Genomic DNA, 56,761 nt, shown 5'->3' with positions numbered 1-56,761 from the left:
CCGTGAACACGCCGGACAGGATGCCCGTCAGGATGATGCCGACGATCAAGAGGCCGGGCAGCGCCGCCGCGAACGAGCGGAACACCTCCGCCCAGCCCGGAAACTTGCCGGCGGGATAGCCGCGCTTCACGGCGACCGCGTAGGCGGCGACCAGCATGCAGACCATCAGCACGAGCGCCGGAAGAAGACCCGCGGCGATCAGCGCGCCGATCGACACCTTGCCGCCGGCGGCGAGCGCATAGATGATCATGTTGTGGCTGGTCGGCATCAACGCGCCGACCAGCGAGGCGTGGGTGGTGACGTTGACGGCGTAGTCGGTGTCGAACCCTTCCTTCTTCATCATCGGGATCATCACCGCGCCCATCGCCGACACGTCGGCCACGGGAGAGCCGGAGACGCCGCCGAACAGCGTGCAGGCGACGACGTTCGACATGCCGAGCCCGCCGCGGATGTGACCGACGAGATTCTTGGCGAGCTGCACGATCTTGTCCGCGACGCCGCCATGCAGCATCAGCTCGCCGCTGAAGACGAAGAACGGGATGGCGAGGAACGAGAAGATGTTCATCCCCGACATCATCTGCTGGAAGATGACGGCAACCGGCAGGCCTTCATAGAGGATGGTGCAGATCGCCGAGAGGCCGATCGCAAACGCAACGGGAACGCCGAGGACCAGGAAGCCGAAGAAGGTGACGCCGAGAATAATCAGTTCCATGAGGGGACGACCTCTTCGCCGCGCAAGAGAGCAATGATGTGCTCGATGGAAAACATGACGATCAGGATTCCCGAAGCGATCAGCGGCACGTAGCGGACGACTTCGGGCAGGCCGAGATTGGCGATCTTCACGGTGCCCACGGAGGCGCCGAGGATCCAGCCGTTGTAGGCCATCGCGACGCCGAACATCGCGACCAGCACATGGATGACGAGCTCGATCTTTTCCCGCAGATGATCCGGCAGCATCACGAGGAGGCTGTCCATGCCGATATGGCCGGCGTCGCGAACGCCGACGGCGGCGCCGATCAGCGTGACATAGAGGATCAGGACCAGCGCCAGGTTCTCGGTCCAGGTCGGGCTGGAGTTGAGAATGTAGCGTCCGAACACCTGGTAGAAGACGATGGTGACGATGACGAGCAGGCCGGCGACGGACAGATACATGCCGACGCGCGCGATGACGGCGTTGATCCGCGAGAGCAGGCCGGTCGACGGACGTCCCTCCTGCTGCTCGTGGTCTCCGACATGTGGATCTGTCATTCCCGTCCCTCCCCTGGCTTTCCTGCGGCGCCGCCTGATGGCGACGCCGGACCGTATGATTGTTGTTCTTGGTAGATGTCTTTGAAGTCGCGATTTTTGCGTCGCTACTCTTATTTGGTGTCCTGGATGCGCTTGACGAGGCTCGAGAGCTTCTCGTCGCCAGCGAACTTCTGGTACACCGGCTTCATCGCGTCGACGAATTCCTGCTTGTTGGCGATCGTCACGACCTGGACGCCAGCGGCCTCGACGGTCTTGCGGGAGGTCTGCTCGCGCTCGTCCCAGAGCTTGCGCATGACCGGCACGGATTCCTTTGCCGCCTTGCGGATCATCGCCTGATCCTCCTTGCTCAGCGTGTCCCAGACCTTCTTGGACATCACGAGGACTTCGGGCGCCAGCGAGTGCTCGGTGACGTTGTAGAACTTGGCGGCCTCGAAGTGGCGCGAGGATTCGTAGGACGGCCAGTTGTTCTCGGCGGCGTCGACGAGGCCGGTCTTGAGCGCGGTGTAGACCTCGCCATAGGGCATCGGGGTCGGGTTGGCGCCGAGGCTCTGGATCATGCCGACCCAGAGGTCGGACTGCTGGACGCGGATCTTCAGGCCCTTGAGGTCGGCGAGCGACTTCACCGGCGCCTTGACCGTGTAGATCGAGCGCGCGCCGCTGTCATAATAAGCCAGGCCGACCAGGCCGGCGGGCTCCATGGCCGCCAGGATCTCGTCGCCGATCGGCCCGTCCAGGACGTTGCGCATGTGCTGCGTGTCGCGGAACACGAAGGGCAGGCACAGCGCGACGGTCTCCGGCACGAAATTGTTGAGCGGCGAGGAGTTGATCCGCATCATGTCGAGCGCGCCGATCTTGAGCTGCTCGATCGTGTCCTTCTCGGAGCCGAGGGCGCCGTTCGGAAACACCTTGACGCCGAGCTTGCCGCCGCTCGCGGCAGCGAGCTGCTTGCCCATGAACTTGACGGCTTCAACGGTCGGATAATCGGCGGGGTGCACGTCGGCGGAGCGGAAATCGCGCGCGGTCGCCAAAGGCGACGAGACCGCCAGCACAGCGGCCGCAATGATACCTGTAAGTGCCTTCATCTTGGCTTCCTCCTCAATTGATTATGTCGTTGTTGGGCAGATGCTGCAGACCGCCTTGGGTCGCTGCGCTCCAGATGCGAAGTCCTGCGACAATATCACGCGTAGGGCCAGTGGCTATTTCTGTCCAAGCCAAAGGCGGCATCGATCAATGCAAGAGTTGCATCGATCGATCGGGTGCGATCTGGCGCGATGCAACCAGCGGGTCGACCGCCCTCAATGACGACGGCGCCGCCTCGAACGGCCGCGGAGACACTGCCGGCGCCACCTCAGATGCGATCACTTGAGATGCGATCACTTGGCCCTGTCCGGCCCTTGCGCCCGGGCGGCGGGGCTGGCATTCCCACGGCTGATCTCCGGACCGGCCCGGCGCGTTTGCCGGTTGGTTACCAGCGCCGGGCTACAGCCGGTTCCCGAGCGCTTCCCGCGACGTTGCTCCGGCCCGTCGCGTCCGATTTCGATTCGACGAGGTTTTGAGAGCCATGACCGTACGCCTGCACCGCGGCGACCTGCCTGATCTTTCCCGCTATACCTCGTCGGTCGCGATCGACACCGAGACGATGGGGCTCAATCCGCACCGCGACCGGCTGTGCGTGGTGCAGCTGTCGCCCGGCGACGGCTCGGCCGACGTGGTGCAGATTCCCAAGGGGCACACCGACGCGCCGAACCTGAAGGCGCTGCTCGGCAACCCGGACATCACCAAAATCTTCCACTTCGCGCGCTTCGATGTCGCGGCGCTGTTTCACGCGTTCGGGGTGATGCCGCAGCCGGTCTATTGCACCAAGATCGCCTCGCGGCTGGCGCGCACCTATACCGACCGCCATGGCCTGAAGGATCTCGTGCGCGAGCTGCTCAACGTCGATCTCTCCAAGCAGCAGCAGTCGAGCGACTGGGGCGCCGAGCAGCTCAGCGAGCCGCAGCTCGCGTATGCTGCCTCCGACGTGCTGCATCTGCATGCGCTGCGCGAAAAGCTCGACGGGATGCTGGCGCGCGAAGGGCGGCTGGCGCTGGCGCAGGCCTGTTTCGCGTTCCTGCCCCACCGCGCGACGCTCGATCTGGGCGGATTCGAGGCCGAGGACATCTTCGCGCATTCCTGAAGCCGGCGAATCGCGGGCGCGTTCACGATCATTAATGTCTCGTAATGATCGCAAGTTGCCCCGCGTCGCGATTTCGCGCCAGTTCCAGGCTGCAATGGTGAAGGCGTCCATGGTAGGATGGCGCTGTTTCGCGCGCCTCCCCGTGTCCGTCGGAGCCCTGGTGAACTCGGTCCACAACCCCGCCTATGACCCCACCCTGCAGGCGCGCTTCGCGGTCGCGGCGCGCCACAGCCGCTTCGTGCGCGTGCTGCGGGTCGCGGTGCCGGCGGCGGTGGGACTGGCGATGGCGGTCGTGATCGGCATCGCGCTGTTCAATCCGTTCCACATGGAGATCAACACCCCGAATCTCACCGGCAACCTCGTCATCTCCGGCCGCAAGATCACGATGGAGACGCCGCATCTGACCGGCTTCACGCCGGACCAGCGGCCGTATGATCTCGTCGCCCGGAGCGCGGTGCAGGACCTCACCGATCCCGATCACGTCGAGCTCAACATCCTCCGCGCCAAGGTGCTGATGGAGGATCAGTCGACGGTGACGCTGAAGGCGAATACCGGCGTGTTCGACACCAAGCAGCAGCAGCTCGAGCTGACGAAGGATATCCTGCTGACGACGTCGACGGGCTACGAGGCGCGGCTGAGCCGGGCCTCGGTCGACATGGCCAAGGGCACCGTGAGCTCGGACGAGCGCGTCGACGTCAAGCTCACCAACGGTACGCTCTCCGCCGACCGCCTGCGCATCACCGACAATGGCGAGGTCATCCGCTTCGAGGGCAATGTGATGATGAACCTCGACAACATGAATGCCGCTCCGGCCACGACGGCGAGCGCCGATCCCGGCCGTCCGGCCCGCAACGTGAAGTGACCTCATGACCACGTGCCGTTTCATTCCCGTAGCGATTCGCGGCGCCGGCTTCGCCGCGCTGGCGTTGCTCGCGCTTGCCGACTCATCGCAGGCGCAGAGCGCGACCACCGGCGTGCCCAACGCGCTGCAGGGGTTCTCTCAGAATCGCGACCAGCCGATCCAGATCGAGGCCGCCGCGCTCGAGATGCGCGACAAGAAGAAGGAGGCGACCTTCACCGGCAACGTCAAGGTCGTGCAGGGCGACACCACCATGACCTCGAAGTCGCTGGTGGTGTTCTACGACGGCGGCGCCCAGCCGGGCGGCGCCAAGGCGACCAAGGCCACGCCGGCGGCGACGCCTGGGCCGGACGGCAGCTCGGCGATCCGCCGTCTCGAGGCGCGCGGCGACGTCAAGGTGACCCAGAAGGACCAGGTCGTGACCGGCGAGACCGCGGTCTACGACACCAAGACCAACATGATCTCGATGCAGGGCGGCGTGGTGCTGACCCAGTGCAAGAACGTGATGCGCGGCGACCGGCTGACGGTGGACATGACCACCGGCGTGTCGCGCGTCGAATCCGACAGCGGGCGCGGCGTCCAGGTGCTGCTGCCGCAGGCGGGCGCGGGCGCGGGCGCCGGCGGCGGCTGCGGTTCGTCGACGGCCTCGGCTCCAGGCAGCGCCGCGCCGCTGCAGCTCGGTCCAGGCAAATCGAAGTGACTTCAATTATTTAGCAAAACGCCGGCGGCCCAGTTGAACCGCGCCGCTGCTGCCTCTATCTAGCGAGCGGGCGGTTCTGTCGCAGGGCCGATGCAACGGGAGGCCGTGGAACCCGTTGCGTGGCTGCGAAAGAGTGATGCCGGACACGATTGCGATCTTGCGATCGGTCGCCTGCGTGGCGACCGCGACTTCGCCGTCAGACGACAAACTCCGAGGCGCGGCCTGCTGCGCTTCGGCCGGCCTCGCGCTCCCTGTGATCCGCGAGAGGTGAGATGCGTTCGCTCGCGGTGAGCGGGCGAGCCAGCGCTGCGGTCGATGACGGGCAGCCTCGAAGGGCGTAAGCGAAGCGGGGATGGTGGATCTACTCGGCATGTTTCGTGGGCGTCCCGCCAAGCGCGGCCAGCGAGGCTCCTCGCGCCGGCGCGACGACATCACGGCCATGGACGATCCGTTCGGCAATTCCTACAGCGATGATCCGCTCGCCGCGCTCGCCGACTCCGTGCGCGATGAAACGGTGCCGCGCATCAATCCGCGCTCGCCGCAGAACACCGAGCAGATCCAGCGCAAGCGGCCGGCCTCGCAGCCGATGCCGGCCAAGCCGCGCAACAATGGCGCGGGGGGCGGTCCGCAACTGCTGCGCCGGCCGGGCTTCCTCGCCGTGCATTCGATCGAGAAGAGCTTTGGCAGCCGCCAGGTCGTGCGGGGAGTGTCGATCTATGTCCGCCGCGGCGAGGCCGTCGGCCTGCTCGGGCCGAACGGCGCCGGTAAGACCACCGTCTTCTACATGATCACCGGCCTGATCAAGGCCGATCGTGGCGCCATCGAGCTCGATGGCCACGACGTGACGCGGCTGCCGATGTATCAGCGCGCGCGGCTCGGCATCGGCTACCTGCCGCAGGAGGCCTCGATCTTCCGCGGACTCACCGTCGAGCAGAACATCCGCGCCGTGCTCGAAGTGGTCGAGCCCTCGCGCAAGAAGCGCGAGCGCGAGCTCGACGCGCTGCTGGAAGAATTCACCATCACGCGGCTGCGCAAGTCGCCCTCGATCGCGCTGTCCGGCGGCGAGCGTCGCCGCGTCGAGATCGCGCGTGCGCTGGCGACGCGCCCGAACTACATGCTGCTCGACGAGCCGTTCGCCGGCATCGATCCGATCGCGGTCGGCGACATCCAGCAGCTGGTGCGCCATCTCACCAACCGCGGCATCGGCGTGCTGATCACCGACCATAACGTCCGCGAGACGCTCGGTCTCACCGACCGCGCCTACATCGTCTATGCCGGACAGATTCTCACCGAAGGCAGCCCCGAGGAGATCGTCGCCGATCCCGACGTGCGCCGACTGTATCTCGGTGAGGAATTCCGGCTGTAGGATTGCCGACGCGCTGTTTGTCCGCTTTGTCGGACACGGGACAGGTCACGGAAAACGCTGCGAATACCGCTGTTTCCAGCTGCTTTGCGAGGACCGGTAACCTCGTCTTCCGCCGCGCCATACTCCGTTTTTCTTATTCGTCAAGCCGTGTACATCGCGCGCAGATTAGGATAAGCAAGAATTGGACCAGTAAGGGAATGTTCTTGCTCCCATGGCGTTGACGCAGAGATTAGAATTCCGCCAGTCGCAGTCGCTGGTGATGACGCCGCAGCTGATGCAGGCGATCAAGCTGCTGCAACTGTCCAATCTCGACCTCTCCACGTTCGTCGAGGAGGAGCTGGAGCGCAATCCGCTGTTGGAGCGGGCCAGCGACGGTCCGGAAGCGCCGGTCGCGGGCGAACAGCAGATGTCCGAGCGCGCCGAGTTCCCGGAAGGTGGCGAGACCGGCGGCGACGATTTCGGCGAGGCCGGCAGCAGCGGCGGCGACAGCTTCGAGGGCGCCCAGGAAGACTGGATGAGCCGCGATCTCGGCACCCGTACGGAGATCGAACAGACGCTCGACACCGGACTCGACAACGTGTTCTCCGAGGAGCCGGCGGAGGCCGCGGCGCGCAATGCGCAGGACGCCGCCCCGACCACCTACACCGAATGGGGCGGTGGCGCCTCCGGCGACGAGGACTACAATCTCGAAGCCTTTGTCGCGGCCGAGACCACGCTGTCGGATCATCTCGCCGAGCAGGCGGCGGTGGCCTTCACCGCGCCGGCCGACCGCATGATCGGCCAGTACCTGATTGATCTCGTCGACGAGGCCGGCTATCTGCCCGCCGATCTCGGCCAGGCCGCCGACCGCCTCGGCGCCGAGCAGGCCGACGTCGATGCGGTGCTCGGCGTGCTGCAGACCTTCGATCCGCCCGGCATCTGCGCCCGCAATTTGAGCGAATGTCTCGCGATCCAGCTGCGCGAGCTCGACCGCTACGATCCGGCGATGCAGGCGCTGGTCGAGCACCTCGATCTCCTGGCCAAGCGCGACTTCGTCGCCCTTCGCAAGCTGTGCGGCGTCGACGACGAGGACCTCGTCGACATGATCGGCGAGATCCGCAGGCTCGATCCGAAGCCGGGGCTGAAGTTCGGCACCACGCGCACACAGACCATGGTGCCCGACGTCTACGTCCGCCCGGGTCCCGACGGCGGCTGGCTGGTCGAGCTCAACAGCGACACGCTGCCGCGCGTCCTGGTGAACCAGCACTATTACTCCGAGCTGTCGAAGACGATCCGCAAGGACGGCGACAAGTCCTACTTCACCGACTGCCTGCAGAATGCGACGTGGCTGGTGCGCGCGCTCGATCAGCGCGCCCGCACGATCCTGAAGGTGGCGACCGAAATCGTGCGCCAGCAGGACGGCTTCTTCACCCACGGTGTCGCGCATCTGCGGCCGCTCAACTTGAAGGCCGTTGCGGATGCGATCCAGATGCATGAATCAACCGTGTCGCGCGTCACCGCCAACAAATACATGGCGACGAATCGCGGCACGTTCGAGCTGAAATATTTCTTCACCGCCTCGATCGCATCGGCTGATGGCGGCGAGGCGCACTCGGCGGAAGCCGTGCGGCATCACATCAAGCAATTGATCGATGCGGAAGATCCCTCCGCAATTCTCTCCGATGACACCATCGTCGAGAAGCTGCGGACCGCCGGCATCGACATCGCCCGCCGCACGGTCGCGAAATACCGGGAGGCGATGCGGATCCCGTCCTCGGTGCAGCGCCGCCGCGACAAGCAGAGCATGCTGGCGCATGCCCTCTCGGCTCCCGCCAGCGCCGACCGCACCCGGGATGCCGCGTCAGTTTGACCGCTGCGCAAGATTGCGCCTTAACCAAATAGGCTTAGTGTCATACTTGGTTCACATGAATCGAGGCGACACATGACCCTGCGGATTTCCGGAAAGAGCATCAGCGTCAGCGAAGCGCTGCGTGGGCGCGTCAGCGAGCGCACCGACGAAGTCTTGCGAAAATACTTCGACGGCAACTATTCCGGCCATGTCACGCTCTCCAAGGACGGTTTCGGGTTCAAGACCGATTGCGCGCTGCACCTCGATTCGGGCATCACCCTCGAGGCCGAATCGAACGCGCCGGACGCCTATGCCAGCGCCGACCAGGCGCTCCTGATGATCGAGAAGCGCCTGCGCCGCTACAAGAGCCGGCTGAAGGACCGCTCGGGGCGCAAATCCCACGCCGCCAATGCGGCGCTCGCCAATCTCGACGGCGCGGTGCTGGATGCGCCGAGCTACGTGATCGAGGCGCCGGCCGAGGGCGACGAGGAGATCACCGGCTACAGCCCGGTGATCATTGCCGAGAACACCACGGCGTTGAAGCGCCTGTCGGTGTCCGAAGCCGTGATGGAGCTCGATCTTTCGGGCGCGCCCTGCATGGTGTTTCAGCACGGTTCCAGCGGCCGGGTGAACATCATCTACCGCCGCGCCGACGGCAATATCGGCTGGGTCGATCCGCCGGCGGTGAAACCGTAGCCGCGCGGACGCCTTCCAGGGATCTCCGGGCGGCGCGAAAACCGGTTCCCGATCAGGTGGTTGGCGGACCGGTTGCGACGTCACGCCACGGCAATGAAGGGATGCGATCAAGCGGTTGGGGCGCTGGCGCCTTCAGGCCGCCACGCTCCGGCGATCTTTAAGGATAGGCTGCGGGAACGCGCTTGCGGGTGTTGGCACGGCCGTTGCGTTGGGGTAGAAGCCCACCCATCGGACACGGGTTAAGCCCGCCTGCCGCCTCAGCTTCTTGACGCCGGTCTGTCCCGACCTATTTCGCACCCTGACGGTTCAATCACCTCGGAACGCCCTATGCCGATTACCGATCTGGTCGCACCCGAGGCGATCGTGCCGGCTTTGAAGGTCATCAGTAAGAAGCAGGCGCTGCAGGAGCTTGCCGCGCGCGCGGCCGCGCTGACCGGGCAGAACGAGCGCAACGTGTTCGAAGTGCTGCTGCAGCGGGAGAAGCTCGGAACCACGGCCGTCGGGTATGGCGTCGCGATTCCCCACGGCAAGCTGCCGAAGCTGGAGAAGTTGTTCGGCCTGTTCGCCCGGCTGGAGCGGCCGATCGATTTTGAGGCCATGGACGGCCAGCCGGTCGATCTGGTGTTCCTGCTGCTGGCGCCGGAAGGCGCCGGCGCCGACCATCTGAAGGCCCTGGCGCGGATCGCCCGGCTGCTCCGCGACCAGGATGTCGCCAAGAAGCTCCGTGCCTCGCGCGACGCCCAGGCGATCTATTCGGTGCTGGCGCTGCCGCCCGCTTCCGCCGCCTGACGTCGTATCGCGCCGCCCTGCAGGCACCGAGAGAGCCTGCTGGCGAGCCTCCGCGCAGCCCCGAACCCGTTCGTCCGCGCGGGCGTGTGCAACGGCGTCGGCTCGTAGCCGAACTCGACGACGAGCTCCTGGAATGCCTCGCTGCGGAGCAGGTCGAAATGATGCGGCGTCATTCGCTCCCTGTAGATGCCGACCTTCCGGCCGCGTCCCGACGACGTCAGGCCGCGGCCGAGCACATCGAGCTCCGCGGCCGTCTTGCGCGGAAGTCCCAGGTAGTCGCAGATGCGGTTGAGGACAGGAAACGACGACCGCGCCACATCGTCGATCGCGAGCTCTGAATAGAGCTCTTCGAACTTCACGGTCAGGCAGGCTGGCGAGTCCAGCCAGCTCATGAACTTCTTGATGCCCGATCGGGGCAAAGAGAGGAGGGTCGATGTGATTCGGGAGGCGTCATCGGGGTGAGCGGCCGATCCGGCCGACCGCAGATAGGCGTTCCACTTCCGCATCTTCGGGTAGGCCGCCGAGTGGTAGACGAAGTCGACCCAGCTCACGACGATGTCGCGGGGGTCGCGGACGATGAACAGCATCTTGTGTTCTGGTCTGCCCAGGAGGTATTGCTCGAGATACGGACAATACTCGGTGTGCGAGGCGCAGGAATAGCCGGAGCGCAGGGCCGACGCCCAGAGCGGGGCCGGAAGCGCGCGTCCGTAGTCGAGCGAACCGTCGGGATTCAGCTTGCTGATCGATGACGTGTAGGTGTGATAGCCGACATCGACATGACCGCCCAGCGCTCTGACGAGTTCGACCAGCAGGTACGTCCCCGCTTTCGGCACGCTGTTGCAGATGACGTAGTAAGGGCTTGGCCCCGGCGGAGGACTGTCAAGAAAGACGTGCCGATTGGGTAGGGTCCCGAGCGCAAGCTCTCGAAAGACGCCTGCATCAAGCCGTGATTCATGCATCTGCCATCCCTACACATGCTCGTCACACATCGGACTAGCGCGTGCCGCAACAGGGACAACTTAAGGATTGGACACCTTCGCCTTAAACCGGGTCGGATTGTATCTGGTTGTCAAATCGACCGTTCCGGACATCGACGGAAACAATTTCTCCAAAGCACTTCCGCAGCCGCTTCGTCCTTGGCCGGCTATCGCAATGATCTCGCCATGTAGCGCACCGTCTTGGCGCCGCCATGGATGCCGGCCGTCGCCAGCGGCGCGAAGCCGAGCGCAGCATGAAACGCGTCCGACTGCGGATTGGGCGGATCCAGATTGACCTCGCAGACGATGCGGTCGTGGCCCGCCGCGGTCGCCTCCCGAATCAGCTCCTCATAGAGCTGCCGCGCCAGGCCCCGGCCGCGGGCGGCCGGCGCCACCACGATGCGGTCGACATAGACGAACCGATCGTAGCGCGCGCGAAACCAGCGGTGATTGGGATTATCGTAGACGGCGGCGTGGTCGAGCGCGATCATCAGCGCATCGGCCCTGCCAATTCGCCAGGCCAGCCATGCCCGATCGAGCAGCTGCATGAGCGTTTCGGGCGTGAGCCACGACAGCTCGGAGGCATGCGCATTGTTGAGCGCGAGCAGCGCGTCCGCAAGCGCAGGATCTGCACGCAGTCCGGCCGGGCTCATGGGTGTCGTCATCAAGGTCATGCGCGGCCATCGTTACGAGCAGAAAAAAGGGCCGTCCCCGTTTCCAGGGACCGCCCTCGTGTCAGTCCGTGAGCTGCATGCTCCTCGTGAGCATCGCGTCTCAATGAGCGTTGAGTCTCACGAGAAGCGGCCGTTGTCAGCGCTGCGGCTCGGCCTTTGCGTCAGTGGACGCTCACGGCCTGGAGTTCGTGACTCCACGCATTCGCGATCGCCGCTTCGCGGCTGTCGGTGAGCATGATCGGCGTGCCGTCGGCGGCATGCAAGGCGAACAGCTTCAGTCCCGGCGCGATGTGCGGCGCCTGCGGAAACAGTCCCGGTACGTCCTCGGAGCGGATCTGCTTCACGTAAGCGATGTGGCCCTCGCCCAAGGTCGCCAGCGACTCCAGGGAGACGGGGGATTCCGACGCAACATTACCTTCAGTCATGGTCTCGACTCCTTCTGAGACTCAAGCGGTCGAGTCCGCTACTCGTTCCATCAAACCATTATTCGTGTTCATTGATCGCTATTGTCTTAACGATCCGCTCAGGCTCTGGCCTGGCCAGATCGACCGACAACAGCCCGTTCTTCAGGTCCGCACCAAGCACATGCATTCCCTCCGCCAGCACGAAGGTGCGCTGGAAGTGGCGCGCGGCGATGCCGCGATGAATGTATTGCCTGGTCTTGTCGTCCTGCTGCCGGCCGCGGATGACGAGCTGGTTTTCCTCAATGGTGACATCGAGTTGGTCGCGGGTGAAACCCGCCACCGCCAGCGTGATCCGCAGACGCTCGGGCTGGCCATTGGTGCGTTCGAACCGCTCGATATTGTAGGGCGGATAGCCGTCGGCACCTTTGACGACGCGGTCGAGCACGCGCTCGATCTCGTCGAAGCCCAGCAGGAACGGACTGGAGAGCGAAGGAACACGAGACATGGTTTACAAAGTCCTCTCGAAGCGACTTTGATGTATCAGGGCCCTGACGGCACCCCTTGAGCAGCAATATGGGCACGATCCGGGGCGCGTTCAAGCACCCCGAATGCGCCGGAACAGCCTGTCTGTGGAAGGGTTTAAACGGACAGCCGCTGACGGCCGTCGGCCGAGAACAGATGCAGCTTGGCCCGCGGTGCCACGGCGCGAATCCGTGCGCCGATCTCCGGCGCGGCGGTACCCGGCAGCCGCACGATGATGTCGTTGGCGGTCGCGGAGAGCCGGTCATCGCTGCCCGTGTCCTGGCGTGCGCCGTAGACATAGGTCTCGGCGCCGACATGCTCGATCGCCTCGACGCGGAGGTCGAGCCCGATCCCGCCCGCCGGAACGGTGTCGCCAAGCTGGAAATCCTCAGGCCGGATGCCGAGCTGGCCCGCTTCTTGGGGAACCGCGTCGGCGCCGAGCAACTGGGCGCGCACGCCATCGGTCGGCATCAGGTTCATCGGCGGCGCGCCGATGAAGGACGCGACGAAGGTGGTGGCTGGACGCTGATAGATCTCGAGCGGATTGCCGATCTGCTCGACCTTCCCGCCGTTCATCACCACCAGGATGTCGGCGAGCGTCATCGCCTCGAGCTGGTCGTGGGTGACGTAGATCGCGGTGGTGTTGAGCCGGCGCTGCAGCTTGCGGATCTCGACCCGCATCGCGATGCGCAGCTTGGCGTCGAGGTTCGAGAGCGGCTCGTCGAACAGGAACACCTTGGGCTGGCGCACGATGGCGCGGCCCATCGCCACGCGCTGGCGCTGGCCGCCGGAGAGCTGGCGCGGCTTCCGCTCGAGCATGGTGCCGAGCTCGAGGATGCGTGCGGCGTCCTCGACCCGCGTCCTGATCTCCTTTTCCGCCATGCCGCGATTGCGCAGGCCGTAGGCCATGTTGTTGTAGACGGTCATGTGCGGATAGAGCGCGTAGTTCTGGAACACCATCGCGATGTCGCGATCCGCCGGCTCGATCGCATTGACGATGCGGCCGCCGATGTCGATCTCGCCCGAGGTGATCGTCTCGAGCCCCGCGACCATCCGCAGCAGGGTGGATTTGCCGCAGCCCGACGGCCCGACTAGCACGCAGAACTGACCGTCGCCGACATCGACATCGACGCCTTTGATGGCTTCGAAGCCGCCCTGGTAGACCTTGCGGACGTTGCGGAGGGTGACGTTGGCCATTGGTGGTTACCTAGCGAATAGCGAATGGGGAGTGGCGAATAGGGAAGGGGACGAAGCGAGCCGTTGCGCGAACATCCCTATTCGCCACTCGCCATTCGCTATTCGCCCCTTCGTCACTTTTCCGTCTCCACCAGCCCCTTGACGAACAGGCGCTGCATGACGACGACGACGAACACCGGCGGCAGCATCGCGAGCACGGCCGTCGCCATCACGATCGGCCACTCGGTCAGCGCGTCGGTCGTCGTGATCATCTTGCGGATGCCGATCTGGATGGTCTGCATGTCGTCGCGCGTCGTGATCAGCAGCGGCCAGAGATATTGGTTCCAGCCGAGGATGAACAGGATCACGAACAGCGCCGCCATGTTGGTGCGCGACAGCGGCAGCAGGGTGTCCCAGAAGAAGCGGAACGGCCCGGCGCCGTCGATGCGGGACGCCTCCAGCAGCTCGTCCGGCACCGTCATGAAGAACTGGCGGAACAGCAGCGTGGCGGTGGCGGACGCGATCAGCGGCAGCGCGAGCCCGGCATAACTGTCGAGCATGTGGAGGTCGGCGACGATCTTGTAGGTCGGATAGATGCGCACCTCGACCGGCAGCATGAGGGTGATGAAGATGAGCCAGAAGATCGCCATGCGGAACGGGAAGCGGAAGTAGACGACCGCATAGGCCGAGATGATCGAGATCGCGATCTTGCCGACGGCGATCAGCAGCGCCATGACCAGCGAGTTCAAAAGCATGGTCGCAACCGGCTCGCGGGTCGAGCCGCTCGTGCCAACGAAGATCGTCTGATAGTAGGTCGACAGGAAGTGCCCGCCAGGCAGCAGCGACATCTGCCCGTTGGCGATCACCGCATTGTCCTGCGTCGAGGCGACGAATGCGAGATAGACCGGGAACGCGACGATCGCGATTCCGATCCACAGGATGGCGTGCGCGACGTAGCGTCGAATGCCTTCTTGCTCGACCATCAGTAGGTCACCTTGCGCTCGACGAAGCGGAACTGGATCGCCGTCAGCACGATGACGATGACCATCAGAACGACGGATTGTGCGGCCGACGAGCCGAGATTGCCGCCGAGCAGGCCATCGGTATAGACCTTGTAGACCAGCGTCTCGGTGGATTTGCCAGGACCACCGCGGGTCATCGTGTCGATGATGCCGAAGGTCTCGAAGAAGGCGTAGACGATGTTGATGACCAGCAGGAAGAAGATGGTCGGTGACAGCAGCGGGAAGGTCACGGTCCAGAACCGCCGCATCGGCCGCGCGCCGTCGATCGCGGCCGCCTCGAGCACGCTCCGGGGGATGCTCTGCAGCCCGGCGAGGAAGAACAGGAAGTTGTAGGAGATCTGCTTCCAGGCGGCCGCGAGGATGATCTGCAGCGCCGCCTGGTCGCCGTCGAGCAGCGGATTCCAGTCGATGCCAACAGCGCGCAGATAGCGCGAGATCACGCCGAGCGACGGGTGGAGCATGAAGATCCAGAGCACGCCCACCACCGGCGGCGCCACGGCATAGGGCCAGATCAGCAGCGTCCGGTACAGCGTGACGCCGCGCAACGGCTTATCCGCCATGACCGCGAGCAGCAGTGCGACCGACAGCGACGAGAGCGCGATCGCGAAGGAGAAGCCGAAGGTGCGGAGAATGGCCTGGAAATAGTCCGGCTGGCTGAGCAGGTCGGCGTAGTTCTCGAACCAGACGAAGCTCGTGGACAGGCCGAACGCGTCCTGCAGCAGGAACGACTGGATGACGGCCTGGATCGCGGGCCAATAGAAGAAGATCAGCACGATCGCGAGCTGGGGAGCGACCAGCACGAACGGCAGCAGTTTTGACTGAAAGATGGCGTTCTTCTGCATGGTCGGTCGGCGAACCGGCAGGCCGCGGGGCGGCCTGCCGGCTCATGGCCTCACTTCACGGCCGTCTTTTCGAACTGGCGCAGCATCTGGTTGCCGCGCTCGACGGCGGCGTCCAGCGCCTGCTTGGCGGTCTTCTTGCCGGCCAGGGCCTGCTCGATTTCCTCCGACCAGACGTCACGCAGCTGCACCATGTTGCCCAGACGCAGGCCGCGGGAATTCTCCGTCGGTTCCTTGTTGGTCAGTTCGAGCAGGGGCGTCTCCAGATAGGGCTGATCCTTGTAGAAGCCCTCGGCCTTGGCCTTGGCGTAGGCCGCCTTGGTGATCGGCAGATAGCCCGAGGCCTTGTGGATGTAGACCTGACGATCGGTGTCCGAGAGGAAGGTCAGGAACTTCGCCACGCCCTTGTATTCGTCCGCGCTCTTGCCGCCCATCACCCAGAGCGAGGCGCCGCCGATGATCGAGTTCTGCGGCGCGCCCTTGGCGTCCGGATAATACGGCATCGGCGCGGCGGTGAAGGCGAACTTGGCCTGGGCCTTGACGTTGCCGAAGAACGCCGACGAGGTCAGGTAGATCGGGCATTCGCCCGAGGTGAAGCGGCCCTCACCGGTGTTGGTGCGGCCGGCATAGTCGTAGGTCTTGTCCTTCTGCAGCTCGACCAGGTTTTCGAGATGCTTGACCTGCAGCGGACCGTTGAACTCCAGCACGGTGTCGAAGCCGTCGAGACCGTTCGCCTTGCTGGCCAGCGGCACGTTGTGCCAGGCGGAGAGCTGCTCGAGATTGACCCAGGTGACCCACGAGCCCGAGAAGCCGCAGGTCGCATGGCCGGCCGCCTTCAGCTTCTTGGCGGTCTCGAACAGTTCGGGCCAGGTCTTCGGGATCTCGGCGTTGACCTTCTTCAGCTCGTCGAGATTGACCCACATCACCGTGGAGGACGAGTTGAAGGGGAACGACAGCATCTCACCCTTGGAGGTCGAGTAGTAGCCCGTGATCGCAGGCAGATAGCTCTTCGGGTCGAACGTCTCGCCGGCGTCCTGCATCAGCTTGTAGACCGGCTTCACGGCGCCGGTGGCGGCCATCATGGTGGCGGTGCCGACCTCGAACACCTGCATGATGTGGGGCGCATTGCCGGCGCGGAAGGCGGCGATGCCGGCATTCATCGTGTCGGCGTAGTTGCCCTTGTAGGTCGGGACGACCTTGTAGTCGGATTGCGAGGCGTTGAAATCGTTGGCGAGCTTGACGATGACGTCGTTGTTGGCGCCGGTCATCGCATGCCACCACTGGATTTCGGTCACGGCATGCGCAGGGGCTGCGGCGCTCAGGACCAGCGTGACTGCCGCAGTCGCGGCCGTCCAGAATTGGCGAAGTGACATTAAAGAATACCTCCCGTGAAACGTCATCGGCGTCGCGGCCGTAGCAGCGCGAGATGACAGTTTCGTGAATGTATAACCGGTTGGATCGTCAGCGGAAAGCGCGTTCATCGCGGCGGAACGCAGCGACTTGCGGGAGACGGTGCCGCGGGGCGATGCCCCGGCCGGCGCTGGCGGTGAGAGACGACAGGCTGATGGCGCCTCAGCGCTTGCGCTCGGCGCACACCGTGCCCTGGGACAGCAGCGCCTCGATCTCGCTCGGCGTGTAACCGAACTCGGTCAGCACCTCCTGCGCGTGCTGACTGAACTTCGGCGGGGTGGAGCGCAGGCTCGGCTTGGTGCGTTCGAGCCGGATCGGCGACGCGACGCCCTTGTACCAGTCCTTCTCGATGACATCGCCGCGGTAGATCGTGTGCGGATTGGTCAGCGCCTGGTCGATCTTCTGCACGGGTCCTGCCGGCAGACCGGCCGCGAGCAGCCGGTCGCACAGCGGCTCCGCCTCGAACTGGCTGAACACGGCGGCAAGCTCGGCGCGCAGCGCCTCGCGATTGGCGACGCGATCCTTGTTGCGGGCGAAGCGCGGATCGGTGCCGAGTTCGGGGCGGCCGATCTCCTTGGCGAGCTTGCGGAAGGTGCCGTCATTGCCGACGCCGATGAAGATATCGTCGGTCTTGGTCGCGAAGATCGCATACGGAACGAGGTTCGGGTGCTCGTTGCCGGTCAGCGACGGCGGCTTGCCATGCATGAAGTAGTTTGCGGTATGCGGATGCATGATCGCGAGACCGGTCTCATACAGCGTGACCTCGAGGAACTGACCGATGCCCGAGCGCTGCCGCTCCGACAGCGCCATCAGGATGCCGATCGCGGCATAGAGTCCGGTGGTGATGTCGACCAGCGGCACGCCGATCCGCATCGGTCCGCTCTGCGGCGAGCCGGTCGCCGCGATCATGCCGGTCATCGCCTGGATGATCGCGTCGTAGCCGGGATTGCCACCGCGCGGGCCATCCGCGCCGAAGCCGCAGATGCGGCAGTGCACCAGCTTGGGGAATGTCTCGCGCAGCGTGTCGCTGCCGATGCCCCATTTCTCCAAGGTGCCAGGCTTGAAGTTCTCGATCAGCACGTCGGCCGTCTCGAGCATCCGCATCAGCACGACGCGGCCGCCCTCGGAGGCGAGATCGAGGCCGATCGAGCGCTTGTTGCGGTTGATCCCGACGAAATAGGCGGCGTCCTCATCGTGGAAGGGCGGACCCCAGTCACGCACCTCGTCGCCGGCCGGCGGCTCGACCTTGATCACGTCGGCGCCGTGATCGGCCAGGATCTGCGTGCAATAGGGGCCGCCGAGCACGCGCGTCAGATCGATCACGCGCAGGCCGGCCATGGCGCCGGGAGCAAATTGGGGTGTCATCGGATGTCGCGAGGTTGGTTTCAGCTCGCGATCATTAAGCATTGCTGCGGCGGCGGCGCAAACGGAGGGCTGCCATGCGGCAGGACAACGGAGGCCGTCCTGCCGCATGACGGAATTGAAGCTCAGACGACGCTCAGCTTGACGTCGACATTGCCGCGCGTGGCGTTGGAATAGGGGCACACCTCGTGCGCCTTGGCGACCAGCGCTTCGGCGTCGGCCTTGGCGAGGCCGGGCAGCGACACTGCGAGCTCGACGGTGATGCCGAAGCCGCCTTCGGAGCGCGGGCCGATGCCGACCGTCGAGGTCACCGACGTGTCGGCGGGAACCTTGGGGCCGCCCTGCGAGCCGACGAACTTCATCGCGCCGATGAAGCAGGCTGCGTAGCCGGCCGCGAACAACTGCTCCGGATTGTTGCCGGCACCGCCGCCGCCGCCGAGCTCCTTCGGGGTGGAAAGCTTGACCTTGAGCGAGCCGTCGAGGGTCGCGGCTTCGCCGTCGCGGCCGCCGGTGGCCTTGGCGCTGGTCTTGTAGAGCACGTTCACGGACATGGGTGTCTCCTGGTTGGATGGACGAATTCAGCGCGACCATATTGCACACAATTAGATTGTGTACAATATAATTGTTCGGTAGAAAATTCGTGATCGGTGCGCCGGGCCGGTTGTCGATCCGAGGCGTGCGGGCTCAAGATGCCGATAGGATCGACCTGTGGTGACCTCGATGCGAAAGAAGTCCGCGGCAGACCTGCCGCTCCAGCTCGGCAACCAGCTCTGCTTCGCAGTCTATTCGACCGCGCACGCCTTCAACCGCGTCTACAAGCCCCTGCTCGACCGCCTTGGCCTGACCTATCCGCAATATCTGGTCATGCTGGTGCTGTGGGAGCAGGACGGCCTGACGGTGAAGGACATCGGCGCGCGGCTGTTCCTCGACTCTGGCACGCTGACGCCGCTGCTGAAGCGGATGGAGGCTACGCATCTGATCAAGCGGACCCGGTCGGCCGAGGACGAGCGTCAGGTGATCGTCACCCTCACCGCCCAGGGCGCGGGCCTGCGCGACAAGGCAAGGTCGATCGTGCCGCCCGCGATCCTGGATGCGACGGGCTGCTCGATCGCCGAGCTGGCCGATCTGCACGGCAAGCTGGTGCGCCTGCGGGAGCGGCTCGATGCGGTTGTGGAGGGGTGAGGGGGCTCTAAAGGCGCTTCTTCGCGAAAGCCCGGCCTGAACCCGACTTGAGATATTTCTCGAAGGCAAATGCCTGCTTCACATCGCTGAAGGCAACGTAGGTCTTGAGCCGCCAAGGCCGAAACTTCGATGTGTGCGGGACTTCACCGGCATTGTGCTTCGTGACGCGGGCCGGAACGTCGTCGGTGATGCCTGCGTAGAAATGCTCGCCGTTGAGACTTTCCAGGATGTAAACGAACTTCATCGCAGGCCGCCCTCGACCCTTCACGGGCGCGAATGTGGCAGGTCGTGCTGCGTGGCGTCCAGAGCTTGGATGGGCTGAACTGCTCAGTCGACTGATGAAGGGGCATCATGGCCCGGAGCCTAGTCCGCCTTCGCCTTCCCGCCTCCGCCCAAGAGGGCTACGGCGTCCAGGCTACGGCGCGACAGCCTTCACTCGCTTCGCGCAACTGAGAGTTTGGGGTGGCTTGCCGAGCCGAAGCTCGCGAAGCGATGGGGAGAGAGCATTATCGCCCGGAGCCCAAGTCCGCCTTCGTCTTCCCGCCTCCGCCCAAGGGGGCTTCGGCGTCCAGACTACGGCGCGACAGCCTTCGCTCACTTCGCGCAACTGGCAGATTGGGGTGGCTTGCCGAGCCGAAGCTCGCGAAGCGAGCGAAGGCTGGTGGAGCCAGGCGGGATCGAACCGCCGACCTCTTGCATGCCATGCAAGCGCTCTCCCAGCTGAGCTATGGCCCCTGAACCGAGCCGGCGGTCTGGGTGACCGCCGGGGAGCACCGTGAACCACAGTTCGCGGCTGATCTCAAGTGTCTTCGACGATTATTCTTCGTCGCCGCCGACATCACCGATGATGTCGGTCACGTCCTCGTCGCCTTCTTCCTCGTCGGCGATGAAGGTGGAATCATCATCCTCGTCGTCGTCGAGCGTCTCGTCGATCTCGATGTCGTCCTCCGATTCGGGAACGACGGCCTTGACCTTGCCGGAGTTCTCCTCGGCGTCGGCCTCCTCGAGCGGCACCAGCTCCTCGGCCTCCGCGGGCTCGACCACGTCGGCCGCCGCAGCAGCGCGCGCAGCCTCGCCGCGCATGGCGCGGGTGGGCGCGATCGGCGCAATCGGCACGACCTCGCCGGTGTAGGGCGAAATCACCGGGTTCTTGTTGAGGTCGTAGAACTTTTTGCCCGTCGTCGGGCAAATGCGTTTGGTTCCGAGCTCGGATTTGGCCACGTGCAGGCGTCCTGGCAATGTCTGAAAAGCGGTGTCTCACTTGGCTAGTTGCCGCGCCGCTGTCAATAGCGCTGTCAACGGGAAAATCACCGCTCGTGACGGAGGGCGGGGGCTGTGATACCTGCCGCGTCCGAAACACGAGGATCCTGCCGTGAGCACGTCAATCGCCCCGACTCCCCTGGAATCACGCGCCTCAGGGCCCCTCTCGGGCACGATTCGCGTGCCTGGCGACAAGTCGATCTCGCACCGGGCGCTGATCCTGGGGGCGCTGTCGGTCGGTGAGACCCGGATTTCCGGCCTGCTCGAGGGCGAGGACGTCCTCAACACCGCCAAATCGATGCGATCCCTGGGTGCCAAGGTCGAGCGCACCGGCGATTTCGCGTGGACCGTCCGTGGCGTCGGGGTGGGCGGCTTCGCCCAGCCGAGCGCGCCGCTCGATTTCGGCAACTCCGGCACCGGCTGCAGGCTGGTGATGGGCGCCGTGGCCGGTTGCCCGATCACGGCCGTTTTCGACGGTGATGCCTCGCTGCGCAGCCGTCCGATGCGGCGCATCCTCGACCCGCTGGTGCTGATGGGCGCCAAGGTGACCGCCAGCACCGAGGGCGGCAAGCTTCCGTTAACCCTGCAGGGCGCCGGCAACCCGGTGCCGATCGAGTACCGCACGCCGGTGGCTTCGGCCCAGATCAAGTCGGCGGTGCTGCTCGCGGGCCTCGCCGCGCCCGGTGTGACCACCGTGATCGAGCAGGAGGCCAGCCGCGACCACACCGAGCTGATGCTGAAGCATTTCGGCGCGGAGATCGTGACCACGCCGGAAGGGTCTCATGGCCGCCGCATCGCACTGACCGGCCAGCCGGAGCTGCGTGGTGCGCCAGTGATCGTTCCCGCCGACCCGTCCTCGGCCGCGTTCCCGCTGGTCGCCGCGCTGATCGTCGACGGCTCGGACCTCGTGCTGTCGGACGTGATGACCAACCCGCTGCGCACCGGCCTGTTCACGACCTTGCGCGAGATGGGCGCCTCGATCGAGGAGGACGATGTCCGCGGCGATGCCGGCGAGCCGATGGCCCGCCTGCGCGTGCGCGCCTCGAAGCTGCGCGGCGTCGTGGTGCCGCCCGAGCGCGCGCCGTCGATGATCGACGAATATCTCGTCTTGGCCGTCGCCGCCGCCTATGCCGAGGGCACGACCATCATGCGCGGCCTGCATGAGCTGCGCGTCAAGGAATCCGACCGGCTGGAGGCCACCGCGGCGATGCTGCGTGTCAACGGCGTCAAGGTCGAGATCACCGGCGATGATCTGATCGTCGAGGGCCGCGGTCACGTGCCGGGCGGCGGCATCGTCGCGACCCACATGGACCACCGCATCGCGATGTCCGCCCTGGTGATGGGTCTCGCGTCCGACAAGCCGGTCAGGGTCGACGACACCGCCTTCATCGCCACCAGCTTCCCCGATTTCATCCCGCTGATGTGCAAGGCGGGCGCGGATTTCGCATGATCATCGCCATCGACGGCCCGGCGGCCTCGGGCAAGGGCACCCTGGCCAAGCGTCTCGCTGCGCATTACGGCCTCAGGCACCTGGATACGGGCGTGATCTACCGGGCGGTCGCGCATGCGCTACTGACCGCTGGCATCGACCTCAAGGACGAGGCGCGGGCGGCGGACGTCGCCATGAGCCTGGATCCCTCGAGCTTCGACAATCCGGCGCTGAGGTCGCACCAGGTCGGGTCTGCGGCCTCCGTGGTATCGGCGTTGCCAAAAGTGCGCGAAGCGCTGGTGGCGTTCCAGCGTCAGTTCGCAAGCCGGCCGCCCGGTGCCGTGCTCGACGGCCGCGACATCGGAACCGTGATCTGCCCGGACGCCGAGGTGAAGATCTACGTCGTCGCCGATCCTCGCATCCGGGCGCATCGTCGCACCCTCGAGGCGCTTTCACGTGGGGAACCGGCCGATGAGGCGGCCATTCTGGCCGACATCCTGGCGCGCGACGAGCGTGACCAGAACCGGGCCGTCGCGCCTTTAAAACAAGCCCCGGATGCTTACTTGCTTGACAACTCCCATTTGGATATAGAAGGCGGCGTCCGGGCCGCCATCGATATCGTCGAGGCCGTTCGAGCGGGCCGCCAGCGGGTTTGATTTCCGCCGGCGTCATTGGAGGAATGCCCGCTCCCGCCCTTGACCGTCGATAGCTCGATTGCGGTTCAATCGAGTCCGATCATCCGGACGCACTTCATACGTATCGCATGTGCAGGCACTGCCGGCCCGCGTTGTTTGCGCTTATAGCGCGGCGCGCGGACGTCTGGGGATTTGTGGACCTCCAGGCACTGTCCATTCGATGCGCCGATCAACCCAAGCTGGCGAGAATGTCCGCATCTGGAGAACAAATGGCTTCGAGTACCTCTGCTTCTTCCTACAATCCCAGCCGCGATGATTTCGCCGCGATGCTGGACGAGTCCTTCACGAAGGGCAACCTGCAGGAAAGCTCTGTCGTCAAGGGCAAGGTTGTTGCGATCGAGAAGGACATGGCCGTCATCGACGTCGGCCTGAAGACCGAAGGCCGCGTGGCGCTGCGCGAATTCGCCGGGCCCGGCCGTGACAGTGAATTGAAAGTCGGCGACGAGGTCGAGGTGTTCCTCGATCGCATCGAGAACGCACTAGGCGAAGCGGTGCTGTCGCGCGACAAGGCGCGCCGCGAAGAGAGCTGGGGCAAGCTCGAGAAGGCGTTCCAGAACAACGAAAAGGTCAACGGCGTCATCTTCAACCAGGTCAAGGGCGGCTTCACCGTCGACCTCGACGGCGCCGTGGCCTTCCTGCCGCGCTCGCAGGTCGACATCCGTCCGATCCGCGACGTCGCGCCGCTGATGAACAACTCGCAGCCGTTCCAGATCCTCAAGATGGACCGTCGCCGCGGCAACATCGTGGTGTCGCGCCGCACCGTGCTGGAAGAGACCCGCGCCGAGCAGCGCCAGGAGCTGGTGCAGAACCTCGAAGAGGGTCAGGTCATCGACGGCGTCGTCAAGAACATCACCGATTACGGTGCGTTCGTCGACCTCGGCGGCATCGACGGCCTGCTGCACGTCACCGACATCGCCTGGCGCCGTGTCAACCATCCGACCGAGGTGCTCAGCATCGGTCAGACGGTCAAGGTCAAGATCATCAAGATCAACCACGAGACGCACCGCATCTCGCTGGGCATGAAGCAGCTCTTGGACGATCCGTGGCAGGGCATCGAGGCGAAGTACCCGCTGCAGGCCCGCTTCCACGGCCGCGTCACCAACATCACCGACTACGGCGCGTTCGTCGAGCTCGAGCCGGGCATCGAAGGCCTGATCCACGTCTCCGAGATGTCGTGGACCAAGAAGAACATGCACCCCGGCAAGATCGTGTCGACCTCGCAGGAGGTCGAAGTGCAGGTGCTCGAGGTTGACAGCGTCAAGCGCCGCATCTCGCTCGGCCTCAAGCAGACCATGCGCAATCCGTGGGAGGTCTTCGTCGAGAAGCATCCGACGGGTTCGGTGGTCGAGGGCGAGGTCAAGAACAAGACCGAGTTCGGCTTGTTCCTGGGTCTCGAAGGCGACGTCGACGGCATGGTCCATCTGTCGGATCTCGACTGGAAGCTGCCGGGCGAGCAGGTCATCGACAACTACAAGAAGGGCGACATGGTCAAGGCCGTGGTGCTCGACGTCGACGTGGAGAAGGAGCGCATCTCGCTCGGCATCAAGCAGCTCGAAGGCGATCCCTTCGCCGAGCCGGGCGATGTCAAGAAGGGCGCGGTCGTCACTTGCGAGGTGCTCGACGTCAAGGACGGCGGCATCGACGTCAAGATCACCGGCACCGACTTCACCACCTTCATCAAGCGCTCCGAGCTGGCGCGCGATCGCAACGACCAGCGCACCGAGCGGTTCGCCGTCGGTGAGAAGGTCGATGCCCGCGTGATCCAGTTCGACAAGAAGGCCCGCAAGGTGCAGGTGTCGATCAAGGCGCTGGAAGTCGCGGAAGAGAAGGAAGCCATCGCGCAGTACGGCTCGTCCGATTCGGGCGCCACGCTGGGCGACATTCTCGGCACCGCGCTCAAGAACCGCGACTCGAAGTAAGTCTTCGCGTCCTGCGATCAGATCAAAGCCCCGGCGCAAGCCGGGGCTTTTTTGTTCCAGCGAGGCAAGGATGCGCGTGCCGGCCGCGCGGATCCGGCCTCGCCGCGGGCCTTCCTTTCTTCATATTGCGCCGCGATTGATGTAATCGGATAACGAGATATTCAGGCTGCGGATGCAAAACGCGCCGAGACTTCCAGGAGCTGTCCATGTCGCTTGATTCGGATGTGATCGTCGATCGCCGCAGGCTGCGCCGCAAGCTGACGTTCTGGCGCGTCGTCGCGGTGCTGATTGCGATTGCGGCTCTGTCCGCCATCGGTCTCGCCATGTCGCCGCGCGGCCGCACCGTGCTCTCGACCTCCGGCTCGATCGCCCGCGTCAATATCGAGGGCCTGATCCGCAGCGACCATGAGCGCGTCGAGGCGCTGGAGCGGCTCGAAAACTCCTCGGCCGAAGCCGTCATCGTTCACATCAATTCGCCGGGCGGCACCACCGCCGGCTCCGAGCAGCTCTACGATTCGCTGGTCCGGCTGAAGGCGAAGAAGCCGCTGGTCGTCGTCGTGGAAGGCCTCGCGGCGTCCGGCGGCTACATCGGCGCGATCGCTGCCGACCACATCGTCGCGCAGCAGAGTTCGCTGGTCGGCTCGATCGGCGTGCTGTTTCAATATCCCAATGTCGGCGAGCTGTTGAAGACGGTCGGCGTGAAGATCGAGGAGGTCAAATCCTCGCCGCTGAAGGCCGCCCCCAACGGCTACGAGCCGACCAGCCCGGAAGCGCGTGCGGCGCTCGACGCCCTGGTCAAGGATTCCTATGCCTGGTTCCGCGGACTGGTGAAGGACCGCCGCGCCATGAACGATGAGCAGTTGGAGAAGGTGGCCGATGGCCGCGTCTTCACCGGCAGGCAGGCGATCGAGCTGAAGCTGATCGACGAGCTCGGCGACGAGAAGACCGCGGTCGCTTGGCTCGTCGCCAACAAGAACGTCAAGAAGGACCTTCCGGTGCGCGACTACAAGCTCACGCCGCGGTTCGGCGATCTCACCTTCCTGCGAACGGCCACCTCGATCGCGCTCGACGCCGTCGGCCTCTCCGGAATCGCCCGCCAGATCGAGCGCACCGGCGTGGTCCAGGCGGTGGACCGGATCGGTCTCGACGGCATGCTCGCGCTCTGGACGCCCGCGCCGGGCAATTGAACCCGCAAAGACCATTCCCAGGGCAATCTTCCCGCTTCGCGTGTGCCGTGGCGAGACCCCGTACCGGGCCTCGCACCCCGATTCACGGCCGCGATGAATGATTTAGCGTCTTGACAGTCCAGCATATTTTCACGGAAATGGGACCTGTCTCCCCGGGTACATTTTCTCGATGATCAAATCCGAGCTTGTTCAGCGTATCGCCGAGCACAACCCGCATCTCTACCAGCGGGATGTCGAGAACATCGTCAATGCGATCCTCGATGAGATCGTCGCGGCGCTCGCCCGCGGTGACCGCGTCGAGTTGCGCGGCTTCGGCGCCTTCTCGGTCAAGCATCGGCCGGCCCGCGCCGGGCGCAACCCACGGACCGGAGCTCATGTCCCGGTGGACCAGAAAAGTGTCCCGTTCTTCAAAACGGGCAAGGAAATGCGCGAGCGGCTGAACCGGGACAATCCCGCCGGCGCCGCGGCTGACGACGCCGACGATTGAAGCATCTCGCGCCGGCCGTGCTAATCGTCTGCGGCTGATCTCGAGGCGAATCCGGCCTGACTGACACGAGCGAGCGCATGCGAAAATTCTTCACTGTCGTGGTCGTCCTTCCGCTGCTGGTGCTGTTCGTCATCTTCGCGGTCGCCAATCGGCATTTCGTTACCGTATCGTTTGATCCCTTCAACGCGACTGATCCGGCGCTCTCGGCGTCGGTCCCGCTGTTCGCCTTGATCATCGCCGTCGCGATCCTGGGCGTGATCGCGGGTGGCTGTGCCACCTGGATCGGCCAGCGCCGCTGGCGGCGGGCCGCGCGCCGCCATCAGGCCGATGCCGAAGCGGCCCGCGCGCAGGTGGCGCAGTTGAGCGCCGCGGCGCGTGCAAAACAGGGCTCTGCGCAATCTCTGGTTCCAGCTGCGCCGGCGCGGCTTTTCGCCCCTTATGGGCGAGACAAGCAGGGCGTCGCGTTGTAGAAGGCGCGAAAGCTCGGCGGCCCTGGAAGCCGCCGGCTTCTGGTGATCCTTTCCGCCCGGACGTGCGTTGTTCATTGATGTCCCTGCTCGTCAAAATCTGCGGCCTGACCACGCCCGACACCCTCGCTGCGGCGCTCGACGCGGGCGCCGACATGGTGGGCTTCGTGTTCTTTCCGCCGTCCCCACGCCATGTCGGCCTGACGGCCGCGCGTGAGCTGGGTCGTGACGTCAGGGGGCGCGCGCTCAAGGTGGCGCTGACCGTCGATGCCGACGACGCGATGATCGAAAACATCGTCGAGACGCTGCGGCCTGATCTCCTGCAGTTGCATGGCCGCGAAAGCATCGCGCGCGTCCGCGACCTCAAGCAGCGCTTCGGCCTACCCATCATGAAGGCCATTCCGGTCGCGACCGACGCCGATCTCGCGCCGTTGGCGGGCTATGCCGACGTGTGCGACCGCATCCTGTTCGATGCGCGGGCGCCCAAGGAGGCGACCCGTCCCGGCGGCCTCGGTGCCACCTTCGATTGGCGTCTGCTACAGGGCGTGAAGCTCGATCGCCCGTTCATGGTCTCCGGCGGTCTGAGCGCCGACAACGTCGCGGAGGCCGTGCGGATCACCCGCGCGGGCGGCGTCGACGTGTCATCTGGCGTCGAGCGGGCGCCGGGTGTGAAGGATTGCGACATGATCCGGGATTTCATTCGCGCGGCGCGGGCCGCTGAAGAGTTGAGCGTTCAATGACGACAGCCATTCCCAATTCCTACCGCAGCGGTCCGGATGACCGCGGTCACTTCGGCATCTTCGGCGGCCGCTTCGTCGCCGAAACCCTGATGCCGCTGATCCTCGATCTGGAAAAGGCCTATGCGGAGGCCAAGGCGGATCCGGCATTCCATGCCGAGATGAACGGCTACCTGAAGAACTATGTCGGCCGGCCCTCGCCGCTGTATTACGCTGAGCGCCTGACCGAGCATCTCGGCGGCGCCAAGATCTACTTCAAGCGCGAGGAGCTGAACCACACCGGCTCGCACAAGGTCAACAACGTGCTTGGCCAGATCATGGTCGCGCGCCGCATGGGCAAGAAGCGCATCATCGCCGAGACCGGTGCCGGCCAGCACGGCGTTGCGACCGCCACGCTGTGCGCGCGTTTCGGGCTCGATTGCGTCGTCTACATGGGCGCGGTCGACGTCGAGCGGCAGCAGCCGAACGTGATCCGCATGGAGATGCTCGGCGCCAAGGTGGTGCCCGTGCAGTCCGGCGCCAAGACCCTGAAGGATGCGATGAACGAGGCGTTGCGTGACTGGGTCACCAACGTCCACAACACGTTCTACTGCATCGGCACGGTCGCCGGTCCGCACCCCTATCCGATGATGGTGCGCGACTTCCAGTCGGTGATCGGCAACGAGACCCGCACGCAGATGCAAGAGGCTGAGGGCCGGCTCCCGGACTCGCTGATCGCGTGCATCGGCGGCGGCTCCAATGCGATGGGCCTGTTCCATCCGTTCCTCGATGATCCCTCGGTCGATATCTATGGCGTGGAAGCGGCGGGCCATGGCCTGACGCATCTGCACGCCGCCTCGATCGCCGGCGGCCGCCCCGGCGTGCTGCACGGCAACCGCACCTATCTGCTCATGGACGAGGACGGGCAGATCGAGGAGGCGCATTCGATCTCGGCCGGTCTCGATTATCCCGGCATCGGGCCGGAGCATTCCTGGCTGCACGAGGTCGGTCGCGTGAACTATTTGTCGGCGACCGATGAGGAGGCGCTGGCGGCGTTCCAGCTGCTGTCGCGGCTCGAGGGCATCATTCCGGCGCTGGAGCCCGCGCACGCGATCGCCAAGGTGATGGAGCTCGCGCCGAAGAAGTCGAAGGACCATCTGATGGTGGTCAACATGTCCGGCCGCGGCGACAAGGACGTGCCGCAGGTGGGCGACATCTTGCGAGGAAGGGCGAAGGCATCGTGACCAGCCGGATGGATGCGCGCTTCGCGCAATTGAAGCAAGAAGGCCGCTCGGCGTTCGTCACCTTCGTGATGTCAGGCGACCCTGATCCTGAAACCTCGCTCGCGATCGTCAAGTCGCTGCCGCAGGCTGGCGCTGACATCATCGAGATCGGCATGCCGTTCACCGATCCGATGGCCGATGGCCCGTCGATCCAGGCGGCGGGTCTGCGCGCGCTCAAGGCCGGCATGACCTTGAGGAAGACGCTGCAGCTCGTGCGCAGCTTCCGCGAGGGCGACGCGGCGACGCCGATCGTGCTGATGGGCTACTACAACCCGATCTACATCTACGGCGTCGACAAGTTCCTCGATGATGCGAAGAGCGCCGGCGTCGACGGCCTGATCATCGTCGACCTGCCACCGGAGGAAGACAGCGAGCTGTGCATTCCCGCGCTGAAGGCGGGGCTGAATTTCATCCGGCTGGCGACGCCGACGACCGATGACAAGCGGCTGCCGGCGGTGCTCGCGAACACCTCGGGCTTCGTCTACTACGTCTCGATCACCGGCATCACCGGCGCGGCGGCGGCGGATTCGTCCGCCGTCGGTGCCGCCGTGGCCCGGATCAAGCGGCATACGGCGCTGCCTGTCTGCGTCGGCTTCGGCATCCGGACACCGGAGACCGCCCGCGCCATCGCCGCCAATGCCGACGGTGCCGTGGTCGGCACCGCCCTGGTCGACGCGCTCCGCGCCAGCCTCGATGCCGAGGGACGCGCGACGGCCAAGACCGTGAGCGCCGTTGCCGACCTGGCCGCTGCGCTGGCAAGGGGCGTGCACGGGGCGCAACAGGCCGCGGAATAGGCCGTCAACCACTATTCGACCAGACGTCGCGGCCGTCTTGCCGTGACCCCGCCGTCCCGCCATATATCCGGGCGACCGCAACACGGAGCGACACATGAACTGGCTTACCAATGTGGTCCGGCCGAAGATCCGCAACATCCTGCGCCGTGAGACGCCGGAGAACCTCTGGATCAAGTGTCCGGATTCCGGACAGCTCGTGTTCTACAAGGACGTCGAGGCCAACCAGTTCGTCATTCCCGGCTCCAACTACCACATGCGCATGGGCGCCGTGGCGCGGCTGAAGTCGATGTTCGACAACGAGACCTGGTTCGACGTCGCGCTGCCCGAGGTCACGCCCGACCCGCTGAAATTCCGTGACGAGCGCCGCTATGCCGACCGCATCAAGGATGCGCGGGCGCGCACCGGCATGAACGATGCGGTGAAGGTCGGCTTCGGCAAGCTGGAAGGCATGGGCGTCGTCATCGCCGTGCAGGATTTCGATTTCATGGGCGGTTCGCTCGGCATGGCCGCAGGTGAAGCCATCGTGCGCGGGCTCGAACTCGCTGTCGAGAAGAAGTCGCCGTTCATCGTATTCGCGGCCTCCGGTGGCGCGCGCATGCAGGAAGGCATCCTGTCCCTGATGCAGATGCCGCGCACGACCGTGGCCGTGCAGATGCTGCGCGAGGCCAAGCTGCCCTACATCGTCGTGCAGACCAATCCGACCACCGGCGGCGTCACCGCGTCCTACGCGATGCTCGGCGATGTCCACATTGCCGAGCCCGGCGCGCTGATCGGGTTCGCCGGCGCCCGGGTGATCGAGCAGACCATTCGCGAGAAGCTGCCCGAAGGTTTCCAGCGCGCTGAATACCTGCTCGACCACGGCATGATCGACATGGTCGTGCACCGTCATGACCTGCGCCCGACGCTGGCGCGGCTGTGCCGATTGCTGACCAAGGCGCCGGCCGTTGAACACGCCAAGCCCGCGCCGCAGCTGCCGCCGCCTGCCAAGCCCGCCGAAACCGCGGAAGCGCCGGCGGTCGCAACGAGCGCGTGAACGATTCTGCCGCCCAGCCAAGACCGTCGCTCGACGAGCTGATCACGCGGCTTTCTGTGTTGCATTCGAGCCGGATCTCGCTCGGGCTGGAGCGCATGCACCGGCTGCTGGCGCAGCTCGGTCATCCCGAGCGCAAGCTGCCGCCCGTCATCCATGTCGCGGGCACCAACGGCAAGGGCTCCACGGTCGCATATTTGCGCGCGATGCTCGAGGCCGCGGGGCTGCGCGTCCACGTCTTCACCTCGCCCTGGCTGGTGCGCATCAACGAGAGCTATCGGCTCGGCCAGGTCGGCGGTGGTGTCCTGGTAGAGGACGATGAGCTGATCTCCGCGCTCTTGGAGTGCGAGCGGGTCAACGCCGGCGCGCCGATCACCTTCTTCGAGGTCAAGACCGTCGCGGCCTTCGTGCTGTTCGCAAGGCATCCAGCCGATGTCGTGCTGCTCGAAGTCGGTCTCGGTGGCCGGCTCGATTCCACCAATGTTGTCGAGCAGGTCGCGGCCTCCGTGCTGACGCCGATCAGCATGGACCACATGGAGTTCCTCGGCGACACCCGCGCGCTGATCGCGGCCGAGAAGGCCGCCATCATCAAGCGCGGCTGCCCGGTGATCTCGGCGGCGCAGGAGCCCGATGCCATGGCCGTGATCGAGCGCGAGGCCAGGCGCCAGCGCGCGCCGCTGTTTGCGGCCGGTGAGAGCTGGCACGTCAATGTCGAGCGCAACCGGCTGGTCTATCAGGACGATCGCGGTCTCCTCGATCTTCCGGCACCCAAACTGTTCGGCCGGCATCAGTTCGACAATGCGGGCCTGGCGATCGCGACCTTGCGGGCGGTCGATCATTTCAAGCTCACCACCAAGGCGTTCGAGGACGGCATCGTCGGCGCCGAATGGCCGGCGCGCATGCAGCGGCTGTCGAACGGCGCGCTCACCGCGATCGCGCCGCAAGGCGCGGAGATCTGGCTCGACGGCGGCCACAACGCCGAAGGCGGCCGCGTCGTCGCGGCCGCGATCGGCGACCTCGAGGAGCGCGTGTCGCGGCAGCTCGTCGTCATCGTCGGCATGATGGGCAACAAGGATGCCGCTGCTTTCCTGGCCAACTTCGCCGGCCTGACGCGCCACATCATCGTCGTGCCGATTCCGAACGAGAGCAAGGCGATGGCACCGGCTGATCTGGCCGCCGCCGCGCGCACGCTCGGCATGCGCGTCGAGATCGCCGATGGCGTCGCGTCGGCGCTCGCCGGCATCGCGCGGCTTGCCTATGAGGTCCCGCCGCGTATCCTGATCACGGGATCGCTCTATCTCGCGGGCCACGTGCTCGACCTCAACGGCACGCCGCCGACCTGAGGGGAATAGCGCATGCGCTTTGCCGCGATCGCAGACGTCCACGGCAACCACCTCGCGCTCGAAGCCGTGCTGGCCGACATCCGCGCGCAAGGCGTCGATGACATTGTCAATCTCGGCGATATGGCGAGCGGCCCGCTCGATGCGCGCAAGACGATGGACTTGCTGATGCCGCTCGATGCCGTCCATGTGCGCGGCAATCACGACCGCTGGCTGATCGATCGGCCGCCGGAGAGGATGGGCGCCTGGGAGCGGCCGGCCTACGCGCAGCTCGTAGCCAAGCATCTCGACTGGCTCGGCACGATCCCGCCGACGTCCATCTATCGCGACGAGGTCTTCCTTTGTCACGCCACGCCTGAGGACGATAACGTCTACTGGCTCGAGAGCGTCGCGCCGGATGGCGCGGTCACATGCGCTCCGCTCGATGCAATCGAGACAACGGCCGAGGGCATCCCGCAGTCACTGATCCTCTGTGGCCATACCCACACCGCGCGCGCCGTGCGGCTTCGCGACGGGCGGCTGATCGTCAATCCCGGTAGCGTGGGCAGCCCTGGCTATTCCTACAACGTACCGCATCCGCATGTGATGGAAGCCGGCACGCCCGACGCCCGCTATGCGATCCTTGAACTTAAGCCCGCAGGCTGGAGCGTGACGTTCCGCCACGTGCCCTATGATCATCAGGCGATGGCCGCGCTGGCCCGCGCCAATGGTGATGTCGAATTCGCCTCGGTTCTCGCGACCGGCTGGATCCGCTGACCTCACGCGAGCAGCTTCAAGGGATCGGCGACCTTCTGCTCGAGCTGCTCGAAGGTGCATTGCTTCGGCGATTTGTCCGGGCGCCAGCGCAGGATCGAGGTGCCGTGGCGAAAGCGCTCGCCGGAGAAATGGTCGTAGCAGACCTCGATCACCAGCTTCGGCTTCAGCGGACACCATTCCGCCGAGCGCTCGGTCGACCAGCGGCTCGGGCCGCCCGGCGCATTGCCGGTGAAGCCGGGCGGCGAGATCAGCGGCTCGAGCCTGTCGGTCAGTGCGGGCTTCTCGTCCTTCTTGAGCGCGGAGGTGAAGCCGACGTGATGCAGCAGACCGTCATCGTCGTAGAGCCCGAGTAGCAGCGAGCCGACCAGCTTGCGTCCGTTCGCGCCGCTGTTGGTGGCGTAGCGGAAGCCGCCGATGACGCAATCGGCTGAGCGATAGCGCTTGATCTTCTGCATGCCGTCGCGGTTGCCGGCCTGGTAGGGCAGGTCGGTCCGCTTGGCGATCACCCCGTCCGAGCCGCCGCCGGAATGCGCCAGCCAGTCTTGCGCGGTCGCGAAGCGCGTCGTCGCCGGCGACAGCCGGAACGTCGGATGATCCGTGAAGTTCGCTTTCGCGAATGCTTCCAGCGCCGGCCGCCGCTCGTGCAGCGTGTGCGTCACTAGCTCCTTCTTGCCACTCGCCAGCAGGTCGAAGGCCAGGAACAGCGCCGGCGTCTCCACCGATAGCCTCTTCACCCGGCTGGCGGCGGGATGAATCCGCTGCAGCAATGCATCGAACGAGAACGACTTCGCCTGCGGCACCACCAGCTCGCCGTCGAGGATGAAGCTCGTCGCCTCGAGCTCGCGCGCCGCGGCGACGACCTCGGGGAAGTAGCGCGCGAGGTCCTCGCCGGCCTTCGACTGCATCGTCACCGTTGCGCCGTCGCGCGTCAGCAGGCAACGGAAGCCGTCCCATTTTGGTTCGTATTGCCAGTCCTCGCCGCGCGGGATCGCATCCACCGAGCGCGCCTCCATGGCCAGCAGGCCGGATTTGCGGGAGGGCGAGCGATGGGCGCGGGCGGGCATGGCGACATCCGAAAACGCTGAATCACACCCCTCAACGCAAACGGCCGGCGATTCCGCCGGCCGTTCGACAAAAATCATTGTTCCGCAAGCGTCACACCGCCGACGAGATCCACTGCTGCAGCTTCGCCTTCGGCGCGGCGCCGACCTGGCGCGAGGCCATCTCGCCGCCCTTGAACACCATCAGGGTGGGGATCGACATCACGCCGTATTTCGAGGCCGTCTTCGGGCTCTCGTCGACGTTCAGCTTGACGATCTTGACCTTGTCGCCCATCGCGCTCGAGATCTCGTCGAGGGCGGGCGCGATCATGCGGCACGGGCCGCACCATTCGGCCCAGAAGTCGACCACGACCGGGCCGTCGGCCTTGAGCACTTCGCTTTCGAAATCGGCGTCGGAAACCTTGCCAACGGCCATGGAAATTACCTCGTTCGGTTGGAGGGAGCGGCACGGACGGGCCGCCTCAGCGTGGACGTCAAAGTAGGAATGGCGTGATCCCGGGTCAAGCGGGCTCACTCAGACGTGCTGGGATGGCAGCATGGCGTCCAGCGCGGAGGCGGGAAGCTCCATGAATTCAGCGGCTTCGGTCCAGAGCAGCGCGGCGCGGACGACGCGGCCGGGGTACAATTGGCCAAGCACTGCGCGGTACAGCGCGAGCTGCCGGACATAGGCCGGGGGCACATCGGCGAGTCCCGAGGGCGGCTGCTGGTTGGTCTTGAAGTCGACGATCAGCACCTCGGTCCCGGTGACCACCAGTCGGTCGATCTGGCCGGAGACCAGTGCCGGAGGCTGGCCGGCCAGTGCGAGGCGGCCCACGATCGAGACTTCCGCCCGGCTCCCGGCCGCGAACACCGCGGCAAAGCGCGGGTCTTCGACCACGGCGAGCACGCGTTCCGCAAGCCCCACGCGCTCGTCCTCCGGCCAGTCGGCGGCGTTGCGAATCAAATATCGCAGCGCGGCATCGCGCCGCCGCTCCGGCGCCACGTCGGGCAGCGACTGCAGCAGGCGATGCACCAGCGTGCCGCGCTGCATCGCGAGGCTGCGCGCCGCCAGCGATTCGCCCGTGCGCACCGGCCGCTCGTCGGCGGATGGATCGGACGGCCGGAGCACAGCGACCTCGCCGGGCGCCTCCACCGCCGCCGTGCGCAGCCACGCCGGCAGTTCGACGGCCGTCTCAACCATGGGCCGCGTTTTGTCAGCAGCGGTTTCCGCGATGTCCTCGGCCCGCGCATAGCGCTTGACCGGGCCGTCCTCGGTTTCGATCACCTCGACCTGCAGGCCGGCGGCGTCCAATCCGCGCGCCATCAGATCGTACCAGCTGCCGCCGCGGACGTTGTTCATGTTGCCCGGCATGCAACCGCCGATGATCAGCCGATCCGCGGCGCGGGTCATCGCGACATAGAGTAGCCGGCGATACTCGTCCTCGGTCTCCTTGAGCATCGCCACGCGTGCCGCCGCGACGGGCTGCGGATCGTCGGCCTTGCGCCCGGCCCAGACCACGATCTCCTGCTCGCCATGCGGCACGTGGATCAGCCGCAGCCGCTGCGAATCCGCCGGCGAAGAGGTGGTGTCGACCAGGAAGACGACGGACGCCTCGAGGCCCTTGGCGCCATGCACGGTCATCACCCTGATCTCGTCGCGCGAGATCTCCATGTCGCGCTTCACCTCGGTGTCGGCGGCGCGCAGCCAGGCGACGAAGCCCTGCAGCGAGGCCGGCGCCTTGCGCTCGTAGGACAGCGCGAGCTCGAGGAACTCGTCGAGCGCATCATTGGCCTCGTGGCCGAGCCGCGCCAGGATGCGGCGCCGGCCGCCATCGCCGCCGAGCAGCCAGGCATAGAAGGCGAACGGCGTGTCCTCCGCGGCGCGGAGCTCACATTGTTGCAAGCGCCGTACGACCGCCTGCAGCCGCGCGTCGTCAGCGGCGTGCGCCGTGAGTGCGTCGCGTAGCGAGCCGCGACGCTGCCACGCCAGCTTGAACAGATCGTCGTCGTCGAGCCCGAACAGCGGGCTCTTCAGCGCGGTCGCCAGCGCCAGATCGTCCTGCGGCAGCAGCAGCGCGTCGGCGAGGTTCATCAGGTCGATGATCGCGATGTGCTCGGTCAGCTTCAGCCGGTCGGCGCCGGCGACGGGGATGCCGGCGTGCTTGAGCGCCTGGATCACGGCGTCGAAGGCGTTGCCGCGCCGGCGCACCAGGATCAGCATGTCGCCATAGCTCAGCCGCCGCCGCGCGCCGTCATGGCCGGTCATCGTGCCCGTCTGGATCAGCCGCTTGATCTCTGCCTGGATGCGCCTGGAAAGCTTCACCTCGGGGCTGGTGACGGAGACGCCGTCGAACGGCGCGCGCCAGCCCTCGATCTCCTTGCGGTCGTCGCGTTCGCACAGGCTCCAGAGCTCGACCATGCTCGGTCCGGCATCGGTCAGCGCGTTGTGGATGGGATGGCCGATGTCAGGCGAGTGGATGCTGCTGTAGACGTCGCGCTCGCGGAACACGTGGTCGACCGCGTGCAGCACCGTCGGGCCCGAGCGGAACGAATAGGTGAACGACACCGGATCGAACAGCAGCCCGGCGTCGGCGAAGCGCTTCTGCAACTGGCGCCTGCGCGCATCGAACTCGTGCGGGTCGGCGCCCTGGAACGAGAAGATCGACTGCTTCTCGTCGCCGACCGCGAAGATCGTGCGCGTGAGTCCGTCGCGCGCCCCGGCGCCGGCGGTGAACTCTTCGATGATGTGGGCGACGATGTCCCATTGCCGTGGGCTCGTGTCCTGCGCCTCGTCGATCAGCACGTGATCGACGCCGCGGTCGAGCTTGTAGTGCACCCAGCCGGCGGAGACGCGGTTCAGCATCGCCAGCGTCTTGTCGATCAGGTCGTCGTAGTCGAGCAGGCCGCGCTCTTCTTTTTCGCGGCGATAGTTCGCGGCGGCGGCGGTCGCGATCTGCAACAGCGCCTCGGTGCGGTCGCGCACGACCGCCGCGCGGCGCTTTTCGATCAGGCGATCGAGCCGGCGCACCTCCGATTCGAATAGACCGGCGATGCCGGGATTGGCGTCGGCGAACTTCTTGGTCAGCAGGGACTTCCGCGGCTCCTTGTCCTCGGTCAGGAATACGCGGAGATATTCATCGACCTGATCGGCGCCCGAGAACGCCAGTGCGGCGCGGAGTTGCTCCGCCTGCTTCTGGTCGGTCTTGGCGCCGCCGTCGAGCCGCGCGGCGATATCGGTCCAATCCCTCAGTGGCAGATTGGGGCCGTCGACGATGTCGCGCTCGATGGCTTCCAGCGTCTCGCCGGCGCTGATGCCGAGCACCTCGCCGAGATGTTGCGCGGCAACCTCGACGCGGCCGGCGCCATCGGTCCAGGCCATGAAGTGATCGCGGCTCAGACAGGCCTCGCGGACGACGTCCTTGAAGGTCGAATCCGCCGCATTGGCCATCGCCACCTGCAGCGCGCGGCCGACCGCGCTGTCGGGCGCGCGGGCGGCGTCGAGCAGCACCTTGAGATTGGCGCGCTCCATCATCTCGGTCTGGTCGCGCTCGTCGAGCACCGAGAACCGCGCCGGCACGTTGGCTTCGAACGGGAACTGCTGCAGCAGCCGCGTGCACAGCGCGTGAATGGTCTGCACCTTCAATCCGCCCGGCGTCTCCAGCGCGCTGGCGAACAGTTTTCGCGCCGAGGCCCGCAGCTTCTTTTCGGGATTGGGAATGCCGGTGGACTGGATCGCGCTGTCGAGCGCGTCGTCGTCGAGCGTCACCCAATGGCCGAGCGTCGAGAACACGCGCTCGGCCATATTGGCGGCCGCGGCCTTGGTGAAGGTGATGCAGAGGATCTTCTCCGGCGGCACGCCGTCGAGCAGCAGCCGGATCACGCGCTGGACCAGCACATGCGTCTTGCCCGAGCCGGCATTGGCCGACACGAACGCGGAGGCAGCCGGGTTCGATGCGCGCGTCTGCGCCTCGCGCACGGCCTGCGGAATGGGGCGGGGCGCCTTCACCATTCCTCCACCCCCAGGCCGCCGGCCGCCGACCATTCCTTGATACGGGCGAGATCGTCATAGCTACCGTAGCGGTTCGCCCACATCGACAGGTTCAGCGAGGTGTAGCCTTGATTGACGTCCTCGAAGCTGCGGATCAATGCCTCGAGCTTTTCGCGCGCCTCCTGCGCGGCCTGGTCCGGATGTTGCGGCGGGTCGCTCTTGTTGATCTTCAATTCGAGAATGCGCTCTTCGCCCGGCGGGTTGTTGCCGGACAAGCGGACATAGACGAGCTGGCTGATCAGGCTGCCGGCGGGGATGCCGTCGAAGCCGCCTTCGCGCAGGATCGCGGCTTCGAGCGTGAGCTGCGGCGACAGCCCCATGCGCACCTGCTTGGCTGTCGGCGGCTGGCCAGTCTTGTAGTCGAGAATGGCGTAGGTGCCCTCGGCACGCTGTTCGATGCGGTCGGCGCGCGCCGACAGCATGAAGGTGCGGCCCTGATCCAAGGGAATGCCGATCTCGCCGCGGATCTCCGCGGTGATCGCGCCGATCTGCTCGCGTCGCGCGGTCTCCCACGCCGCGAACCAGCCGGCGATGCGCTGGAAACGCGGCCACCACAGCGCCCGCGCCTCGGGCCGCTCCATCAGCGGCGCAAAGTGCTTCTCGCCGATCACGCGCAGCGCATGCGCCGGATGCAGCGGCAGGGCATCGGCATAGGTCTGCGTGAATTCGCCGATCGCTTCGTGAATCGCCGAGCCGCGATCGGCGGCCGACAGCGGCATGTCGACGGGATCGAGCGGATCGAGCCGCAGGATGTAGCGCGCGAAGATGGTGTAGGGATCGCGCAGCCAGTCCTCGATGGCGGTCACCGACATGCGCAGCGGCCGTGCTGCCAGCGGCGGCTTCGGCGCCGGCTGTTCGACCGGCTTCACCGCGGCGGGCTGGTCGAGCACCTCGGCATAGCGGACGTAAGTCTCGCCGCGCGCGGTCGCCGCCTTCCAGCGCTCGGCGCCAGCGACTGCTTCGAGACGGTGCAGGAAGCGCGAGGCCACGGCCGGCGCGCCGCCCGATTTTGCGGCGTGCGTCAGGATCACCTCGGGCGCGCCGAGCAGTTGTGCGAAATCGTGTGCTGATAGTCCGATGCGGCGCTCGGGCAGGTCGAGGCCGAGCTGATGCCGCATCGGGCGGCTGAGCCAGGGATCGATGCGCGGCGCCGGCGGCCATATGCCCTCGATCAGGCCGCCGACGATCATGCGGTCGGCCTGCATCAGTCGCGCTTCGAGCGGACCGTAGATCTGCAGCTGCGCGCCGTGGCGCTCGGGCCGGCGCACCGCGCGATCGGAGAAGGCGGTATGGAACAGATCCGGATAGTCCGACAGCGGCGCCATCAGGCCGCAGCGCTCGCCGGACGCGAGCAGGTCGTCGAAGCAGCGCGCCAGCGCCGCGCCGTCGCGATCGGTGAACGCGGTGCTGACACCGACATCGTCTGTCGAGAGCGCGATCAACACCTCACGATGCCGCGCGGCGAGCTCGGCGAAATCCTGCGGGCGCGGCGAGGCGAGGTTTTCCAGCGGCGCCAGGGCCGTCTGCAATTGCGCGATCAGCGCGCCGGCGCGGTCGAGCTGCTCGGGACTGAGACGCGCGCGCGGCTCGGCCTTGTGCAGCGATGATGCTTCGCCCTGGTGCAGCTTGGTGTGCTCGTCGCGGAAGCGCGCGAAGTCGCGCGCGAGCCCGCTGCTTCCGGCTTGTGGCCGCGTGCCGCGCAGCACCGCGAGCTCCAGCGTCTCGATGGCACTCTTCCAGCCATTCGCGGCGCGCCCGAGCCGGCACAGCGGATGCTTGAGCAGCGCCAGCAAAGTCGGCGGCTCCAGTCCGCGCGCGGCTGCTTCGGCGGCGAGGCGCGCGAAGATGCCGGCCGGCGTCTCCAACAGCGCGTCACCGCCGGAATCGTCGAACGTCAGGTGCCAGCGCGTCAGCGCCGCCATCACGCGGCGCGCCAGCGCGCGGTCCGGCGTCACCAGCGCAGCGGACTTGCCGAGATGGCGCGCCTCGCGCATCGCGATGGCAATCGCCAGCGCCTCCATTTCCGGATTGGGCGCGGCGACGACGGCGAGATTGTCCATCGCTTCGGCAATGTTGGCGGCGATGTCGAACTGGCGCAGGCGCTCGTGCCAGACGGCGGTGGCTTCCGACGGCCGCATCGCTTCTGAGATCAGCACCTCGCGGCCGCCACGGCCGGGTGGTGCGAGGCGGATCACGTCGCGCCGCTCCAGGCCGAAGCGCTTGAGCAGCAGGTGCATGGCATATTGCGGATGATTGACCGCGGGCGGCGTCAACACGCGGCCGGCGCGGTCCTTGGCACCGCCGATCGAATTCCACGCGGCTTCGTCGAGATCGGTGTCGAGCCCAGGCAGCACCACCGCGCCATGCGGCAGCTTGGCGACGGCGAGCAGGAATTTTGCCGTCGCCGGCATCGAGCCGGTGGAGCCTGCGGCAATGACGGGACCATCGGGATGCGCCGACAGCCGCGCCGCTTCGGCCGCGATCAGCAGATCGCGCCGCGCCGCCGGCTCGATGCGCTCGATCTCCTGCAGATAGGCCGGCCACGCGGTCCGCGCGATGCGCAGGAACTCGAGCGAATACTGCCAGTATTTGTCGAGCTGATCCGGCACCAGCGCATCGAGCGCATCCCACGACACGCCGCGCGTCACCATGTCGTCGATCAGCCGCGCGAGGTCGCCGGCCAGCGCAAGCGTCGAGGCGGGCCCGCCGATCACGAGCGGCGCCGACACCGGCGTCTTGGCCCAGGCCGCGACCAGCCGCGCCAGCGTGAGCCGGCGCTGCAGGTCGTCGAGCCGTTCCGGAATCTCCAGCGGCGCCGGCCCGAGGAACGCGTCGCGGTCCTCCGCGAAGGCGAGCTCGTCCTCGTCGATGTCGCCGAGCGCGACCAGGCGCGGCAGCACCGCGGCATCGGTCTTCAGCTCGTCGAGGAACATCTCGCGCGCCACCCGCAGGGAGCGCCGCGTCGGCAGATACAGCGTCGCGGTCGCGAGCCGGGCGGGATCGCTGCGTGCCTCGAAGCCGTCGACCAGCCGGCCGTCGACCAGCGCGGCGATCACGCTGCGCAGGAACGGCGCCGAGATGGGAACGGTGAAGACGCGCATGGCCTGCGATTCGGGTTGCTGTGCCGTCTATATAAGGAGCGATCGGGCGGAGGTCATATCCGGGGTGTGGACGGGTGTTGATAGGTGCGTGACCATTGTCGCGGGCTCAGAGCGCGCCGCGCGGATGAGCCCAGCTGGACCCATTCACCCCCGCCGTCATCGCCCGCTTTCGCGGGACGACTGAGTCTGGAAAGCCAAGCTGCCCACCCCATCGTCATTGCGAGCGCAGCGAAGCAATCCAGACTGTCTCTGCGGAGGGATCCTGGATTGCTTCGCTGCGCTCGCAATGACGGGGACACGCAGCATCGTCCTCCATTGTGGGTACAGATCTCGCGCCGGAGACAAACCCCTATGCCCTCGCGACGCCATCGCGCCCGAGTCATGCGAAGCTCTCGCCCTCATCCGAAGCAAGGGCGCAGGGAAGGCCGGGCCTCGGCTGAGGCCCGTGGCCCCCGTGCGTGAAAGAGTGCACGGGGCAGGAACCACAGGTTCAGCCGGAACGACCCGGCCTTCCCTGCGCGACGGTGTTACGGCTTATACGTCCTCTCCTCGGTGTGCCGGCTTGTAGCCACCGTCGCCCGCGCGCGGCGTCAGCAGCGGCGCGAGCTTGGCATCAGCGTCGGGATGCCGGGACCTTACGATTTCGCCGTCCTGCCCGAACCGTTCGTCCGCGCACCCGAAAGCACGCTGCAATCCTGACAGGCCATCGCATCCCGCGCTCAACGTCCGTGACGACCGCGATACGCCCCTCGCAACGAGGCGGGATGCGCATGAGAGAACATGAATTCTGTAAAAGCGAAAGAAGAATTTTGTGCGCGTCGGACGCGACGAGCGGGATCGGGTTGAATGTGCGGACGAAAATCGTTTCTCGACGCAGATGATTTGAGTGATCCCAGCGCAGGGTCGGCGCCGACGAGGTGGAGCAGATCGCGCAACGCGCCGACCTGATTCGCCCGTCGGGCAGTCCGCTACGCCGCACTCTCCATCAGAGCCTCTTCCGCTTCCGCCACCGCGGCCGGCGTGCCGACATGCATCCAGACGCCTTCGAGGCGGAGGCCGAACAGGCGGTCCTGCTCGTTCGCCTTGTCGAACATCTTCGTCAGCGAGAACTCGCCCTTCGGCGCGCCGTCGAAGATCGACGGCGAGATGATCGCGGCGCCCGCGTAGACGAACGGCACCACCTGATGCTCCCGCCGCTTGCGCAAGGTACCGTCGGCGAGCATCGCGTAGTCGCCTTGACCCGCGTAGCCGATCGAGGTCGCGGTCGGCGCCATCAGCAGCATGATGTCCATGCGTTCGGGATCGAACGCGTCGGCGAGCCGGGACAGGTTCTGGCGCACGCCCTCGATCCACATCGTGTCGGAGTTGACGTGGAAGAACGGCTCGTGGCCGAGCAGCGGCAGCGCCTTGACGACGCCGCCGCCGGTGCCGAGCACCTGGTCGCGCTCGTCGGAGATGATCACGCGGGGCGTGCTGCGCGCGGCCGTGTGCGCGATGATCTGGTCGGCGAGATAGTGGACATTGACGACGGCTTCGGTGACGCCGGCTTCGGCGAGGCGGTCGAGCACATGGTCGAGCAGCGGGCGGCCGGCGACGCGCACCAGCGGTTTGGGCATCGTCTCCGTCAGTGGGCGCATGCGCAATCCGAGACCGGCGGCGAGGACCATGGCTTTGTGCGGCTTGACGGGCATCTTCAGGGCATCTCGATCAACGGTGGCATGTGCGAATCATACCACGCAAAAACATCTATCGTCTCGGCCGGTTGCGATAGCCCGGGCCGATGACGAATATGCGACGGCTGCCCGGCCATCGTGATGCAAGATGCCGCAGTCGTGGCTCGGTCAGGCTTCGGCCGCGGCGCGCTTGTTGGTCTTCTTCTTGCCTTGCTTCAGGAAGGTGACGCCGATCTGGTCGCCATTGACCCAGGCCAACTCGCAGCGCCGGTAGGCTAGGCCGGTCGACGACAACAGCAGGAAGAACTCCTTCAGGTGAAGGCCTTCGACCGAGCCCTCGACCGTCAGCTTCGCCCCGGTCTCCGAGACGTCCTCGATGGTGCAGTTGCGCCGCCAGGTGCCGTCGATGCCCATCATGAAAGCCGGGATGCCGCGCTCGAAGACGACGCGTTCGCCCTTCATCCGCTCTGCCATCGCAACCTCCATTCACGCGCGGCGCGCAACCGGCGCCACGGGCGCAAGGTAAAGGGGGATGGCTAAGAACCGGTAAAGCCACGGAGGTGCGCGGTCTTGGCGCGTTCTCTCTCCACGGCGGCGATCGGCTCCCCTCCCCGCAAGGGGGAGGGGGAGCGCACCGGTGGTGCTGCGAGACGCTGCCTTAAGCCACCCCTGCCGGTGGCGGCACGTTGGCCGCGTACCAGTCGCGGACTGGGTCGAGCGCCGCGTGCGCCAGCGACCGGTGGAGATAGTCCCAGATGCGAGGCTGGTGCTTGAGGTAGTGCGGCTTGCCGTCGCGGCGGTTGAGGCGGGCGAAGGTACCCAGCAGGCGGGTGTTGCGCTGGACGGACATGATCGCGTAGTGCGCGCCGAATTCGTCGGCGTCGAAGTCCGTCGACGCCGCTTGGCGTGCGGCGATGTAGCGCTCTCGGAGCGCCCGCTCGAGTTCTGCCGACACGTCGATCCGGGCGTCCTGCGCCAGGGAGACCACGTCGTAGGCCGGCGGTCCCATCACCGCGTCCTGGAAGTCGATCACGCCCACGCGGGCGATGCCTTCGCGCGCGGGCAGCCAGAGTAGGTTGGGCGAGTGGTAGTCGCGGATCACCCAGGTCGGCTTAGATGTCGGCTTAGATGTGGGCTTGGCCGCGAGCGGCGCCTCCAGCAACTCGCGCCATATTTCCAGGAATTCGGCGCGCAGCACCTGCGACAGCTCCACGCCACGGTCGGGCAGGTACCATTCGAGCATCAGGCCGATCTCGATCAGCATGGCTTCGACGTCGAAGGTCGGGACCTCGTAGGTCACCTGCGGCGCCAGCGGCAGCACCGAGGGGACGTCTTGCGCGTGCAGCGCGGCCAACAGATCGGTCGCGGCCTCGTAGCGCTCCACGATCGGTCGTGGCGGGTCGCCCTCGATCACGCCCTCGCGTCCGAGATCCTCGGTGATGAGAAAGCCGTGGCCGAGATCGGCGTCGTTGATCTTCGGCGCCGAGATGCCGCGCCCGCGCAAGGCGGCGGCGATCGCGACGAATGGGCGGACGTCCTCGGCGAGATGCACGGCGCCGCTATAGGGCTTGCCGTTGTAGATCGCCGGGCCGTCGGGCCGCTTCGGCGAGTTCATCAGGATGGAGACGCGCTCGCCCTTGTGGAGCCGCGCATAGGAGCGGGTCGAGGCATCGCCGGCCATGCGCTCGCGGCGCGATTTGGCGTGCCCGGCCTCGGCGAGGAATTCGCGCAAGGCTTTCAGCCGTGCAACCACCGCGGCCGCCTTGCCGCTGCCGGTGATCTCGGCGCTGCGGGCGGTGTCGCCCTGCGATGGATCGTGGCGCAGCGCGATGTCGACGCGATCCAGCGGGAGAGTGCCGCCGGCGCGCTCCGGCCATTCGATCAGCACGACGGTCGCCTCCGGCAGCGGCGACAGGCCGATCTCCTCGAGCTCCGATGCATCGCTGATGCGATAGAGATCGGCATGCACCAGCGGGAAGCTCGGCAGGTCGTAGCTCTGCGCCAGAGTGAAGGTCGGACTCGGCACCTCCAGCTCGTCGTCGCCGGCGAGATAGCGGATCATCGCCCGCGCCGCCGCCGTCTTGCCGGCGCCGAGATCGCCCGTGAGCGTGATCAGTGCACCCGGACCGATCAGCAGCGCGAGATCGGCCATCAGGGCGGCGGTGGCGGTCTCGTCCGCCAGCGTGGTGGTGAATGTCAGCTGGTCCGTCATTCCGCGGCGTTGCGTTGCGCGACGTGGTCGGTCGGGAAGTCACAGGTGACCGTGGTGCCCTTGCCGACCGCCGAATCCATACGCACCCTGCCGCCATGCAGCTCGACGAAGGAGCGCACCAGCGACAGTCCGAGGCCGGCGCCGCGATGGCGCGAGCCCTGCGAATGGCTCTCGAACCATTCGAACACCTTGTCCTTCACCTCGGGCGGAATGCCGGGGCCGGAATCGGTGACCGCGAAGATGACGCTGTGGTCGGTGCGGCGGGCGCTGACGACGACGCTCGAATCCGGCGGCGAGAAGCCGACGGCGTTGGCGAGCAGATTGTAGAGCACCTGCACGACGCGGCGCTCGTCGCCGACGAAAGAGCCGACATCAGGGTCCACCGCGATCGTCAATCGGATGCGATCCGTGGCAAGCCGGTCCTGCACGCCCTCGGCGGCGGCCTCGATCGCCTTGGCGGCGTCGACAGGCCCGAGCTCGAGCTTCATGGCGCCGGCATCGATGGTGGCGAGGTCGAGAATGTTGTTGGTCAGCGCCAGCAGCGCGTTGGTGGATTTGGTGACGTAGTCGAGATACTCGGCCTGCTTCGGGGTCAGCGGCCCGGTCGACGGATCGGACAGGAAATGCGCGAAGCCGATGATCGTCGTCAGCGGCGCGCGCAGCTCGTAGGATACGTGGTGGACGAAGTCGATCTTCATCTGGCCGGCGGCTTCGAGCGCCTCGTTGCTCTCGCGCAGGGCTCGCTCGACATTCTCGGTGTCGGTGATGTCCTGGAAGGTCAGCATGGTCGCGCCGTCGGGCAGCGGGCGGCTCATGCAGTCGAGCACGCTGCCGTCCTTGCGCTCGAGCTTCAGCGCAACGTCGAGCCGGTTCTCGATCGACGTGATCGCCTCGCGGATGGTGCGCCAGGCGACCGCATCGTCATAGAGCTGATGGCACCAGGATTCCACGGTGTCGATGTGCGGATGCTCGCGCAACTGATCCGGCGACAGCCGCCACATCTTGGCGAAGGCCGGATTGAACAGCTCGACCCGGCCGTTCGAGCCGAACACCGCGACGCCCTCGGCAAGGCTGTCGAGGGTCTCGCGCTGGACCCGGATCAAGCCGTCGAAGCGGCGGGCAAGCGCGAAGCTCTCGGTGACGTCGTCGAACAGATAGGTGACGCCGCCTTCCGGGTTCGGCGTGGTGACGACCGACAGCGCGCGGCCGTCGGGCAGGAACCAGGTGTCCTTGGCGGCCTCGACGGCGCGATAGGCCTCGTGAAGCTTGGCCTTCCAGGCCCGGAAGTCGGCCTGCTCGGGCAACTTGCGCGCGGCGCGAAGACGGTCGAGCACCGACGAGTCATCCGGCTGGCTGTCCAGGAAGGCGGGATCGAGACGCCACAGCCGGCGATAGGAGTCGTTGTAGAAGGCGAGCCGGCGCTGGCCGTCGAACACGGCTACGCCCGAGGACAACTGATCGAGCGTGCGCCGGTGTGCTTCCCGCATCCGCACCACGGCCGCGTCCAGGGCCGCCGCCTCGCTGGCGTCGATGGCGACGCCAGCGCTGCCGTTTCCCAGCATGAAGGCGCGCACGTCGTACATGCGGCGCTCGCCGCCGGTCACGATCGGCAGCCGGCCCTCGAAACGGCCGTTGGTGGCGAGCGCGCGCTGCAGGTCGATACGGTCGGCCGAGTCGAGCAGCTCGATGTTGCGGCCGATCGCGTCCGGCACGTCGCGGGCATCGGCGGCACGGGCATAGGCGGCGTTGACGTAAGCGAGAGCGCCATTGGCCTGCCGTGCCCAGATCGGCCACGGCAGCGCCGCTGCCAGCGCGCGCAGCGACTCCGTCTCCTCGCCGAGCGCCTTGAAGCGGAGCTGCGTCTCGGCGAGCTCGCGGCGCAGGCCGGACAATTCGCGGATGCGCACGATGGCCTGGCCGCCGATGGCGCGGCCCATCGCCTCGATCGCATGGCCGTGCGAGGTGGTGAGATTGAGCATGAAGCCTTCGCCCGCCTCGCGCAGCGCGTCGACGGCGCGGTCGAGCTGCAGCGCGGGCTCCGGCGGCAGCCAGGTTCCAAAGGCGAGAATGCGCTGCGGCTGATCCTGCGGCACCAGCATCGAGGTGTCGCCGGAGATCTGCGGACGGTGGCCGCCGGCCGGCCAGGCGATCAGGATCTGCGGCTCGGCGAACAGCAGCGCACGGTAGCGATCGGCCTGCAATTGCAGCCCGGCGACGTCGGCGCGCAGCCGCGCTTCCTTCCGGCCGGCCGCCAGACGCGTGCGCACCAGCGCGACCGCGGCGACGACGGAGAAGCCGAGCAGCGCCAGCATCGCCGTGACCTCGGCGATATCAGGACGGCTCAGCTCGAACAGCGTCGTGATCGCATCCGGCGCCACGCCATCGCCTGCGAAGCCCGGTGTCGCCGGCGCAAGCGCAGTCGCAGCGAGACCCATCAGGCCCTTGCGCGCAAGTGACGTGCACGACAGCAGCGTCTGACGCATCACCACGATCACGCCCGACATATTTGCCCCAAACCGCACGAAGTTCCGGGCGCCGATCGCGTCGACCGCGCCGTCTCACGAATCAATCAACCATAACCGCTTCGGGACTCCAGCGGTAAGAGTCCAGACCGTGAACGATGGTTGCGCCTGAGGAAAATGCGTCCACCGATCGACTCTTTCGAGTCGGAACAGTGGCAAGCCCGTAGTTCAACGGCCCGTCGAGCCGAAGCCGCCGCTGCCGCGCGCGGTCGTCGTCAAGGTTGTCGCGAGGCTGAGCTCGGCGCGCGCGACGGCGGCGATCACCATCTGCGCGATGCGCTCGCCGCGGCGGATCGTAAACGGTTCCTTGCCGTGGTTGATCAGCAGCACGCAGATCTCGCCGCGGTAATCCGCGTCCACCGTGCCCGGTGAGTTCAGCACTGTGACGCCGTGCCGCGCAGCGAGCCCCGAACGCGGCCGCACCTGGGCCTCGTAGCCGTCGGGCAGCGCGATCGACAATCCCGTCGGCACCATCGCATGGCCGCCCGACGCAAGGACGAGCGGAGCATCGGGCGGAACCGCGGCGAGCAGATCGAGCCCCGCGGCATGTGCGGTCTGATAGGCCGGCAGCGGTAGGCCCTCGCCATGCGGCAAAATCTGCACGTCGATCGCGATCGTCTGTGTCACGCAACGGGTCCCATGGTTCTGGCGATCTCGGCGACGAGCGCAGTCGCGACCTCGTCCTTGGTCATGATCGGCCAGGACGCGACATGGACGCCATCGGCGTCCTTCGTCAAGAGATGTACGGTGTTGCGGTCGCCGCCCATCACACCGGTCGCGGCCGAGACGTCGTTGGCGACGATCCAGTCGCAGCCCTTGCGGGCGAACTTTGCCTTCGCGTTGTCGATCAGGTGCTCGGTCTCGGCGGCGAAGCCGATGACGAGACCAGGCCGCTTCTCCTGCAGCTTCGAGATCGTGGCGAGGATGTCGGGGTTCTCGACCAGCGTCAGCGGCGGGATCGCCTTGTCCGTCTTCTTCAGCTTCTGGCCGCCCTCATTGGCGACGCGCCAGTCGGCCACCGCCGCGGCGAAGATCGCGACGTCGGCGGGCAGCTCGGCCTCGACGGCCTCCAGCATCTGCCGCGCCGATTCGACGTGGGTGACGCTGACGCCCTTGGGGTCGGCAAGCTCCACCGGTCCTGCGATCAGCCGCACGTCGGCGCCGGCGGCCTGCGCGGCGGCGGCGATCGCAAAGCCCTGCTTGCCGGAGGAGCGGTTGGCGATGTAGCGCACCGGGTCGATCGGCTCGTGGGTCGGGCCCGCGGTGATCAGCACGCGGCGGCCGGCGAGCGGGCGCGGCACAGGCGGCTTGAGCATGGCGACGACGGCGTCCGCAATCTCGGTCGGCTCGGCCATGCGGCCGACACCGGCCTCGCCCTTCTCCGCCATCTCGCCGGCGTTCGGCCCGATCATCTGGACGCCGTCGCGCTGCAGGGTCGCGGCGTTGCGGCGCGTCGCCGGATTGCTCCACATCATCGGGTTCATCGCCGGCGCCAGCAGGATCGGCCGGCTCGCCGCGAGCAGGATGGCGCTGGCGAGGTCGTCGGCGGCGCCGTGCGCCATCTTCGACATCAGGTCGGCGGTCGCCGGTGCCACCACGATGAGATCGCAGTCGCGTGCGAGCCGGATGTGGCCGACGTCGAACTCGCTGCGCGCGTCGAACAGATCGGTGAAGACACGATCTCCCGACAGCGCCGATGCGGCGAGCTCGGTCACGAATTGCGTCGCCGCCTTGGTCAGCACGCAGCGGACCTGGATGTGGCGCTCCTTGAGCCGCCGGATCAGGTCGAGCGATTTGTAGGCGGCGATGCCGCCGCCGATGATCAGGGTGACGCGAGCCTCGCGCGCCTGGCCGGGCTGGGGGACGAGCGGGGCGGAGAGGTTGGCTGGAGCTGGCGGCGCCATCGGCGGCTCGGATGGATCGGCAGGCTCGATCAGCGCGCGCAGGATGACCCGGACTTCCTCTTCGACGGAGCGCCCGTTCTGCGCCGAGCGCAGTCGCAGATAAGTCTTGAGAGAGTCGTCCAGCTTGCGGATGGTCAGGCTCGCCATGACCGCCTCCCCAGCGTTGCCCTTGTGAAGGCAATGCTAGCAGAAAATGACAGCAGTGCAATCAGAGGAAGGTGGGCAAAGCGGCCGCCATGGGCGGCAGCGCTGCGCCTTTGCCCAGGCTGCGAGCCTAAAGCCTGAGCACCGCGAACAGAATGCCGATGAAGGTCAGCGCGATGACCCATAGCGCGATGGCGCGCCAGCGGCTCTTCTTGCCTTCGGTGCGGCCCATGGCGGCGATGGTTTCCGGCGACAGGCGCAGGCCGTCGCGGGTCATGGTCTCCATGTGCTCCAGCACGGCGGCGGCGCGGGCGGCGAGCACGGGCAGGGTCGCGCTGAGCCGGACCAGGTCGCCGACGCCGGACACGGCGCCTTCGATGCGGCCGAGCGGGCCGAGATTGCGCTCGATCCATTCGCGCACCACGGGATCGGCGACCTTCCAGATGTCGAGCTTGGGATCGAAGCCGCGCGCGACGCCCTCGACCACCACCATGGTCTTCTGCAGCAGGATCAGCTCCGGCCGGGTGCGCATGTCGAACAGGCCGGTGACCTCGAGCAGCAGGGTCAGCAGCTTGGCCATCGAGATTTCTTCGGCCGTGCGGTTGTGGATCGGCTCGCCGATGGCGCGGATGGCCTGGGCGAAATTCTCCACCGAATGATGCGGCGGCACGTAGCCGGCCTCGAAATGCACTTCGGCGACGCGGCGATAGTCGCGGGTGATGAAGCCGAGCAGGATCTCGGCGAGGAAGCGCCGCTCCTTCATGCCGAGCCGGCCCATGATGCCGAAATCCACCGCGACCAGCCGTCCCTGCTGGTCCAGGAACAGGTTGCCCGGGTGCATGTCGGCGTGGAAGAAGCCGTCACGCAGCGCGTGGCGGAGAAAGCTCTGGATCACCTTGCGGCCGACGTCGGGCAGATCGACATTGGCCGCCGCGAGCCGGGCGTGATCGTTCAGCGCGATGCCGTCGATCCACTCCATCGTCAGCACGGTGTTGGCGGTGCGATCCCAGTCGACCGTGGGTACGCGGAAGTCCGGATCGTCCTTGATGTTTTCCGCCATCTCGGAGAGCGCAGCGGCCTCCAGGCGAAGGTCCATCTCCATCGCGACCGAGCGCGACATCGTGTTGATGACCTCGACCAGCCGCAGCCGCCGCGCCTCCGACGAATGCGCCTCGGCCTTTTCGGCGACGAAGAAGAAATCGGAGAGGTCGCGGCGGAAGCGCGAGGCGACGTTCGGCCGAAGCACCTTCACCGCGACCGGACGACGAATGCCGTCGCGCTCGACCTCGCCGCGATGCACCTGCGCGATCGAGGCGGCGGCGACCGGAGGACCGAGATGCGTGAACAGCTGGCTGATCGGGCGCTCGAGCGCGGTGGCGATGACCGCCTCGGCCTCGGCCTGCGGGAATGGCGGCAGCCGGTCCTGCAGCGATTCGAGGTCGCGCGCCATGATGACGCCGACGACGTCGGGCCGCGTCGCCAGGAACTGGCCGAGCTTGAGATAGGCCGGGCCCATGCGCTCCAGCGCCCGCGACAATCTTGGCCCGGACTTGGCGCCGGGGCGCTCGACGAGGCGCGCCAGCTTCAGCGCGAGCTGGCCCGGCGGCGGCGCCAGGCTCGGATCGACGGCGCCGAACACGCCCTCGCGCGCGAACACGAAGGCGGCCCGGGCGAGCCGCGTAATGTGGGTGAGTGCGGAGATCACAAACGCCAGCCGGAATGAAGCGCGACGATGCCGCCGGAGAGAGTCTGCCAGGACACGCGGGAGAAGCCGGCCGCCGAGATCATCTCGGCGAAGGCGCTGGGGCGCGGAAACTGGCGGATCGATTCGACGAGGTAGCGGTAGGACTCGGCATCGCCGGTGACGGCGCGGCCGAGCTGCGGGATCACGTTGAAGGAGAACAGGTCGTAGAGCTTGTCGAGCCCGGGCATCTCGACGGTGGAGAATTCCAGGCACAGGAATCGGCCGCCATGCTTGAGCACGCGGAAGGCCTCGGCGAGCGCGAGCTCGATCTGCGGCACGTTGCGGATGCCGAAGGCGATCGTATAGGCGTCGAAGGAGCGGTCGGGAAAGGCGAGCTTTTCGGCATTGCCCTCGACGAACGAGACCTTGTCGTCGAGATATTGCTTCAGCGCCCGCTGGCGCCCGACCTCGAGCATGTCGCTGTTGATGTCGCACACGGTGGCATGGAAGCCGGCGCCGGCCTTCCTGGCGGCGCGGAAGGAGATGTCACCGGTGCCGCCGGCCACGTCGAGCAGCGCAAACGGCGCATCGCTCTTCGGCGGGTTCAGCGTGTTGATCATGATGTCCTTCCAGACGCGGTGCAGTCCGCCCGACATCAGGTCGTTCATCAGGTCGTAGCGCTGTGCCACGCTGTGAAACACGTCGTTCACCAGCGTCTGCTTCTCGCCCAGAGGCACGTCCCTGAAGCCGAAATGAGTGGTTTGGTCCGGCTGATCCATCACCCTTACTCCGATACGGCACCATAGCGCTGATGCGGCCAAGGCGCTATCACGTCAGCCGGACAAGGTGAATGGTCGCGGATGCAAAAGGTGAAATGAGCCGGCATGCCTGAGCTGCCCGAAGTCGAGACCGTCCGGCGCGGGCTGCAGCCCGTCATGGAAGGCGCCGTCATCGTCAAGGCCGAGGCCCGGCGCGGCGATCTCAGGTTTCCGTTCCAGCCCGATTTTGCGAAGCGCCTGCAGGGCCAGACCGTCAGGGGACTCGGCCGGCGCGCCAAATATCTGCTGGCCGACCTCGGCTCCGGCGACGTGCTGCTGATGCATCTGGGCATGTCCGGCTCGTTCCGGGTGATCAAGCCGGAGCACGAGGAGACGCCGGGCGAGTTTCACTATCCGCGCGGCAAGGACAGCGTGCACGACCATGTCGTGTTTCACATGTCGTCTGGCGCCGACATCGTGTTCAACGATCCGCGCCGCTTCGGCTTCATGAAGATCATCGGCCGCGGCGAGATCGAGACCGAGCCGCATCTGAAGGATCTCGGGCCCGAGCCGCTCGGCAATGAATTCGATGCCGCCATGCTGGCGCGCGCCTGTGCCGGCAAGAAGACCAGCCTCAAGGCGGCGCTGCTCGACCAGCGCGTCGTCGCCGGCCTCGGCAACATCTATGTCTGCGAGGCGCTGTTCCGCGCCCATCTGTCGCCGCGACGGCTGGCGGCAACGCTGGCAACGAAGAAGGGCGAGCCCACGGATCACGCCAGGCGTCTGGTGGAAGCGATCCACACCGTGCTCAACGAGGCCATCCGCGCCGGCGGCTCGTCGCTGCGCGATCACCGCCAGACATCAGGCGAGCTCGGCTATTTCCAGCATTCGTTCCAGGTCTATGACCGGGAGGGCGAGCCGTGCCGGACCGATGGCTGCGGCGGCGTGGTGAAGCGCTTCGTGCAGAACGGGCGCTCGACCTTCTGGTGCCCGAAGTGCCAGAAGTGATGCAGCGGCCGACCAGCCGGCATGGCCGGCTTGCCCCAGTCTGCTTGTGACGGACGGGGGCGGGGGTATACTGCCGCCATGGCTGTCAGCTCGCCCGATCTGAAAGCATTCCTGCTCGCGACGCCGTTCTTCGGCGGCCTGCCCGATGCGAGCCTCGATCTGCTGGTCTCGATGCTGGTCGCGCGTGAGTTCGAGAGCGGCGCCGTGGTCGTCGCCGAGGGCGAGGCGGGTCGTTCGATGTTCGTCGTGCACAGCGGCACGCTGGAGGTGAGCGAGCGCCTGGAGACGGGCGTTGCGATCCATATGTCGCGTCTCGAGCCTGGCGATTTCTTCGGCGAGATGACCCTGCTCGACATGCAGAACAGATCGGCCACCGTCGTCGCGGAAGCGCCGACCGTATTGTACGAGCTGACGGCGCAAAAGCTGTATGCCTTCTACAAGGCTGACATCCACGCCTATGTGATCGTGCTGCAGAACATCAATCGCGAGCTATGCCGCCGCCTGCGTCGCGCCGATGCGCGGATCAAGCAGCTGGAGATGCGCGAGGCTGGAGAGCGCTAGGCCCGGTTGGATTCGGTGGACTCGATCCCGCGGTCGGTGATCTTTCCCTCGCCCCGCTTGCGGGGCGAGGGAGCCCACCGCATTTGTGGTAGCTCGTATCCGATGACGACCACAGCCCGCCTTTACAGCCCCGCCTTCCAGTTGATGCCATTGTCGGCCCAGGTCGGGTAGGCCCGCGTCACCGGAAGCTTCGCTTCCTCGGCGGGCGGCGTCAGCATGATCGGGAATTCGACCTCGGCGTGCTCGCTCGCGTCCTTCAGCTCGCCAGCGTCATGCATGACGTGGTCGCCGGCGAGCTTGCCCGCGGTCCAGCGCCACAGGCTGCGAATCTCCTGCGCCGACTTGCCGGCCGCATCGAACTCGCTGACGCCGAGACCGGCGGCGAGGGCGTCCTGGTGGTCGTTGCGCATCATGATGAAGGGCTGCGCCAGCACCTCTGCGATGTCGCGCGGCGCGTCGGCGTCGAGCGCAGTCGTCGCATCGGTGACGCGATGGCCGCCGCGGATCGGGGCCTGGTTGAGCACGAAGGCAAACGGCTTGCGCCAGGCGCGCACGACACTCAAGGTCGGTGCGGTCGCTTCGATGTCGGCGACGCTCGGACGCGCCGGAATGAGGCACAGATTGCAGTGGCGGATCGCGGCCGTCGTGGACGCCGTGATGCCGGCCCCGGTGTCGATCACGCAGAGGGTGACGCCGTCGCGGGCCAGCGCTTCGAGGCGAGGCTCGATCGTCTTGGCATCGTAGACGGCTTCGACGATCGGCTCGCTCGCGGCGCGGCGCGCCTGCCATTTGGTCAGCGTGCCCTGACGGTCGGTCTCGATCACGCGCACCTTGTGGCCGGCCTGCTGGGCCGCCACGGCCAGACCAATCGCCAGCGTGCTCTTGCCGCTGCCGCCCTTCTGCGTGGCCAAAACGATCGTGTACATCGGGAGACAGTCCTTCGGATGTTGACGGAACTTATGAGAACGCCAAAGCTGAGCGCATCGCGATCGCGGTGCAGAGCTATTCTCGCTCAGGACAGTCCCGGCCCGATCCAACTCATGAAGAGCGATCGCGGTGGTCCGAATCAGCACGCCGACAAAACTGTTCGAACTATTTCACGCTCGGCCTGTGCCTGCACAGACCGGTTGACTACGGCGGGAGCCGTTCCGAGTTGATAGCAAGGTGCTAGGAAGTTGAGTGGCAGCGAGCCGCGGGCGAGCGATCGGCATCGCCGAGCATCATCCCATGCAGTCGCGATGCTGCACGTCCGATCCCCGCCGGCCGCCGTTGGGCCCTTAATTTTTTCTAAAACGACATGCTTAACATTGCGTAAACGCCGCCGCGCCGCAGGGCGCGGCGGCATGATCGCGATGCCGGACCGGTTTGGCGCAGGCGCTACTTCCGCACGCAGATCACGCGCACCGTCGCCGCCTTGGCGTCGAGCGAGGTCCCGTCGGGCTTGACGCCATGCGTGGCGAGAAAGGCGCGCGTCGCATCGGCGCTGACCATCACGACCTGCGTCGATGGGATCAGCGCCGTGCCGGCGAGGACGCCGGGCTTGAGCAAGGTGACGCCGGCGAACTTGCCGTCGCCGTCGAGCGCCGCCGCTCCGGAAAAGCCGAGCCCGGGCGCCGGCGCCAGCGAGGCGTCGCCGGCGCCATTGCCGGCGAGCTGCGCCTTGACGGTGCTGATCGCGGCACCGCCGCCCTGGCTCTGCGGATCGGCGATGCCGACGATGTCGACCGACGATTTCGCACTGCCGCCCGACAGCGCCAGCGGCTTCAGGCCGCGCGCGCCGTAGATGCGCAGCAGCGCCAGGCCGCGCTCCTTGTCCTCGGCCACGCGCTCGGCATGGCCGAAACCGGGAATGGTGATCGCCACGCAGGCATCGGTCACCTCGCGATCGGCGATGATGGCGCCGTCCTGGGTAGCGATGATGCCGGTGCCGTAATCGACGCGGCGCCGTGGCGCGGGCTGCGCGGCCAATGTCGACGGAAACGCGGTGAAAGCGCTCGACATCGCGATCACGACCGGCTCGACCGTGTTCTCGGTGGCCTGATCGTAGAGGATGGTCAGGATACGCACCTCGTCGCCCCGAAAGGTGCCGCGGATGTAGAACTTCTTCAGGTTCTGCAGGCCCGAGAGCACGAAGAAGTCGGGCTTCACCACGCTGTAGTCGACGGTGCGGCCGGGCTCCTTCTTCTCGCGGTCGGCGAGCGCCGCGGTGGTCGGGTTCGCCTCCTTGCGGCGTGACAGCACGACCTGCACGGTGCCGGTGGGCGAGGTCCATTTCGAGCCGGTGCCGTCGCTGGTCTGTTGCGGCACCAGCTTTGCGGGAATGCCGAGCCGTGCGCCGCTGACCGGCTCGGTCACGAGCTTCCAGCCGACGCCCTCCTGCTTGCGGCGCGCGGTGTCGGCGAGCACGGCGCGCTCCTGCGGGTTCAGCACGCCGGTCGGCTTGCCGCCGACGAGCTTCTGGTATTCCTTGATCGCGTTGACCATGCGCTCGCTGACGTCGCCGGTGATCGCGCCATTGTACTGGCCGACCCAGGCGAGATCGGATTGCAGCGCGAGCCGCTCGGCCTGGCTCATCGCATTGGCGGTGTCGGCGGGAGCCTGCACGCCCGGGCGCGCCGGCTGGGTCGCGACGGGCTTGGGCTTGGCGCCCGGCGACGCGCCCTGCGGCGTCTGTGCCTGCGCCGACGCGCATGCGGCGATCCCGCAGATGAAGGTTGCCGTGGCCAGCCGTCTCATGACAAATCCCGATGCTCTTGCCGCGCCGCTAAATAAGCACATCTGCTTGGTCGGTCACAATCCGGCGAGGGTTCAGTGCGGAGAGCCGGCGTCTTCGCTACGGGCCGACAATGGGCTGACAGCGGTGCGGCAGCGGAAGGACGGTGTAACGATGCTGAGCGACGAAGAACTGGAGCGCTATGCCCGTCACATCGTGCTGCGCGACGTCGGCGGTCCCGGCCAGGCGGCGCTGAAGCGGGCGTCGGTGCTGGTGGTCGGCGCAGGCGGCCTCGGCGCACCGGCGCTGATGTATCTCGCCGCGGCTGGCGTCGGCACGATCGGCGTGGTCGACGACGACGTCGTGTCGCTGTCGAATCTGCAGCGCCAGGTCATCCATGCGACCCCCGACATCGGCAGACCCAAAGTCGAGAGCGCCGCCGAGCGCATCAACGCGCTCAATCCGCATGTGAGCGTCATGGCGCATCGGACCTGGCTCAATGCCGACAACGCGCTCGATCTGATCGGCGCTTATGATCTCGTGCTCGACGGCTCCGACAATTTCGACACCCGCTATCTCGTCTCCGATGCCTGCTTTCTGGCCGCGCGGCCGCTGATCACCGGCGCGCTCGGCACCTTCGATGCGTCGCTGACGACGATCCGGGCGCATGAGCGGAATGAGAAGGGCCAGTTTAATCCGACCTATCGCTGCCTGTTCCCCGAGCCGCCGCCGCCCGGCACGGTGCCCGCCTGCGCCGAAGCCGGCGTCATGGGTGCGCTCGCCGGCATGCTCGGCTCGAT

General features: G+C 66.5%; 52 protein-coding genes and 1 tRNA gene (2 of these 53 cut by a window edge). 23 read left to right on the top strand and 30 right to left on the bottom strand.

The window, feature by feature from the left end; all coding sequences use genetic code 11:
• The 3 genes from QX041_RS20435 to QX041_RS20425 all read right to left on the bottom strand — a co-directional run.
• A protein-coding gene (locus QX041_RS20435) for a TRAP transporter large permease (RefSeq protein ID WP_316166380.1) crosses the window boundary here: on the bottom strand, nt 1–712 show its 5' portion. 581 nt of this gene lie to the left of the window's left edge; the window shows 712 of its 1,293 coding nt (coding positions 1–712); its start codon is at nt 710–712; its stop codon lies off the left edge, out of view.
• The gene (locus QX041_RS20430) at nt 703–1,248 is read right to left on the bottom strand and encodes a TRAP transporter small permease (RefSeq protein WP_316166379.1); all 546 of its coding nucleotides are present in this window, start codon (nt 1,246–1,248) and stop codon (nt 703–705) included. Before QX041_RS20430 ends, QX041_RS20435 begins: the two co-directional genes overlap by 10 nt.
• A 110-nt stretch (nt 1,249–1,358) precedes the next feature.
• Complete coding sequence (locus QX041_RS20425) at nt 1,359–2,330, bottom strand: TRAP transporter substrate-binding protein (protein ID WP_315716866.1); 972 nt, start codon at nt 2,328–2,330, stop codon at nt 1,359–1,361.
• 479 nt (nt 2,331–2,809) lie between these two features.
• Here QX041_RS20425 and QX041_RS20420 point away from each other — a divergent pair, with 479 nt between their 5' ends.
• From QX041_RS20420 to ptsN, 7 genes are all read left to right on the top strand, one after another.
• Nucleotides 2,810–3,424 carry a ribonuclease D gene (locus QX041_RS20420; protein WP_315716867.1) on the top strand — a complete coding sequence of 205 codons (615 nt, stop codon included), beginning with the start codon at nt 2,810–2,812 and terminating at the stop codon, nt 3,422–3,424.
• Between the two features lie 160 nt (nt 3,425–3,584).
• A complete protein-coding gene (gene lptC, locus QX041_RS20415; RefSeq protein WP_315716868.1) occupies nt 3,585–4,286 on the top strand; it encodes an LPS export ABC transporter periplasmic protein LptC in 702 nt (233 codons plus the stop codon).
• A gap of 4 nt (nt 4,287–4,290) precedes the next feature.
• The gene (locus tag QX041_RS20410) at nt 4,291–4,983 is read left to right on the top strand and encodes an LptA/OstA family protein (protein ID WP_315825671.1); all 693 of its coding nucleotides are present in this window, start codon (nt 4,291–4,293) and stop codon (nt 4,981–4,983) included.
• A gap of 352 nt (nt 4,984–5,335) precedes the next feature.
• The gene (gene lptB, locus QX041_RS20405; protein ID WP_315741251.1) at nt 5,336–6,349 is read left to right on the top strand and encodes an LPS export ABC transporter ATP-binding protein; all 1,014 of its coding nucleotides are present in this window, start codon (nt 5,336–5,338) and stop codon (nt 6,347–6,349) included.
• Between the two features lie 211 nt (nt 6,350–6,560).
• Entirely contained in the window at nt 6,561–8,198 is a 1,638-nt protein-coding gene (gene rpoN, locus QX041_RS20400) for an RNA polymerase factor sigma-54 (protein ID WP_316166378.1), read from the top strand.
• 72 nt (nt 8,199–8,270) lie between these two features.
• Nucleotides 8,271–8,873 (top strand): ribosome hibernation-promoting factor, HPF/YfiA family, encoded by a 603-nt coding sequence (gene hpf / locus QX041_RS20395; protein WP_315741249.1) that lies wholly within the window; start codon nt 8,271–8,273, stop codon nt 8,871–8,873.
• Between the two features lie 327 nt (nt 8,874–9,200).
• Nucleotides 9,201–9,662 (top strand): PTS IIA-like nitrogen regulatory protein PtsN, encoded by a 462-nt coding sequence (ptsN, locus tag QX041_RS20390; protein ID WP_315716874.1) that lies wholly within the window; start codon nt 9,201–9,203, stop codon nt 9,660–9,662.
• Here ptsN and QX041_RS20385 read toward each other — a convergent pair.
• The 10 genes from QX041_RS20385 to QX041_RS20340 all read right to left on the bottom strand — a co-directional run bounded on the left by QX041_RS20385 (nt 9,623) and on the right by QX041_RS20340 (nt 18,599).
• Nucleotides 9,623–10,495 (bottom strand): hypothetical protein, encoded by an 873-nt coding sequence (locus tag QX041_RS20385; protein ID WP_316166377.1) that lies wholly within the window; start codon nt 10,493–10,495, stop codon nt 9,623–9,625. The genes ptsN and QX041_RS20385 overlap by 40 nt on opposite strands.
• Nucleotides 10,496–10,806: 311 nt before the next feature.
• The gene (locus QX041_RS20380) at nt 10,807–11,313 is read right to left on the bottom strand and encodes a GNAT family N-acetyltransferase (protein WP_315750471.1); all 507 of its coding nucleotides are present in this window, start codon (nt 11,311–11,313) and stop codon (nt 10,807–10,809) included.
• Between the two features lie 161 nt (nt 11,314–11,474).
• Nucleotides 11,475–11,738 carry a DUF1150 family protein gene (locus QX041_RS20375; protein WP_009026315.1) on the bottom strand — a complete coding sequence of 88 codons (264 nt, stop codon included), beginning with the start codon at nt 11,736–11,738 and terminating at the stop codon, nt 11,475–11,477.
• A 58-nt stretch (nt 11,739–11,796) separates the two neighbouring features.
• Nucleotides 11,797–12,222 (bottom strand): Hsp20 family protein, encoded by a 426-nt coding sequence (locus tag QX041_RS20370; RefSeq protein WP_006613108.1) that lies wholly within the window; start codon nt 12,220–12,222, stop codon nt 11,797–11,799.
• A gap of 134 nt (nt 12,223–12,356) precedes the next feature.
• The gene (locus QX041_RS20365; protein WP_315750470.1) at nt 12,357–13,436 is read right to left on the bottom strand and encodes a sn-glycerol-3-phosphate import ATP-binding protein UgpC; all 1,080 of its coding nucleotides are present in this window, start codon (nt 13,434–13,436) and stop codon (nt 12,357–12,359) included.
• 113 nt (nt 13,437–13,549) lie between these two features.
• Nucleotides 13,550–14,398 carry a sn-glycerol-3-phosphate ABC transporter permease UgpE gene (ugpE, locus tag QX041_RS20360; RefSeq protein WP_315716878.1) on the bottom strand — a complete coding sequence of 283 codons (849 nt, stop codon included), beginning with the start codon at nt 14,396–14,398 and terminating at the stop codon, nt 13,550–13,552.
• Complete coding sequence (ugpA, locus tag QX041_RS20355; RefSeq protein WP_315716879.1) at nt 14,398–15,279, bottom strand: sn-glycerol-3-phosphate ABC transporter permease UgpA; 882 nt, start codon at nt 15,277–15,279, stop codon at nt 14,398–14,400. The genes ugpE and ugpA overlap by 1 nt, the downstream gene beginning before the upstream one ends.
• Before the next feature lie 50 nt (nt 15,280–15,329).
• Nucleotides 15,330–16,649, bottom strand: a complete 1,320-nt coding sequence (gene ugpB, locus QX041_RS20350) for a sn-glycerol-3-phosphate ABC transporter substrate-binding protein UgpB (RefSeq protein WP_315716880.1) — start codon at nt 16,647–16,649, stop codon at nt 15,330–15,332.
• Nucleotides 16,650–16,848: 199 nt separating this feature from the next.
• Complete coding sequence (locus QX041_RS20345; protein ID WP_315716881.1) at nt 16,849–18,051, bottom strand: CaiB/BaiF CoA-transferase family protein; 1,203 nt, start codon at nt 18,049–18,051, stop codon at nt 16,849–16,851.
• Between the two features lie 122 nt (nt 18,052–18,173).
• Nucleotides 18,174–18,599 carry an organic hydroperoxide resistance protein gene (locus QX041_RS20340; RefSeq protein WP_009026309.1) on the bottom strand — a complete coding sequence of 142 codons (426 nt, stop codon included), beginning with the start codon at nt 18,597–18,599 and terminating at the stop codon, nt 18,174–18,176.
• Between the two features lie 169 nt (nt 18,600–18,768).
• Here QX041_RS20340 and QX041_RS20335 point away from each other — a divergent pair, with 169 nt between their 5' ends.
• Nucleotides 18,769–19,230 carry a MarR family transcriptional regulator gene (locus tag QX041_RS20335; RefSeq protein ID WP_315750467.1) on the top strand — a complete coding sequence of 154 codons (462 nt, stop codon included), beginning with the start codon at nt 18,769–18,771 and terminating at the stop codon, nt 19,228–19,230.
• A gap of 7 nt (nt 19,231–19,237) precedes the next feature.
• Here the strand turns inward: QX041_RS20335 and QX041_RS20330 are convergent, their stop codons facing one another.
• From QX041_RS20330 to QX041_RS20320, 3 genes are all read right to left on the bottom strand, one after another.
• Complete coding sequence (locus QX041_RS20330; protein ID WP_316166375.1) at nt 19,238–19,474, bottom strand: GIY-YIG nuclease family protein; 237 nt, start codon at nt 19,472–19,474, stop codon at nt 19,238–19,240.
• A 415-nt stretch (nt 19,475–19,889) separates the two neighbouring features.
• Nucleotides 19,890–19,965: transfer RNA gene (locus QX041_RS20325), tRNA-Ala, on the bottom strand.
• A gap of 81 nt (nt 19,966–20,046) precedes the next feature.
• On the bottom strand, nt 20,047–20,451 hold the full coding sequence (locus tag QX041_RS20320) for a TIGR02300 family protein (protein WP_315716883.1): 405 nt from the start codon (nt 20,449–20,451) through the stop codon (nt 20,047–20,049).
• A 151-nt stretch (nt 20,452–20,602) separates the two neighbouring features.
• Between QX041_RS20320 and aroA the strand changes: the two genes are divergently transcribed.
• From aroA to QX041_RS20260, 12 genes are all read left to right on the top strand, one after another.
• Nucleotides 20,603–21,940 (top strand): 3-phosphoshikimate 1-carboxyvinyltransferase, encoded by a 1,338-nt coding sequence (aroA, locus tag QX041_RS20315; RefSeq protein ID WP_316166374.1) that lies wholly within the window; start codon nt 20,603–20,605, stop codon nt 21,938–21,940.
• A complete protein-coding gene (gene cmk, locus QX041_RS20310; RefSeq protein WP_316166372.1) occupies nt 21,937–22,575 on the top strand; it encodes a (d)CMP kinase in 639 nt (212 codons plus the stop codon). The genes aroA and cmk overlap by 4 nt, the downstream gene beginning before the upstream one ends.
• A 248-nt stretch (nt 22,576–22,823) precedes the next feature.
• The gene (gene rpsA, locus QX041_RS20305; protein ID WP_315716886.1) at nt 22,824–24,533 is read left to right on the top strand and encodes a 30S ribosomal protein S1; all 1,710 of its coding nucleotides are present in this window, start codon (nt 22,824–22,826) and stop codon (nt 24,531–24,533) included.
• Between the two features lie 206 nt (nt 24,534–24,739).
• Nucleotides 24,740–25,720 carry a signal peptide peptidase SppA gene (sppA, locus tag QX041_RS20300; protein WP_315825664.1) on the top strand — a complete coding sequence of 327 codons (981 nt, stop codon included), beginning with the start codon at nt 24,740–24,742 and terminating at the stop codon, nt 25,718–25,720.
• Nucleotides 25,721–25,889: 169 nt separating this feature from the next.
• A complete protein-coding gene (locus tag QX041_RS20295; protein ID WP_315716888.1) occupies nt 25,890–26,207 on the top strand; it encodes an integration host factor subunit beta in 318 nt (105 codons plus the stop codon).
• 77 nt (nt 26,208–26,284) lie between these two features.
• Nucleotides 26,285–26,677, top strand: a complete 393-nt coding sequence (locus QX041_RS20290; protein ID WP_315716889.1) for a lipopolysaccharide assembly protein LapA domain-containing protein — start codon at nt 26,285–26,287, stop codon at nt 26,675–26,677.
• A gap of 77 nt (nt 26,678–26,754) precedes the next feature.
• On the top strand, nt 26,755–27,414 hold the full coding sequence (locus QX041_RS20285; protein ID WP_315716890.1) for a phosphoribosylanthranilate isomerase: 660 nt from the start codon (nt 26,755–26,757) through the stop codon (nt 27,412–27,414).
• Nucleotides 27,411–28,634, top strand: coding sequence for a tryptophan synthase subunit beta (gene trpB / locus QX041_RS20280; protein WP_316166371.1), 1,224 nt, complete (start codon nt 27,411–27,413; stop codon nt 28,632–28,634). The genes QX041_RS20285 and trpB overlap by 4 nt, the downstream gene beginning before the upstream one ends.
• Nucleotides 28,631–29,467 carry a tryptophan synthase subunit alpha gene (trpA, locus tag QX041_RS20275; RefSeq protein ID WP_315716892.1) on the top strand — a complete coding sequence of 279 codons (837 nt, stop codon included), beginning with the start codon at nt 28,631–28,633 and terminating at the stop codon, nt 29,465–29,467. The genes trpB and trpA overlap by 4 nt, the downstream gene beginning before the upstream one ends.
• Nucleotides 29,468–29,561: 94 nt before the next feature.
• Entirely contained in the window at nt 29,562–30,500 is a 939-nt protein-coding gene (accD, locus tag QX041_RS20270) for an acetyl-CoA carboxylase, carboxyltransferase subunit beta (protein WP_316166370.1), read from the top strand.
• Nucleotides 30,497–31,840 (top strand): folylpolyglutamate synthase/dihydrofolate synthase family protein, encoded by a 1,344-nt coding sequence (locus QX041_RS20265; protein ID WP_315716894.1) that lies wholly within the window; start codon nt 30,497–30,499, stop codon nt 31,838–31,840. The genes accD and QX041_RS20265 overlap by 4 nt, the downstream gene beginning before the upstream one ends.
• 12 nt (nt 31,841–31,852) lie before the next feature.
• On the top strand, nt 31,853–32,593 hold the full coding sequence (locus QX041_RS20260; protein WP_315716895.1) for a metallophosphoesterase family protein: 741 nt from the start codon (nt 31,853–31,855) through the stop codon (nt 32,591–32,593).
• Between the two features lie 2 nt (nt 32,594–32,595).
• Here QX041_RS20260 and QX041_RS20255 read toward each other — a convergent pair whose 3' ends face one another.
• The 12 genes from QX041_RS20255 to ubiE form a co-directional block, all read right to left on the bottom strand.
• On the bottom strand, nt 32,596–33,606 hold the full coding sequence (locus QX041_RS20255; protein WP_315716964.1) for an ATP-dependent DNA ligase: 1,011 nt from the start codon (nt 33,604–33,606) through the stop codon (nt 32,596–32,598).
• Between the two features lie 142 nt (nt 33,607–33,748).
• Nucleotides 33,749–34,069 carry a thioredoxin gene (gene trxA, locus QX041_RS20250; RefSeq protein ID WP_015663255.1) on the bottom strand — a complete coding sequence of 107 codons (321 nt, stop codon included), beginning with the start codon at nt 34,067–34,069 and terminating at the stop codon, nt 33,749–33,751.
• A 99-nt stretch (nt 34,070–34,168) separates the two neighbouring features.
• A complete protein-coding gene (gene addA / locus QX041_RS20245) occupies nt 34,169–37,642 on the bottom strand; it encodes a double-strand break repair helicase AddA (protein WP_316166369.1) in 3,474 nt (1,157 codons plus the stop codon).
• On the bottom strand, nt 37,636–40,782 hold the full coding sequence (addB, locus tag QX041_RS20240; protein WP_316166368.1) for a double-strand break repair protein AddB: 3,147 nt from the start codon (nt 40,780–40,782) through the stop codon (nt 37,636–37,638). Before addB ends, addA begins: the two co-directional genes overlap by 7 nt.
• Nucleotides 40,783–41,750: 968 nt before the next feature.
• Nucleotides 41,751–42,473 carry a nucleotidyltransferase family protein gene (locus QX041_RS20235; protein WP_315751761.1) on the bottom strand — a complete coding sequence of 241 codons (723 nt, stop codon included), beginning with the start codon at nt 42,471–42,473 and terminating at the stop codon, nt 41,751–41,753.
• Nucleotides 42,474–42,623: 150 nt separating this feature from the next.
• On the bottom strand, nt 42,624–42,929 hold the full coding sequence (locus QX041_RS20230; RefSeq protein WP_315716899.1) for a PilZ domain-containing protein: 306 nt from the start codon (nt 42,927–42,929) through the stop codon (nt 42,624–42,626).
• Between the two features lie 184 nt (nt 42,930–43,113).
• The gene (gene tsaE, locus QX041_RS20225; RefSeq protein WP_316166366.1) at nt 43,114–44,667 is read right to left on the bottom strand and encodes a tRNA (adenosine(37)-N6)-threonylcarbamoyltransferase complex ATPase subunit type 1 TsaE; all 1,554 of its coding nucleotides are present in this window, start codon (nt 44,665–44,667) and stop codon (nt 43,114–43,116) included.
• Entirely contained in the window at nt 44,664–47,171 is a 2,508-nt protein-coding gene (locus QX041_RS20220; RefSeq protein WP_316166365.1) for a sensor histidine kinase, read from the bottom strand. Before QX041_RS20220 ends, tsaE begins: the two co-directional genes overlap by 4 nt.
• Nucleotides 47,172–47,357: 186 nt before the next feature.
• On the bottom strand, nt 47,358–47,816 hold the full coding sequence (dut, locus tag QX041_RS20215) for a dUTP diphosphatase (RefSeq protein ID WP_315716902.1): 459 nt from the start codon (nt 47,814–47,816) through the stop codon (nt 47,358–47,360).
• A complete protein-coding gene (gene coaBC / locus QX041_RS20210) occupies nt 47,813–49,240 on the bottom strand; it encodes a bifunctional phosphopantothenoylcysteine decarboxylase/phosphopantothenate--cysteine ligase CoaBC (protein ID WP_316166364.1) in 1,428 nt (475 codons plus the stop codon). The genes dut and coaBC overlap by 4 nt, the downstream gene beginning before the upstream one ends.
• 127 nt (nt 49,241–49,367) lie before the next feature.
• Nucleotides 49,368–50,942 carry a 2-polyprenylphenol 6-hydroxylase gene (ubiB, locus tag QX041_RS20205; RefSeq protein WP_316166363.1) on the bottom strand — a complete coding sequence of 525 codons (1,575 nt, stop codon included), beginning with the start codon at nt 50,940–50,942 and terminating at the stop codon, nt 49,368–49,370.
• Nucleotides 50,939–51,700: a bifunctional demethylmenaquinone methyltransferase/2-methoxy-6-polyprenyl-1,4-benzoquinol methylase UbiE gene (gene ubiE / locus QX041_RS20200; protein ID WP_315716905.1), complete on the bottom strand. Its 762-nt coding sequence runs from the start codon at nt 51,698–51,700 to the stop codon at nt 50,939–50,941. Before ubiE ends, ubiB begins: the two co-directional genes overlap by 4 nt.
• Before the next feature lie 105 nt (nt 51,701–51,805).
• Between ubiE and mutM the strand changes: the two genes are divergently transcribed.
• Complete coding sequence (gene mutM, locus QX041_RS20195) at nt 51,806–52,687, top strand: bifunctional DNA-formamidopyrimidine glycosylase/DNA-(apurinic or apyrimidinic site) lyase (RefSeq protein ID WP_315751767.1); 882 nt, start codon at nt 51,806–51,808, stop codon at nt 52,685–52,687.
• A gap of 78 nt (nt 52,688–52,765) precedes the next feature.
• On the top strand, nt 52,766–53,248 hold the full coding sequence (locus QX041_RS20190) for a cyclic nucleotide-binding domain-containing protein (RefSeq protein ID WP_315716907.1): 483 nt from the start codon (nt 52,766–52,768) through the stop codon (nt 53,246–53,248).
• A gap of 122 nt (nt 53,249–53,370) precedes the next feature.
• Here the strand turns inward: QX041_RS20190 and QX041_RS20185 are convergent, their stop codons facing one another.
• Together QX041_RS20185 and QX041_RS20180 are read right to left on the bottom strand one after the other, a co-directional pair.
• Nucleotides 53,371–54,174, bottom strand: a complete 804-nt coding sequence (locus QX041_RS20185; protein WP_316166362.1) for a ParA family protein — start codon at nt 54,172–54,174, stop codon at nt 53,371–53,373.
• Between the two features lie 451 nt (nt 54,175–54,625).
• Nucleotides 54,626–55,984: a peptidoglycan-binding protein gene (locus tag QX041_RS20180; protein ID WP_315751769.1), complete on the bottom strand. Its 1,359-nt coding sequence runs from the start codon at nt 55,982–55,984 to the stop codon at nt 54,626–54,628.
• Between the two features lie 151 nt (nt 55,985–56,135).
• Here QX041_RS20180 and QX041_RS20175 point away from each other — a divergent pair, with 151 nt between their 5' ends.
• Nucleotides 56,136–56,761: the 5' portion of a molybdopterin-synthase adenylyltransferase MoeB gene (locus tag QX041_RS20175; RefSeq protein ID WP_315716910.1), read on the top strand. It continues 178 nt past the right edge of the window; 626 of the gene's 804 nt are visible here — the first part of the coding sequence; the start codon lies at nt 56,136–56,138; its stop codon lies off the right edge, out of view.

This window comes from Bradyrhizobium sp. SZCCHNRI2009, from assembly GCF_032485115.1.
Lineage (GTDB): Bacteria > Pseudomonadota > Alphaproteobacteria > Rhizobiales > Xanthobacteraceae > Bradyrhizobium.
This window is presented reverse-complemented; position numbering and strand designations above follow the sequence as displayed.

Coding starts and splice junctions, on each gene's coding strand:
- ptsN (WP_315716874.1), top strand. CDS start 9,201: ATGCCGATTACCGATCTGGTCGCACCCGAGGCGATCGTGCCGGCTTTG.
- ugpA (WP_315716879.1), bottom strand. CDS start 15,279: ATGCAGAAGAACGCCATCTTTCAGTCAAAACTGCTGCCGTTCGTGCTG.
- QX041_RS20260 (WP_315716895.1), top strand. CDS start 31,853: ATGCGCTTTGCCGCGATCGCAGACGTCCACGGCAACCACCTCGCGCTC.
- QX041_RS20220 (WP_316166365.1), bottom strand. CDS start 47,171: ATGTCGGGCGTGATCGTGGTGATGCGTCAGACGCTGCTGTCGTGCACG.
- QX041_RS20290 (WP_315716889.1), top strand. CDS start 26,285: ATGCGAAAATTCTTCACTGTCGTGGTCGTCCTTCCGCTGCTGGTGCTG.
- QX041_RS20180 (WP_315751769.1), bottom strand. CDS start 55,984: ATGAGACGGCTGGCCACGGCAACCTTCATCTGCGGGATCGCCGCATGC.
- ugpB (WP_315716880.1), bottom strand. CDS start 16,649: ATGTCACTTCGCCAATTCTGGACGGCCGCGACTGCGGCAGTCACGCTG.
- rpsA (WP_315716886.1), top strand. CDS start 22,824: ATGGCTTCGAGTACCTCTGCTTCTTCCTACAATCCCAGCCGCGATGAT.
- addB (WP_316166368.1), bottom strand. CDS start 40,782: ATGCGCGTCTTCACCGTTCCCATCTCGGCGCCGTTCCTGCGCAGCGTG.
- QX041_RS20370 (WP_006613108.1), bottom strand. CDS start 12,222: ATGTCTCGTGTTCCTTCGCTCTCCAGTCCGTTCCTGCTGGGCTTCGAC.
- QX041_RS20345 (WP_315716881.1), bottom strand. CDS start 18,051: ATGACACCCCAATTTGCTCCCGGCGCCATGGCCGGCCTGCGCGTGATC.
- QX041_RS20420 (WP_315716867.1), top strand. CDS start 2,810: ATGACCGTACGCCTGCACCGCGGCGACCTGCCTGATCTTTCCCGCTAT.
- QX041_RS20230 (WP_315716899.1), bottom strand. CDS start 42,929: ATGGCAGAGCGGATGAAGGGCGAACGCGTCGTCTTCGAGCGCGGCATC.
- QX041_RS20190 (WP_315716907.1), top strand. CDS start 52,766: ATGGCTGTCAGCTCGCCCGATCTGAAAGCATTCCTGCTCGCGACGCCG.
- QX041_RS20425 (WP_315716866.1), bottom strand. CDS start 2,330: ATGAAGGCACTTACAGGTATCATTGCGGCCGCTGTGCTGGCGGTCTCG.
- QX041_RS20295 (WP_315716888.1), top strand. CDS start 25,890: ATGATCAAATCCGAGCTTGTTCAGCGTATCGCCGAGCACAACCCGCAT.
- trxA (WP_015663255.1), bottom strand. CDS start 34,069: ATGGCCGTTGGCAAGGTTTCCGACGCCGATTTCGAAAGCGAAGTGCTC.
- QX041_RS20430 (WP_316166379.1), bottom strand. CDS start 1,248: ATGACAGATCCACATGTCGGAGACCACGAGCAGCAGGAGGGACGTCCG.
- coaBC (WP_316166364.1), bottom strand. CDS start 49,240: ATGGCGAGCCTGACCATCCGCAAGCTGGACGACTCTCTCAAGACTTAT.
- tsaE (WP_316166366.1), bottom strand. CDS start 44,667: ATGACGGACCAGCTGACATTCACCACCACGCTGGCGGACGAGACCGCC.
- mutM (WP_315751767.1), top strand. CDS start 51,806: ATGCCTGAGCTGCCCGAAGTCGAGACCGTCCGGCGCGGGCTGCAGCCC.
- lptB (WP_315741251.1), top strand. CDS start 5,336: ATGGTGGATCTACTCGGCATGTTTCGTGGGCGTCCCGCCAAGCGCGGC.
- QX041_RS20185 (WP_316166362.1), bottom strand. CDS start 54,174: ATGTACACGATCGTTTTGGCCACGCAGAAGGGCGGCAGCGGCAAGAGC.
- trpB (WP_316166371.1), top strand. CDS start 27,411: ATGACGACAGCCATTCCCAATTCCTACCGCAGCGGTCCGGATGACCGC.
- cmk (WP_316166372.1), top strand. CDS start 21,937: ATGATCATCGCCATCGACGGCCCGGCGGCCTCGGGCAAGGGCACCCTG.
- QX041_RS20375 (WP_009026315.1), bottom strand. CDS start 11,738: ATGACTGAAGGTAATGTTGCGTCGGAATCCCCCGTCTCCCTGGAGTCG.
- sppA (WP_315825664.1), top strand. CDS start 24,740: ATGTCGCTTGATTCGGATGTGATCGTCGATCGCCGCAGGCTGCGCCGC.
- hpf (WP_315741249.1), top strand. CDS start 8,271: ATGACCCTGCGGATTTCCGGAAAGAGCATCAGCGTCAGCGAAGCGCTG.
- QX041_RS20235 (WP_315751761.1), bottom strand. CDS start 42,473: ATGCCCGTCAAGCCGCACAAAGCCATGGTCCTCGCCGCCGGTCTCGGA.
- addA (WP_316166369.1), bottom strand. CDS start 37,642: ATGGTGAAGGCGCCCCGCCCCATTCCGCAGGCCGTGCGCGAGGCGCAG.
- ubiE (WP_315716905.1), bottom strand. CDS start 51,700: ATGGATCAGCCGGACCAAACCACTCATTTCGGCTTCAGGGACGTGCCT.
- QX041_RS20285 (WP_315716890.1), top strand. CDS start 26,755: ATGTCCCTGCTCGTCAAAATCTGCGGCCTGACCACGCCCGACACCCTC.
- QX041_RS20380 (WP_315750471.1), bottom strand. CDS start 11,313: ATGACCTTGATGACGACACCCATGAGCCCGGCCGGACTGCGTGCAGAT.
- QX041_RS20340 (WP_009026309.1), bottom strand. CDS start 18,599: ATGTCCGTGAACGTGCTCTACAAGACCAGCGCCAAGGCCACCGGCGGC.
- QX041_RS20410 (WP_315825671.1), top strand. CDS start 4,291: ATGACCACGTGCCGTTTCATTCCCGTAGCGATTCGCGGCGCCGGCTTC.
- QX041_RS20255 (WP_315716964.1), bottom strand. CDS start 33,606: ATGGAGGCGCGCTCGGTGGATGCGATCCCGCGCGGCGAGGACTGGCAA.
- QX041_RS20335 (WP_315750467.1), top strand. CDS start 18,769: ATGCGAAAGAAGTCCGCGGCAGACCTGCCGCTCCAGCTCGGCAACCAG.
- rpoN (WP_316166378.1), top strand. CDS start 6,561: ATGGCGTTGACGCAGAGATTAGAATTCCGCCAGTCGCAGTCGCTGGTG.
- ugpE (WP_315716878.1), bottom strand. CDS start 14,398: ATGGTCGAGCAAGAAGGCATTCGACGCTACGTCGCGCACGCCATCCTG.
- QX041_RS20330 (WP_316166375.1), bottom strand. CDS start 19,474: ATGAAGTTCGTTTACATCCTGGAAAGTCTCAACGGCGAGCATTTCTAC.
- accD (WP_316166370.1), top strand. CDS start 29,562: ATGAACTGGCTTACCAATGTGGTCCGGCCGAAGATCCGCAACATCCTG.
- QX041_RS20365 (WP_315750470.1), bottom strand. CDS start 13,436: ATGGCCAACGTCACCCTCCGCAACGTCCGCAAGGTCTACCAGGGCGGC.